General features: G+C 41.7%; 37 protein-coding genes (1 of these 37 running past the window's edge). 33 read left to right on the plus strand and 4 right to left on the minus strand.

Annotation, left to right across the window (positions count from 1 at the left end; translation table 11 throughout):
- The first annotated feature begins 326 nt into the window (after positions 1 to 326).
- The 6 genes from ssuD to ACM0OX_RS18325 all read left to right on the plus strand — a co-directional run bounded on the left by ssuD (position 327) and on the right by ACM0OX_RS18325 (position 6,287).
- Positions 327 to 1,475 (plus strand): FMNH2-dependent alkanesulfonate monooxygenase, encoded by a 1,149-nt coding sequence (gene ssuD / locus ACM0OX_RS18300; protein WP_414516491.1) that lies wholly within the window; start codon positions 327 to 329, stop codon positions 1,473 to 1,475.
- A 98-nt stretch (positions 1,476 to 1,573) separates the two neighbouring features.
- On the plus strand, positions 1,574 to 2,401 hold the full coding sequence (gene ssuC, locus ACM0OX_RS18305) for an aliphatic sulfonate ABC transporter permease SsuC (protein WP_414516492.1): 828 nt from the start codon (positions 1,574 to 1,576) through the stop codon (positions 2,399 to 2,401).
- 116 nt (positions 2,402 to 2,517) lie between these two features.
- Positions 2,518 to 3,288 (plus strand): ATP-binding cassette domain-containing protein, encoded by a 771-nt coding sequence (locus ACM0OX_RS18310; RefSeq protein ID WP_414516493.1) that lies wholly within the window; start codon positions 2,518 to 2,520, stop codon positions 3,286 to 3,288.
- Between the two features lie 255 nt (positions 3,289 to 3,543).
- Positions 3,544 to 4,047, plus strand: a complete 504-nt coding sequence (locus tag ACM0OX_RS18315) for an N-acetyltransferase family protein (RefSeq protein ID WP_414516494.1) — start codon at positions 3,544 to 3,546, stop codon at positions 4,045 to 4,047.
- Between the two features lie 123 nt (positions 4,048 to 4,170).
- On the plus strand, positions 4,171 to 5,118 hold the full coding sequence (locus tag ACM0OX_RS18320) for a D-2-hydroxyacid dehydrogenase (RefSeq protein ID WP_414516495.1): 948 nt from the start codon (positions 4,171 to 4,173) through the stop codon (positions 5,116 to 5,118).
- A gap of 218 nt (positions 5,119 to 5,336) precedes the next feature.
- Positions 5,337 to 6,287 carry a D-2-hydroxyacid dehydrogenase gene (locus ACM0OX_RS18325; protein ID WP_414516496.1) on the plus strand — a complete coding sequence of 317 codons (951 nt, stop codon included), beginning with the start codon at positions 5,337 to 5,339 and terminating at the stop codon, positions 6,285 to 6,287.
- 178 nt (positions 6,288 to 6,465) lie between these two features.
- On the opposite strand, the gene ACM0OX_RS18330 is transcribed toward ACM0OX_RS18325, so the two are convergent.
- Entirely contained in the window at positions 6,466 to 7,665 is a 1,200-nt protein-coding gene (locus ACM0OX_RS18330) for an acyl-CoA dehydrogenase family protein (protein ID WP_414516497.1), read from the minus strand.
- Between the two features lie 424 nt (positions 7,666 to 8,089).
- The gene (locus ACM0OX_RS18335; protein WP_414516498.1) at positions 8,090 to 8,254 is read right to left on the minus strand and encodes a hypothetical protein; all 165 of its coding nucleotides are present in this window, start codon (positions 8,252 to 8,254) and stop codon (positions 8,090 to 8,092) included.
- Positions 8,255 to 9,925: 1,671 nt separating this feature from the next.
- Here ACM0OX_RS18335 and ACM0OX_RS18340 point away from each other — a divergent pair.
- The 26 genes from ACM0OX_RS18340 to ACM0OX_RS18465 all read left to right on the plus strand — a co-directional run bounded on the left by ACM0OX_RS18340 (position 9,926) and on the right by ACM0OX_RS18465 (position 53,697).
- Complete coding sequence (locus ACM0OX_RS18340) at positions 9,926 to 13,009, plus strand: peptidase domain-containing ABC transporter (RefSeq protein WP_414516499.1); 3,084 nt, start codon at positions 9,926 to 9,928, stop codon at positions 13,007 to 13,009.
- Between the two features lie 130 nt (positions 13,010 to 13,139).
- Complete coding sequence (locus tag ACM0OX_RS18345; protein WP_414516500.1) at positions 13,140 to 14,684, plus strand: HlyD family efflux transporter periplasmic adaptor subunit; 1,545 nt, start codon at positions 13,140 to 13,142, stop codon at positions 14,682 to 14,684.
- A gap of 190 nt (positions 14,685 to 14,874) precedes the next feature.
- Positions 14,875 to 15,663 (plus strand): peptidylprolyl isomerase, encoded by a 789-nt coding sequence (locus ACM0OX_RS18350; RefSeq protein ID WP_414516501.1) that lies wholly within the window; start codon positions 14,875 to 14,877, stop codon positions 15,661 to 15,663.
- Between the two features lie 438 nt (positions 15,664 to 16,101).
- On the plus strand, positions 16,102 to 16,359 hold the full coding sequence (locus tag ACM0OX_RS18355; protein ID WP_414516502.1) for a hypothetical protein: 258 nt from the start codon (positions 16,102 to 16,104) through the stop codon (positions 16,357 to 16,359).
- Between the two features lie 542 nt (positions 16,360 to 16,901).
- Complete coding sequence (locus ACM0OX_RS18360) at positions 16,902 to 19,976, plus strand: tetratricopeptide repeat protein (RefSeq protein ID WP_414516503.1); 3,075 nt, start codon at positions 16,902 to 16,904, stop codon at positions 19,974 to 19,976.
- Between the two features lie 94 nt (positions 19,977 to 20,070).
- A complete protein-coding gene (locus ACM0OX_RS18365) occupies positions 20,071 to 20,535 on the plus strand; it encodes a Nif11-like leader peptide family RiPP precursor (RefSeq protein ID WP_414516504.1) in 465 nt (154 codons plus the stop codon).
- A 67-nt stretch (positions 20,536 to 20,602) separates the two neighbouring features.
- On the plus strand, positions 20,603 to 21,865 hold the full coding sequence (locus ACM0OX_RS18370; RefSeq protein WP_414516505.1) for a nif11-class peptide radical SAM maturase 3: 1,263 nt from the start codon (positions 20,603 to 20,605) through the stop codon (positions 21,863 to 21,865).
- A 6-nt stretch (positions 21,866 to 21,871) separates the two neighbouring features.
- Positions 21,872 to 22,042, plus strand: a complete 171-nt coding sequence (locus ACM0OX_RS18375; protein WP_414516506.1) for a hypothetical protein — start codon at positions 21,872 to 21,874, stop codon at positions 22,040 to 22,042.
- A 108-nt stretch (positions 22,043 to 22,150) separates the two neighbouring features.
- The gene (locus tag ACM0OX_RS18380; protein WP_414516507.1) at positions 22,151 to 23,467 is read left to right on the plus strand and encodes a calcium-binding protein; all 1,317 of its coding nucleotides are present in this window, start codon (positions 22,151 to 22,153) and stop codon (positions 23,465 to 23,467) included.
- A 384-nt stretch (positions 23,468 to 23,851) separates the two neighbouring features.
- Positions 23,852 to 25,864: a tetratricopeptide repeat protein gene (locus ACM0OX_RS18385; protein WP_414516508.1), complete on the plus strand. Its 2,013-nt coding sequence runs from the start codon at positions 23,852 to 23,854 to the stop codon at positions 25,862 to 25,864.
- A gap of 131 nt (positions 25,865 to 25,995) precedes the next feature.
- On the plus strand, positions 25,996 to 28,551 hold the full coding sequence (locus ACM0OX_RS18390) for a tetratricopeptide repeat protein (protein ID WP_414516509.1): 2,556 nt from the start codon (positions 25,996 to 25,998) through the stop codon (positions 28,549 to 28,551).
- A gap of 3 nt (positions 28,552 to 28,554) precedes the next feature.
- On the plus strand, positions 28,555 to 29,583 hold the full coding sequence (locus ACM0OX_RS18395) for an NAD-dependent epimerase/dehydratase family protein (protein WP_414516510.1): 1,029 nt from the start codon (positions 28,555 to 28,557) through the stop codon (positions 29,581 to 29,583).
- A 22-nt stretch (positions 29,584 to 29,605) separates the two neighbouring features.
- Positions 29,606 to 30,871, plus strand: coding sequence for a methyltransferase domain-containing protein (locus ACM0OX_RS18400; protein ID WP_414516511.1), 1,266 nt, complete (start codon positions 29,606 to 29,608; stop codon positions 30,869 to 30,871).
- Positions 30,872 to 30,921: 50 nt separating this feature from the next.
- Positions 30,922 to 31,719, plus strand: coding sequence for a sugar phosphate nucleotidyltransferase (locus ACM0OX_RS18405; protein ID WP_414516512.1), 798 nt, complete (start codon positions 30,922 to 30,924; stop codon positions 31,717 to 31,719).
- Positions 31,716 to 32,369 (plus strand): PIG-L deacetylase family protein, encoded by a 654-nt coding sequence (locus ACM0OX_RS18410; RefSeq protein WP_414516513.1) that lies wholly within the window; start codon positions 31,716 to 31,718, stop codon positions 32,367 to 32,369. The genes ACM0OX_RS18405 and ACM0OX_RS18410 overlap by 4 nt, the downstream gene beginning before the upstream one ends.
- Before the next feature lie 40 nt (positions 32,370 to 32,409).
- Positions 32,410 to 32,964, plus strand: coding sequence for a dTDP-4-dehydrorhamnose 3,5-epimerase (gene rfbC, locus ACM0OX_RS18415; RefSeq protein WP_414516514.1), 555 nt, complete (start codon positions 32,410 to 32,412; stop codon positions 32,962 to 32,964).
- A gap of 21 nt (positions 32,965 to 32,985) precedes the next feature.
- On the plus strand, positions 32,986 to 34,302 hold the full coding sequence (locus tag ACM0OX_RS18420; RefSeq protein ID WP_414516515.1) for a DUF4910 domain-containing protein: 1,317 nt from the start codon (positions 32,986 to 32,988) through the stop codon (positions 34,300 to 34,302).
- Positions 34,303 to 35,032: 730 nt separating this feature from the next.
- The gene (locus ACM0OX_RS18425) at positions 35,033 to 35,200 is read left to right on the plus strand and encodes a CopG family transcriptional regulator (RefSeq protein ID WP_094348841.1); all 168 of its coding nucleotides are present in this window, start codon (positions 35,033 to 35,035) and stop codon (positions 35,198 to 35,200) included.
- Positions 35,201 to 35,740: 540 nt separating this feature from the next.
- Complete coding sequence (locus tag ACM0OX_RS18430) at positions 35,741 to 37,522, plus strand: ShlB/FhaC/HecB family hemolysin secretion/activation protein (protein WP_414516516.1); 1,782 nt, start codon at positions 35,741 to 35,743, stop codon at positions 37,520 to 37,522.
- A 122-nt stretch (positions 37,523 to 37,644) separates the two neighbouring features.
- Complete coding sequence (locus tag ACM0OX_RS18435; protein WP_414516517.1) at positions 37,645 to 40,128, plus strand: filamentous hemagglutinin N-terminal domain-containing protein; 2,484 nt, start codon at positions 37,645 to 37,647, stop codon at positions 40,126 to 40,128.
- A gap of 141 nt (positions 40,129 to 40,269) precedes the next feature.
- Positions 40,270 to 42,828, plus strand: a complete 2,559-nt coding sequence (locus tag ACM0OX_RS18440) for a filamentous hemagglutinin N-terminal domain-containing protein (RefSeq protein WP_414516518.1) — start codon at positions 40,270 to 40,272, stop codon at positions 42,826 to 42,828.
- Between the two features lie 62 nt (positions 42,829 to 42,890).
- The gene (locus tag ACM0OX_RS18445) at positions 42,891 to 45,344 is read left to right on the plus strand and encodes a filamentous hemagglutinin N-terminal domain-containing protein (protein ID WP_414516519.1); all 2,454 of its coding nucleotides are present in this window, start codon (positions 42,891 to 42,893) and stop codon (positions 45,342 to 45,344) included.
- Between the two features lie 87 nt (positions 45,345 to 45,431).
- Entirely contained in the window at positions 45,432 to 47,990 is a 2,559-nt protein-coding gene (locus ACM0OX_RS18450; protein ID WP_414516520.1) for a CHAT domain-containing protein, read from the plus strand.
- A gap of 194 nt (positions 47,991 to 48,184) precedes the next feature.
- The gene (locus ACM0OX_RS18455; protein WP_414516521.1) at positions 48,185 to 49,171 is read left to right on the plus strand and encodes a DUF928 domain-containing protein; all 987 of its coding nucleotides are present in this window, start codon (positions 48,185 to 48,187) and stop codon (positions 49,169 to 49,171) included.
- A 372-nt stretch (positions 49,172 to 49,543) separates the two neighbouring features.
- Positions 49,544 to 52,399, plus strand: coding sequence for a CHASE2 domain-containing protein (locus ACM0OX_RS18460; RefSeq protein ID WP_414516522.1), 2,856 nt, complete (start codon positions 49,544 to 49,546; stop codon positions 52,397 to 52,399).
- Positions 52,396 to 53,697 carry a response regulator gene (locus tag ACM0OX_RS18465; protein WP_414516523.1) on the plus strand — a complete coding sequence of 434 codons (1,302 nt, stop codon included), beginning with the start codon at positions 52,396 to 52,398 and terminating at the stop codon, positions 53,695 to 53,697. Before ACM0OX_RS18460 ends, ACM0OX_RS18465 begins: the two co-directional genes overlap by 4 nt.
- Before the next feature lie 260 nt (positions 53,698 to 53,957).
- Here ACM0OX_RS18465 and ACM0OX_RS18470 read toward each other — a convergent pair whose 3' ends face one another.
- Positions 53,958 to 54,989, minus strand: coding sequence for an HNH endonuclease (locus ACM0OX_RS18470; protein WP_414516524.1), 1,032 nt, complete (start codon positions 54,987 to 54,989; stop codon positions 53,958 to 53,960).
- A gap of 651 nt (positions 54,990 to 55,640) precedes the next feature.
- On the minus strand, positions 55,641 to 57,317 hold the full coding sequence (locus tag ACM0OX_RS18475) for a mechanosensitive ion channel (protein ID WP_414516525.1): 1,677 nt from the start codon (positions 57,315 to 57,317) through the stop codon (positions 55,641 to 55,643).
- Positions 57,318 to 57,593: 276 nt separating this feature from the next.
- Here ACM0OX_RS18475 and ACM0OX_RS18480 point away from each other — a divergent pair, with 276 nt between their 5' ends.
- Positions 57,594 to 57,671, plus strand: partial view of an SRPBCC family protein gene (locus tag ACM0OX_RS18480; protein WP_414516526.1) — the 5' end (the start) only. It continues 372 nt past the right edge of the window; the window shows 78 of its 450 coding nt (coding positions 1-78); its start codon is at positions 57,594 to 57,596; its stop codon lies off the right edge, out of view.

The following is a 57,671-nucleotide window of genomic DNA, read 5'->3' on the forward strand; positions in this document are numbered from 1 at the left end:
TTGCGTGGCGGGGTGTAGCCCCGCCCGCTATTTGTGCCAGTTGCGTAAGTCCTGTCTCAATGAAACCAGAAGTAAACACTTACAAGGCGCAAAAATGTGGGTAATTGACACAAAACTTGTATTCTTCACGACAGCTATTGTTGCAAAAAAAGTGTAATGATTATCGGGATTGTGCGTGAGAACGTCAATCTTGTGGGCAGTTATTCTTTATGAATCGTTAATCTATCACTGGCGTTTTAAATAATTTCCTGTAAAATGCTGACTATAAATTACGGTAATTCGATCGATTTATCGTAGAAAACACCCTCGTACCCTGCCTGACACAAATGCAAATTCTTTGGTTTATCCCTACTGGATCTCATGACGGACGCTATTTAGGCACAGATATTGGTTCTCGTGTTGTCACACCTGATTATTTACAACAAATTGCCCAAGCTGTAGATAGTTTAGGCTACACGGGCGCATTGTTACCCACAGGGAGTTCTTGTGAAGATGCTTGGATAACTGCCGCTGCTTTCATCTCTGTCACCAAGCAGATGAAATTTCTGGTGGCAATTCGTCCAGGAATTACTTCCCCAAGTGTTGCTGCACGGATGGCAGCAACATTTGACCGAATTTCTAAAGGAAGATTGTTAATTAATGTAGTGACAGGTGGAGATCCGGTGCAGCTGGCTGGGGATGGCTTGCATCTTAGTCATGACGATCGCTATGATTTAACCGATGAATTTCTCAGAGTTTGGCGGGGTATCGTCAGTGGAGAAACAGTCGATTTTAAAGGAAACTACCTGGATATTAAAGGCGGTAAACTCTTATTCCCACCAGTTCAAAAACCCTATCCACCTTTGTGGTTTGGTGGCTCATCTGCTGCCGCCAAGCGGGTTGCTGCTAAACATATAGATGTTTACCTGACTTGGGGTGAACCTCCACAACAAGTGGCCCAAAAGATTGCCGAAGTTAGGAAATTGGCAGCTGAACAGGGCAGAACAGTCCGTTTTGGGATTCGCTTGCATGTAATTGTGCGAGAAACCGAGTCAGCTGCTTGGGATGCAGCCAATGAGCTAATTAAGTATGTGGATGAGGATGCGATCGCAAAAGCTCAGAAAGACTTAGCTCAATCTGATTCTGAAGGACAGCGGCGCATGAGTCAACTACATAGTGGTAGTCGAGAAGCCTTAGAGATTAGCCCCAACCTCTGGACAGGAATTGGATTGGTGCGGGGTGGTGCTGGTACGGCCTTAGTCGGAGATCCTGACACCGTTGCCGCTAGGATGCTGGAATATCGCAATTTGGGGATAGAAACATTCGTTTTCTCTGGATATCCCCATTTAGAAGAAGCGTATCGCACCGCTGAATTATTATTTCCCCGCCTACCTTTGCAAAGTGAACCTGCACCTTTAACACCACCAGTCTTGAGTTCTGTTGGCGAAATCGTCGCCAATGGAAAATTTGCGAAACAACTCACAAGTGCTTCATAACCTAATAATTAGTAATTTGTAATTAAAGAGTAAATTACTAGTTTTGTTGGTGATGCTTCTAGATTCATCCTTTGGAACAATCTAAAATCCCAAATTCCATGACTATTACCTTTAAAAGCACCAAAAGCAAAAACAAGATATCCCTGAGTGAGGTATTAGACAACCCGCAAATCGAGAAAATAGTTCCTTGGATTGTGCCTGTCACCATATTAATTCTTTGGGAACTTGCTTCTAGAACTGGCCTACTTTCAAGCAGGATTTTACCAGCACCTAGTGGTGTAATCGCTACAGCGATTAAACTTGGCTCAACTGGAGAACTGTTCCAACATATAGGAATTAGTGCTGGACGGGCGATATCTGGTTTTATAGTTGGTGGCAGTATTGGATTCGGCTTAGGATTGCTCAATGGCTTTTCCCGTATCGCAGAAAAGTTATTGGATAGTTCCTTACAAATGCTCCGTACCATCCCTAATTTGGCATTAATTCCGCTAGTGATTCTCTGGTTTGGTATTGGCGATCAAGCTAGATTATTTCTAGTATCTATGGGGGTATTCTTTCCGTTATATCTCAATACATTTCATGGTATCCGTAGTGTTGACCCTGGACTAATTGAAATGGGGAAAGTCTATGGATTAAAAACACCACAACTTCTGTGGCAAATTATTTTTCCAGGAGCTTTATCTTCTATTCTCGTTGGTGTCCGTTTTTCGTTGGGGATTATGTGGCTGACACTAATTGTGGCAGAAACGATCGCAGCAGATTCCGGTCTTGGTTACATGGCAATGAATGCTCGTGAGTTTATGCAAACCGATGTTGTGGTTTTGAGTATTGTAATCTATGCACTACTAGGTAAATTAGCAGATGCTGTCGCCAGAGGATTAGAAACAAAATTCTTGGCTTGGAATCCCAATTATCAAAAGTCATAAATGCTAAATTCACTAGAATCATAGATTGAAAAATCTTGATTTTAAATGTGGTTTCTTTTCTTCAATATCTCATCAAGTAATTAAATTCCAATTGTTCTCAAAAGGAGGTTTTGCAAGTGAGTTCAAATGTACAGGGTACACAACTAAGTATTTTGGATTTGACGAAATCTTTTGGCAATAAAACTGTTTTAAACTCGCTGAATTTAGAAGTTGAAGCAGGTGAGTTTGTTGCTATTGTCGGACGAAGTGGTTGTGGTAAGAGTACCTTATTGCGTCTTGTATCAGGATTAGATAGAGCAACTTCAGGTGGAATACTCCTGGATGGAGAACCACTACATAAACTCAGCCGCTCTGTAACAGTGATGTTTCAAGATCCCCGCTTGCTGCCGTGGAAGCGCGTTATTCAGAACGTGGGGTTGGGCTTAGAAGGTAATTGGCGTGAAAAAGCTTTGTGGGTACTCAATAAAGTCGGACTCAAAGACAGAGCTGATGAGTGGCCTTATGTTTTGTCTGGAGGACAACGGCAACGGGTATCATTGGCCAGAGCATTAGCCAGTCAGCCCCGTTTGTTGTTGCTAGATGAACCTTTGGGAGCATTGGATGCTCTAACTCGCCAAGAAATGCAGCATTTGATTGAAAACTTGTGGCAAGAGCGAAGGTTTACTGCGTTTTTGGTTACTCACGATGTGGAAGAGGCCGTGGCGTTGGCAGACCGAGTGATAGTGATTGATCAAGGAAAGATTTCTATGGATTTACCTGTGAGACTTTCACGCCCGCGAGATCGAAGTAGCGAAGTGTTTATTAATATTAGAGAAGCTGTTTTAGAACGAGTAATGAGTAATGATAATACTCAGATAAACAACCAGCTATTACAGCTGAGCAGTTGAAATTTAAGCTTTTTGTAGTTAATCAATATTAAACTTGAGGTAGCTGCGGTAAATAGGCTACTTCGAGATTAAAGCCTGCTTTTGAAAAACAGCTATCTATAGCAATAAAAAAATAATTAATGAACAATCAAAATACCTCCCAACTCTTCTCTATACTGGTTTGGGTGATTTTTCTATATTCACGTTCTAGATAAACTAAAATATAATAAATAATCTATATTGCTTTATTGAAGGTAAATAATACATAAATATCTAATGATTGTCAAAAAATTAACAAAATATGATGCAGAAAATTATAGACAAATCAGATTAGAAGCTTTAGATAAAAATCCAGATTCATTTGGCACAACATATCAAGAAGAAGTCATTAAAACAATAGAACAATTTCGGGATAAAATTCCAGTAGATAATAATAACTTTATTTTGGGATGTTTTGAGGATAAAAACTTAATTGCAATAGTCGCGTTTAACCAAGAATCAAGAATAAAGCTCTGGCATAAAGCATATATTAGTAGTATGTATGTTCAACAACAATATCGCGGAAAAGGTGTAGGTAAATTATTAATAAATGAATTAATTGAAAGAGCAAAAGCTATTAGCGAGGTAGAAATATTATTACTTGATATTGTTAAAAATAATGTTTTAGCAAAATCACTTTATTTATCATTGGGATTTCAAATATATGGAACAGAGAAAAGAGCGTATAAATATAAAAACCAATATTTTGATCTAGAGTTTATGTGTTTGCAGATTAAATAATCAGCGATGAAATCTTACTAAATATTATCATAATCTGTGCCAAGGAAAAATGGCACTTAATTTTTTGTCAAGCATAGGCAATTTCCAGACATAGCCTTGTAAGTAAACAAGAGGTAATCTACAATGAAGCTCATTTTGCCGCTCGATTTGGTTGCTGACATTGAGCCACATCTACCACCCAATACACAGATTGTACGAGTAGATGTTGAAGGAAACTTAGATGGGGATGCTAGCGATGCTGAAGTTTATTTCAGTTGGTTTTTATCGAGAAGTCCTATACTGCATAAAATACTAGAATCAGCACCAGCATTGCGTTGGCATCATGCACCAAATGCAGGGGTGAATCACATCCTGACACCAACTTATTTGCAAAGAGATATTATCCTCACAAATGGGGCTGGAGTGCATGGAATTCCGATCGCAGAATTTGTCATTACTTACATACTGGCTCATGCCAAACACCTGCCAGAATTATATGCTTTACAGGCTGAACGTCACTGGAAAAGAGGCTTCGCCATCCAAGAATTGACAGATGCAACCTTGCTAATTATTGGCGCTGGTGGTATTGGTCAAGAAATTGCCGCCCGTGCTAAACCCTTTGGCTTAAGAATTATTGGCAGTCGTCGCCATCCCCAAGAGCTACCAAACTTTGATAAAGTAGTGGGTGCTGATGAATGGCGATCGCTCCTACCAGAGGTAGATTATGTAGTTATTGCAACACCTCTAACTCCCGAAACCAAAGAATTTATTGATGAATCTGTATTGCATTCCCTGCCAAATCATGCCTACCTAATTAATATTGCTCGCGGCGGCGTAATCGATGAATCGGCATTAATAAAAGCGCTCAAAGAAGGTTGGATTGCAGGTGCAGCATTAGACACACTTAACTCCGAACCATTACCACCAGAAAGTCCTTTGTGGTCACTTCCTAATATTTTTATCACCCCTCATACTTCCGGTCATTCACCTAAGAGTAAACAGCGTTCAATAGCTCTATTTATCGACAATCTAAAGCGTTATCAAGCTGGTCAGCCGTTACGAAATGTAGTAGATAAAGAAGCAGGATACTAAACAATTAAAAATTAAAGCGTTGCTGAATCAAGGAATGACTCTTGTAGGGTGGGCATCTTGCCCGCCTCGAAATATAAGGGACGGGCAAGATGCCCATCCCACAAAACAAACAAAATCATCCCGCAAATATGCAACGCCAAAATTAAAAATAAAGAGGTGCTGCCGATTGGGTTGCACAATCTAAAATCCAAATCCAAAATGGAAATAGGGAGTAACTAATGGTGAAACTAATTTTACCCGATCATCTCATTGCAGATATAGAACCACACCTACCATCTAATATAGATGTCGTGGAGGTAGATAGTGAAGGTAATCTTGATGGTGATGCCAGTGATGCAGAGATTTATGTCAATGGATTTTACCTGAAAACCTCTACCCTTGATAAAGTACTGACAGCAGCACCCGCGCTACGTTGGCAACAGTCACCAAGTGCTGGCGTGAATCACATCCTCACGCCAACTTTTTTGCAAAAGGACATCATCCTCACCAATGGTGCAGGGGTTCATGCAATTCCAATTTCGGAATTTGTACTGGCATTTATGCTCCATCACGCCAAGAATCTGCGGAAATTACAAACTTTGCAGAATGAACACACTTGGGTAAGAGGAGTGTTTCTCGAAGAGTTGGCAGACGCGACTTTATTGATTCTCGGCACAGGAAATATCGGTCAAGCGATCGCATCTCGTGCTAAAGCCTTTGGAGTCACAGTTTGGGGTAGTCGCCGCCATCCCGATCCCCTACCGAATTTTGACAAAGTTGTGGGTGCTGATGAGTGGCGATCGCTCCTCCCAGCCGCAGACTATGTAGTTATTGCGACACCTTTAACTCCAGAAACTAAAGGCTCGATCGATGAAGCTGCGTTGCGCTCTATGCGTCAGTCTGCTTACCTAATTAACATTGCTCGTGGTGCGATCGTAGATGAAGCCGCATTACTTACCGCACTACGTGAGGGCTGGATTGCAGGTGCTGGATTAGACACTGTTGCAACCGAACCTCTGCCGCCAGAAAGTCCCTTATGGTCGCTACCGAATGCCTTTATCACACCCCATTGTTCAGCCCTTTCGCCACGCCTTAGAGAGCGCATAGCACAACTATTTATCGACAATCTCAAACGCTACCAAACTGGTCAGCCTTTACGGAATGTTGTAGATAAACAAGCTGGATACTAAATATTGGGAATTGGGCACAAGAGGCAAAGGAGTAGAGAGGATAAAACTTACTGCAACTTCTTCTCTGCTCCTCTTGCTCCCCTGCTCCTCTTGCTCCCCTGCTCCTCTGCTCCTCTGCTCCTCTGCTCCTCTGCTCCCCTGCTCCTCTGCTCCCTTACTCCCCTGCTCCACTCCCCAATCACTTAACTTTCAGCACCGACTTTCCTAAAGATTGGCAAATAACATCATTTTGCGGCGTATGTATACGGCTGCACAAAACGTCACGGTAGTGACGCTCTAAAGGATTTCTCTTTAATAAACCAGGATTACCAGTTAGTTCTAAGGCAATTTCTACAGCACGAATCGAGTTAGTTGTGGTGAGATATTTAACAGCCTGTGCCTGTAATCCTACGTTAGGCTCATATTCGCTCTTGTCAATATCTTGAGCCAAACTATAAATCAATCTATTATTAGCAAACAGCAGTGCTTCTATCTCACCCACGGCAGTTTGGAACCGTGGCAGAGTTGCCAGTGGCTCTTGGAGATTAGAAGGCGATCGCTCCCAAAGATATTTAACAAGCCAGTCTCGCGCACTACTAGCAACACCGAGATATAAAGCACTCACTGTCAAACTGCCCCAAGTGGAAATCAACGGATCAAAAGATGGCGCAGCAGATATGGGGTTGATATTGAGAGCATACTCTGAGGGAATTAATACATTCTCTAAAATGAGATCGTGGCTGCCTGTAGCTCTCATCCCTAAGTGATCCCAGGTTTCGACAATTCGCAAACCAGGCAGATCGCGCGGAACCAGAAAATTCCCAACTTGTGGTTCATCTTCAGTTGTCCGTGCCCAAACAACAAAATAGCTGAGGATAGGACTGCCTGTGGTGTATTGCTTATGTCCTGTTAAACACCAGCCCTCTGCTGTTCGTTCGGCAATTGTCGCAGGTAATCCGCCTCTCGCTGGCGTTCCTAACTCTGGTTCAACACGGGCAGCATTCAGCAGGGCAATACCTTCAATTGATTCACGACACAGCCGCTTATATACTTCTGGATGCCAGCGACGGCTACGGGCTGCATGAGCATGTTGAAGATAGTGCATTGTCAGTACTAATGCGGTCGAAGCATCGCCACGTGCTATCCCTTCAATCACCCGGCAGATAGTTGCCAAGCCCAAATCCTGGCCACCGAATTCACACGGAATGGTGAGGTTGAGCAATCCCGCCTCATGCAAAGCTGTAAAATTCTCGAAGGGAAAGGAAGCATCTCTATCGTGTGCCCCTGCACGGGTGGCAAAATCTTTGGCCAGAGCCTCAACTTGGTCGAAAATATTGGGGAGAGTTTCTAAGCCTTGGGCTACAAAGGTGTCTGGCACTGCTTGCTCCAACTGTGACATAAATACTCCTTCGTAATTCACTGTAATACTAAATCAGAGATGTTTTTCAATATGGAAGCATCTCAAGTTTGCAGGAACATCAAAATTTTTCGCATGACGGCAGTCCCCCCTCAATTTCCAATCTTCATTACCCAGACTGTATTACTTCTAGCGCTCGTGAAAATACTACTTAAAATCGAGCGAGATTTAGTAATTTAGTGGTTTTTGTAAGTATGACACAAACTCGTTTCATAGAGCAAGTCAAGTAGAAAATTCAGCGATCGCCCCACAGCTTAGGAACTGAATTCCCTACTGGTCTTTTAAGCTAATTATCATTTAAATTAAATCTTTGCGTTTGGAACCAAGCACGGAGAAACAAGCGTTTAAATATTCTCTGTTGAGAGTAATATAAAGATCCCTAGATAACACAGGGATAATTTTCTCATCAAGTAGATTTTCCAATAGATAAATATACACCAGCACCATTGGCGATCGCAACCAAGGTGATATTGCTTGTTTTTATAGCGGTTCCTCTGCTACTGAGGTATAACTGAACTTCATATATAAATTTTTTAACTTTGAGGATGTACCTAATCTGAGTGAGAACCACTATGGATGATTTCCTATATTTAACCAAATCTATGGTGTCACAATTTCGTCAGGGCACTGGCTCTATAACCACCATTCAATTTATCCATTTACTACTTGACTTAATCGCATCGCAATCTGAGGTTTTAAAAGACGAATTTGCGATTTATTGTCATTTTTTGAACTATAGGCTCATTTAAACATGATGCTTATTTCTCAAATTCTATCAAGCTGCAATGTGTATTGCTGCTATGCCCTTGATAGGAAAAATGCTAAGATTGCCGTAGTTAACTAGTGTGTGTGCCCGATCACAACATTAATGTGTTTTACCTCACAGCTAATTTTAACAACTTAAATATCACCTTTAAGCAAACAATAGTCGCCGTTATGGCTACCATCATGCTATGCAGCCTAGCTATTTAAAGATTTAATGTATAAATGGTTGTGAAATATATTTTTTTTGTTAAAAATCATCTATTAGGTGACTTGTCAGAAAATTTACATTAAGAAACTACTAAAATATCTAAATTTAAGTGCTAAGGAGTGTAAGCTAATTATGTAAATATCATGTTTGTATGTAAATATGATGATGTTCGCAAGTCGATTTTAGTCACTTGCATTTATTACACTATAGGAGGTATAATACAAACGTTAAATAACTTGCTAGATGCTCCATAAAAGATACTAAGCAGTGCTGGAAAAAGATCCATTCTGGAATCTCCAAGCAAACTTAAGCAATATTTGTTTAAGTGGAGTTTTGCTTAATTGGTAAAATACTACTTAAACAAAAATTACGATGTGCTTTTATAGCTTTATAGTTTTTATAGTCTTCTGTTTCCTGTAGCCTACTCAAAATTTTCTTTTGTTCCAGGTTGCACGATAAGGGTGAAGCTATCCCGGAGACTATTCCCTAGACTCGCAAAGCACTAGGGAATATGCCGGAATCCAATTGCACATTGTGTAAATTTCTGATTAACACTACAACGTTAGTCAGATTTGTAGTTGTGGTTTTTTTGCTGTCAGGCTTTGATCACACAACTGCAATGAATTACGTTTTCACATAATTTACGACTCAATGCAATTTCTAACTACAATTATGTCACACCATTTAAGTCAAGACAAGACTGTTAAAAAGTTAGGAATGTCTGAAAACATTCTTTTAAGAATTCTTCCAATTCAGGTCTTGTTCAAAAGGCTGAAAGTTAACTTTCAGCCATAAGATTGTCCCGAACTAGAAAAAACTTCGAGAGTTTGTGATTGAGTAATGAAATACTTTGCATAGCTATTGCTGCATATAGCAAATTATGCTCCGAAAAGAATTCCTCTTAATCATCACTTACAACCAATGCTGATTGCAAAAATGAGCAATCCTTATTTTTGTGAAGCCTGTCAATGCAGTTAGTTGCTCTTGAAGCTAAATGTCGGGAAACAAAGCTCTAGCTAGATATTCTGGCATTTCCACTAGTTATTGCCACATCCAGAACTGGCTGCAACAAGTAGATTGCCCACTCAATAAAAATACCTTAGATGTAAAAGAGAGATGCTTTGCTACCATACTATTTCTCTCTAAACTCTACTCTAGTAAAGCTGAGAGTTTCCTCGGTAAAAATACGGGATTAAATAATATTTTTAATAAAGTTTTGAATTGGATTCCGACTGATAACTAACTAAATTTTTTTGTGGAGATTAAAAAATGCCACCAGTGCTTTCTGAGCAACATGTGGGTGAAAGAATTTTGTACACTTTGGATACAAAACTTTCAGAAAAAGAATTAGAGAACTTCTTGGCAGAAATGGAGATTGTGGAGCCACCATCAGCAAAGCAATTCTGGGAATCTGCACAGGCGAATCCTGGTATATACATTATTCTTACAGGTAAAGTCCGACTATTAGATAGCTCTGAGAATTTAATTACTACCTTTGGTGCATGGTCTGTTTTTGGTGAATTGACCTTGTTTCCCGAAGCTAACTTTAGTCCTTATGTAGTGAGAGCTTCGACAAGCTTAAAACTTGGCTATTTCAGGCAAGAAGCATTGCAAAGGTTAATAGACAAGTATCCTAGCATTCGCGATCGCCTATTTGCCCGTGCAGAACTTTGGGATTTGTTGTTGTTATGTCGCCAAGTATCACAATTCCCACGCCATACATCACAAGTTTCAGGAATGCTCAAAGCCTTATCTTTGTTTGAGCGGCACCAGTTAGAAACTGGCTCTGTAAGTCCACAAATATCCCAAGATTCACAGTTGTGGCTATTGTACAAAGGTCAACTGCGGCATTCTGAAGGCGATTCTTTGACACCAGGTACAATCTTTGCTCAACCAAAACAAGGAGATTGGCAAACAACGCAACCAACCATTGCTTACATTCTGAAAAACGACCAGATGCAAACAGCACTAGAATACTTCCCGGAGTTGGGGGAGTGGGCTTTTGCCATGAGCGTCAGCGAAACGGGATTGGAGGCTGAGGACTGGGGACTGGGTGCTAGAGAAAAAATTCAATCTCCAAAATCTAAAATTATTCCTTTTCCCCAAAGAGAGAAGCAGTCACAACAACAGCCAACAAAAAAATCACGTTTTTACTTTCCCAGCCCAAAAGTACAAGTGGGGCATTGGTGGAAACGCATCACCAAGAGCTATCCCTTCTATGCCCAACAAAGTGCAGCTGATTGTGGCTCTGCTTGCTTGGTGATGATTGGTAACTATTGGGGCAAACATTTTAGTATCAATCGCCTACGGGATATGACCAATGTCACTCGCAACGGTGCATCCCTAAAGGCTATGGCAGCAACAGCAGAATACCTGGGTTTTGCCACCCGTCCAGTGAAAGCTACTCTTGATAAATTAGCAGAACAACCTTTACCTGCAATCGCTCACTGGGAAGGCAAACACTTTATTGTTGTTTATGAAATCACCAAAAAGCGGGTGATTGTATGCGACCCGGCTCTTGGTCAACGCAGTCTGACAAAAGCTGAATTTCAAGCAGGTTGGAGTGGTTACGCATTGTTACTGCAACCGACAGCTCTACTAAAAAGTGCTAAGGACGAAAGTAGAAGCTTCTGGAAATTTTTTGAGTTAGTCAAACCTCACTATCGAACACTAATAGAAATTTTCATCGCTTCGATAGTCATTCAATTATTTGGGTTAGTAACGCCAGTATTTACTCAATTGTTGCTCGATAGAGTACTTGTGCAACGCAGCGTTCCAACCTTAAACGCCATTGGTTTGGGAATGATTGTTTTTGGGTTGTTTGGTGTTGCTGTCAACGGTGTACGGCAATATCTCTTATTTCACACTGCTAACCGCATTAGTATCGCCTTACTCGTAGGCTTCATCAAACATACCTTCCGTTTACCCCTTGCTTATTTCGAGTCGCGTTTCGTTGGGGATATAATCTCGCGCATCCAAGAAAACCAGAAAATTCAGCACTTCCTGACTGGTCAGACACTCTCCATTGTGTTGGATATGCTGACATTAGTGGTTTATCTGGCTTTGATGTTTTCCTATAGCTGGCGAATGGCATTATTCGTGCTGTGTACTGTACCGCCATTTTTTATCTTGGCGCTGGCCAGCACAAGTATTTTGCGCCGCATTTCCAGAGATATTTTTAATGCAGCTACCAAAGAACAAAGCTATCTCATAGAATCCCTAAGCGGAATTCGTACCGTCCGTTCATTAGCAATTGAACAGACAGTGCGTTGGCGCTGGGAGGAACTGCTGAATGATTTAATTAAAAAAGATTTTAATGCTCAAATAATTGACAATCGCTTGCAAATTATCAGTGGCGTCATCCACACCTTTGTAAATACTTCATTGCTGTGGTATGGAGCGACCCAGGTAATTAATGGCGAACTAACTATTGGACAATTAGTTGCTTTCAATATGTTGGTGGGTAATGTCTTGAGTCCTTTCCAGAGACTGGCTTTGCTGTGGAATGAATTACAGGAAATCGTGATTTCTACTGAACGTATTAATGATGTGTTGGAGGCGGAACCAGAAGAAGACTTAGAAACTAAACCCCGCAAGTCATTGGGTAAACTTCGCGGTAACATTTGTTTTCAGAATGTTACCTTTCGTTATCACCCAGAAAGTGACACTAACGTATTAGAAAATCTCAACTTTGAAATTAAGCCAGAACAGATGGTTGCAGTCGTAGGACGCAGCGGTTCTGGAAAAACAACTCTCAGTAAATTGATTTTGGGTTTATACCCACCGACAGATGGCAAAATCCTCATTGATGGTAACGATATCACCAGTGTATCTATGCGATCGCTCCGTTCCCAAATCGGCGTTGTAGACCAAGATACTTTTCTGTTTGGTGGAACTGTTCGCGAAAACATTGCGATCGCTAATCCAAATGCTTCTTCAGAAGAAATTATCCAAGCAGCAAAATATGCTGGAGCCGATGAATTTATTCAAAAATTACCGATAGGTTACGAATCCGAAATTGGTGAAAGCGGCGGAATGCTTTCTGGTGGACAGCGCCAACGCCTAGCTATTGCTCGTGCTTTGCTCGGAAATCCTCGGTTATTACTGTTTGATGAAGCCACTAGTCACCTAGATTCAGAATCAGAACGGATTATTCAAAACAACCTCAAAACAATTCTTAAAGGACGTACAAGTGTAATTATTGCCCATCGCCTCTCTACAGTCCGCAACGCGGACTTAATCCTGGTTTTAGATCAAGGTATTTTGGTAGAAAGCGGTACCCACGACGAATTAATCGCTAAAAAAGGTCATTATTACTACCTGAATCAACAACAGATGTCTCAAGTTAGTTGATGGGGCATTGGGCAGTCTTTTTCTTCTTTACGTTCGCGCAGCGTGTCGCAGACAGACTCTACACAAACAATTTTGAATTTTGAATTGATTTCTCCCCTACTCCCCATCTACTGTTATCGGAAAAAAAACCATGCCACATCCCAATAGATCGTCCCCACTTCCCTCAGATGAGCAAGATAAATATCAAGGTTACAAACAGCAAGAGGAATCGGTATTTGACGAGCAGACAGAGGCAGACAATGAAAGTCAAGATTTGTACTACGGTACAGAAAAACTACTCAATGCCTTACCTCGAATTTGGACTCGTGGTTTGTTGTATTCGCTCATTGCCTTTGCTGGTCTATTCTTGCCTTGGGCAATTCTCTCGAAAGTAGATGAAACTGGTAGTGCCAGAGGGCGTATAGAACCTAAAGGCGCAACTCAAAAATTAGACGCTCAAGCTGCTGGAAGTGTCAAAGCAGTTACGGTCAAAGAAGGAGATACAGTTAGAGCCGGCCAGGTTTTACTGGAACTGGATTCTGAGTTGCAGCAAACCGACCTGCAACAAGTTCAGAGCAAATTGCAAGGGCTACAAAATCGGCAATCCCAACTGGAACTGCTGAAAAATCAACTCTTAATGTCAACGAGTCTTTTAGAACAACAAAATAAATCCCAAGAATTAGAAAAATTGGCTCAACTCAACCAGGTGCAGCAAAACCTGGATGCCAAACTGAGTAGCTATAACCTCCAAAAGTTAGAAAAACAATCATTAGTTAAGCAAGCAGAGGAGCAAATTACCACCAGTCGCGACGATCAAGAATCGGCTAAAAAACTTTTGAGTATAAATTCTAACCAAGTTGCTCGTTATAGCCAACTTGTTGACCAGAAGGCAGTTCCGACAATCCAATTAGAGGAAAGCAAAAAACAAGAGGAAGAAAGCAAACGACTTTATAAAAAGTCTCAATCAGATATCAAACAAGCCGAATTGCGTTTAGCCCAAGAGGTAAATAATTATCAAGTAACTATCAAAACGTTAGAGTCTGATATCAAACAAGCAAAACTCCGACTGCAAGAAGAACAAAGTAGTTATAAAAGTGCCACGCAAGCCGGACAACTAGCTGTAATGAAAAATCAGGAACAGCTAAAAGACATACAGTCACAAATAACAGCAACGCAATCAGAAATCGCTCAGACTAAAAGTCAGCTTACATCTATAAGAGTACAAATTCAGCAGCGTGTGGTGCGATCGCCGATTAATGGGGTGATTTTTGAATTACCCACCACTAAGGCAGGAGCGGTGGTACAAGTCGGTCAAAGGATTGCCCAAATTGCACCCACGAAAACAGACTTCGTACTCAGAGCAAATATGCCTAATCAGGATAGCGGTTTCTTGAAGGTAGGAATGCCAGTAAAAGTCAAGTTTGATGCCTATCCCTTCCAAGAGTATGGCATCGTGCCAGGGAAAGTTACTTGGATCTCGCCTGACTCGAAAGTTAGCCAAACACCCCAAGGCAATATCGAAACCTATGAGTTAGAAATCACCTTAGATCAGCAGTATGTCCAAAATGGCAACAAACGTATTCCATTAGGTGCGGGTCAGACAGCAAATGCTGAAGTCATCATTCGTCAACGGCGAGTAATTGATTTTGTTCTAGATCCGTTCAAAAAACTGAAAAAGGGCGGTTTGGAGATGTAGTTAAAGGTATCGGAATCAGGAAATAGGACAAGGGAGATTGGAGGAATAATCAATGCCCTATGCTCACTTACCCTGAGCGTACCCCTGCCGGGAAGCAAGCTACGCGTTGCGTCTGTCTTTGACACGCTGCACGAACGTAGAGAAGCCGAAGGGATGCCCAATCCCGCTTAATTATTGGAGATATAGTGTTATGCCCCACAATCTGACAATTTCCACCTCAGATATCATTCACAGTCTGAAACTCTCCTGTCAGATACCTGCTGTTGTGGAAGCGATCGCATCGCAAAGTATTATTACCGAAGCAGCTCAAGCGGCAGGAATTACAGTCACGCCAGAAGAATTACAGCAAGAAGGAGATAACTTAAGGTTCGCCAAGAAGCTTGTCAAAGCTAAAGACACCTGGTCATGGCTAGAAAAACACCACCTCTCTGTGGATCAGTTTGAAGAATTAGCCTACAACAACATCCTTTCGCGGAAGTTAGCGAATCATCTATTTTCCAATCAACTGGAAAAGCATTTTTACGAACATCAGCTAGATTATATCGCCGCCGTTACCTACGAAGTTGTCTTCGAGGATCGAGACTTGGCTTTAGAGCTTTTTTATGCCCTAGAAGAAGGCGAAATCAATTTTCCAGATATTGCTCGTCTATATATCTCAGAACCAGAAGCCCGTCGTGCTTATGGATACAAAGGACTCCGATACCGCAAAGATTTTCGTCCAGAGATTGCAGCCGCTGTCTTTGCTGCTACACCACCAGAAGCTCTCAAACCGATAACTACTCCCAAGGGAGTGTATTTAATTTGGGTGGAAGAAGTCATTCAACCCCAATTAGATGAACAGTTACGCCAAAAAATCATTACAGAATCCTTTTCTGATTGGTTAAAGCAACAAATCACCACGATGAAAATAGTTACTCAAATAGACTCAGACGGTTCACAAGAGGAATTAATAGATATGTTATACACCAAGACTAAATAATGTAGGAGTTTTCAAATGTTTTTGTCGCTAAGTATCTACCCTAACTTAGGATAGATTTCTCTAGTCTTCAAGAATGTTGCAGATACAGGTTTTATTTACTTTAAAACTTAATAGCTTTTGTTTTTTAGTGTTTTGTGAATATATCTACAAAGTGCTGCTTTTGCTTTATTTAAAAATTAAATTAAATCGCTACAACTCTTGCTGGGCAGCAATTACTTGTAATTTCTGCTTAAATTTATTATGCAGTTTTTTCTAACTTCAATTAGGACTACATGTAATGATTTTTAAACACAAATACATTAGTTTTTTTAATCATAAATTCCTCAAAAAAGCATTGACTTTTTTGAGGAATAAAGTATATTAGATGTATAGCCAAACGAAACAAGTTGGTTAGACTAAATATTCCCAACAACAGTTACAAATTTTAGGAGAACTCAAATGATCATTTCTGATCTGAACTACTTGGAAAATACCACTGAAGAAATTATTGGTGGTACCTATAAGAAGCCAATCATCATCATAGTTAAGCCCAAGCCCAAGCCCACTCCAAAATACACCAGCATTGCACAAGCAGATGCAGATGCTTCAGCAACCGGCGGCGTTAACAACATCGCTGTAACCTATACTAACGCTACCGTCACTCCTAACAGCGCTACTGCTTCGTCATCAAGCTATGCTTCTACTTCTTACAAGTAGTAACAAGTAGTAATAATTAAACTCTACTTACAAAAAGTATTAACTTCTGCAAGTAGAGTTAGGCTCGAAAGCTTAGTATATTGATAAATTGCCGGAGGCTCTTTGCTCATTTGAGCCTTCGGCTTTTACCCAAAATACATCTTTTGGTCTTAAATAACTGTTTCCGCAATAAAATTTTACAACTTACAACATTTAATCCTCAACCCAGTTTGCAGTTTGTGTTGTTTGCCCGCCCTGAATTAAAACTCTGGGCTAATAGTCATAAAGAGGAAAATTTTACCATAGCCTTAAGCTTCTCGTAGACCCCCGAAAGGTAGAGAAGAGTAAAATTTCTGTTAATCAAGTTTAGGAAGTAATCAAGCAGACATGATATCAATCGATATCAGTTATAAGTTTCAAAAGCTTGAGTTCCTTGCAGATATAGGAACAAAAGACATATTAAATAAATAAAGATTGTAGAAATTATAGCTCATAAATAAAAGGATACAAGCTCCTAAGTTTATTTATGGGGATTGTTAATTTTTAATTTGGAGCAAAGCGACGTGACCACAATTCCTGATGCTCTCCAACTCGCAAGTCAATATCACCAAACTAAGCGCTTCACCCAAGCCGAAGAGATTTATCGTCAAATTATAGACTTAGATCCCCAGCAGTCAGAGGCATTTTATGGATTAGGTCTGCTGGCGCAGCAACGGGAACAATATCAAAATGCAGAACAATTTTTTCAAGCAGCCTTGCGATTAGAGCCAGAAGTAGGGGCAATACATAACAGCTTAGGATTTACTCTGCAACAACAGGGTAAGCTACAAGAAGCGATCGCCTGTTATGAAAAAGCATTAGAAATTCTTCCTGAGAGCATAGAAGTACAAATTAATATCAGTAATATTCTTCACATTCAAGGCAAGCTGTCACCAGAAGAACAAATTCACTACGCCGAGTTGAATGAGCAGTTTGCTTTAGCTAGGCAACAGGCAGGCGATTTCAAGATCGCAGAATTATATTATCGCCAAGCTATTGCATTGCAGCCAGATTTGGTATCATCTCATACTAATTTAGGAGAAGTACTCCAAAAACAAGGGCGATTCAATGATGCCATCGAATCTTACCAACAAGCACTAAAAATTAAACCAGATTATCATTACGCCTATCACAACTTAGGGTATCTTTTCCAGGAAAAAGGAAAATTTGCAGAAGCAATAGAAGCTTATGAAAAAACTTTAAGCATTCAACCTGATTTTGCAATCACTTATAACAACTTGGGAAATATTCTCAGGGCGCAAAATAAATTTGATGCCGCCATAGAATCCTATCAAAAAGCGATTAAAATTCGACCTGATATTGATTACATATATTCCAACTTGGGAACAGCATTGAGAGATGATAACCAAATAGAAGCGGCAGTCCAGGCATTTGAGCAAGCCGTCAAACTAACACCAAACTATGATATGGCTAAATTTGGTGCTTGTATGAGCCAACTACCAGTTATCTATTCTAATATTGATGAAATTGCATTCAGACGAAATCAGTATCAACAGTATTTGCAAGATTTAGCTAAATATTATGAATTAACTAATCAGGAAGAACGGGCCAAAGCATCTGAGGCTGTGGGAGCATTTCAACCTTTTTATTTGACATATCAAGGTTTAAATGACCGAGATTTACAGCGAACTTATGGAGAAATGATTTTCCAGATTATGTCGAGTCGGTATCCCCAAGATTGCCAGCCGCTTGTTCTGCCAAATTTAGATAAAAATCAAAAGGTTCGTATTGGTATTGTTTCTGGGTTTTTATCTAGTCATTCTAATTGGAAAATCCCGATTAAAGGTTGGGTAGAAAATATCGATCGAAGCGAGTTTGAATTATTTGGTTATTACACCGGAGACAAAACAGATTACTCAACAATAAGTGCCACCAAGGCTTTTGATAAATTTGTCCAAGGTGTTCGCTCAACTGAACAATGGTGTGAGGCGATCGCAAAAGATAAATTACATATCCTGATTTTCCCAGAATTTGGGATGGATCCAATGACGCTCAAACTGGGTTGTCTGAGATTAGCACCAATTCAAATGACATCTTGGGGACACCCTGAGACTAGTGGACTCCCGACAATTGACTATTACTTGAGCAGTGACTTAATGGAACCAGAAAATGCTCAAGAACATTATACAGAAAAATTAGTTAGATTACCCAATCTATCTATTCATTACATACCTTTAGCAATTCCACCCGAAGAAATTAAGAAACCAGATATAGGTTTAAAAGACGATGATATTTTATTCTGGTGTTGTCAGTCATTATATAAATATTTACCCAATCATGATGATGTTTTCCCCTCTATTGCTAAAGAGTTAGGAAATTCTAAATTTGTGTTTATTAAAAGCAAAAGTGAAGAAATAACAGAAAAATTTCGCCAGCGCTTAAAACATGCTTTTGCAGCATTCGGGTTAGATTATCAAGATCGTTGTTTGTTTTTATCTTTCCTGAATGACAGGAAGTTTGCTGGAACTACAGCTTTAGCAGATGTCTTCTTAGATAGTATTGGTTGGTCTGGATGTAACTCCACGCTCGAATCTATTGCTCATAATATTCCGGTTGTCACTTTACCAGGAGAGCTGATGCGATCGCGCCATTCTCTAGCAATTTTGCAGATGATGGGTATCGAAGAGACGATCGCTTCCAATAAATCAGAATACGTCCAAATCGCCATCCGTCTGGGGAAAGATGCTCAATATCGGCAATATATTTCCCAGCAAGTTGCAGAAAATAAACATAAATTATATGGCGATTTAAAGCCAGTCAGAGCGCTGGAAGATTTTATTTTGCAGTTGGTTAATAAACCAAGACAATTTAACGCCGAAGAAGTTGCTGAACTCTTTCAACTTGCACTTCAAGATCATCGAGCTAATCGCCTAGACACAGCCGAACAGCTATATCGTCAGGTGATAGAAAAACAACCAGACTATTCAGAAGCATTATACGGTTTAGGGATACTGGCACAGCAGAAAGGTGAGTTGCAGGAAGCCGAGAAGCATTTGAGTGCAGCTTCGCAAGTTCAGCCTAACTCCGTGAAAATTTGGTTTAGTTTAGGCAATTTGCTGCAAGGCCAAGGACAGTTACCAGAAGCTGAAGCCGCTTACCGAAAAGCAATTGCGTTGCGACCAGATGCAGGGACAATATACAACAATTTGGGCTACACCTTGCAACAACAAGATAAGTGGGAGGATGCGATCGCATCTTATCAAAAAGCTCTGGAATTTCAGCCCAACTGCATAGAAGCAGAAATCAATTTAGCGAATGCGCTGTTTGCTCAAGGGAAGCTTTCACCAGAGAAACAAGCCTATTACGCAGAATTGAATTATCAGATGGGCATTGCTCACCAAGAAGGAGCTGATTGGCAAACTGCTATTGCTTACTATCGAACTGCGATCGCAATACAGCCTGACTTGGTAGAAGCCCATTATAACTTGGGGATGATACTGCAAGAACAAGGGGAGCTAGAAGAAGCGAGCGCTTGCTATCAAAAAGCTTTGGAGTTCAATCCCCAACACCAGGAAGCCAACATCAAATTAGGAGATATTTACCAAACCCAGCAAGCAACAAGAATTTACACAAGTTGACTCACTAAAAGTTTCTGGCTAAACGGATTATTTCACGCGATCGTCAATTTTCATCAATCTAAACTTAAACTTTCAAATTCAGGGGGTAAAATTTATGTCATTAACAATTTTTGAGAAAGTTAAAGACTTCCTAGTCAGACTAGTCAAAGACGAAGCTTTTTACACTCAATTGATGAGTGATAAGATTGAGGAAGTGATAAAAGTCATGGAAGAAGGTGGCTATAATTTTTCTAAAGAAGAATTTGAAACAGCCTCCATTAAAATCTTGGAATTAAAAGAACTAGGCCAGTTTGATGACCTCAGTGAAGAAGAATTAGTGGGAGCATTTGGCGGGTTTATAAGCATCAATCAACCAGTCATTAAGCCACCATTAATCACTCAGCCAAAATTACGTGATGTTGTAGTTTCACTTCCCGAAAACTTTGGAAAACCATCAATTAAACCAATTAAATGGATTCCTAGACTACTTCCAAAGCCATGGCCGCTTCCTTGTCAAGCAATAGATCCACCTGTACAAGCGTTATATGGAGTCGTTGTTAGTTCAACAGAAGTACAATAACCCGATAAAACGACGAAAAAATAGAATGCGTTAGTTTATTTTGAGGGTTGAGATTGAGAGTTAACCTATGACATATCACCGCAAAAGCTACGCAGTTTGGGAAATTACCTTAAAGTGCAATCTAGCTTGTAGTCACTGTGGTTCCCGTGCAGGACATGAACGCGCCAACGAACTTTCCCCAGAGGAAGCTTTGGATCTCGTCAAGCAGATGGCAGAAGTTGGAATTAAAGAAGTTACTCTCATTGGTGGTGAAGCATTTCTGCGTCCAGACTGGCTGGAAATTGCCAAAGCTATCAACGAGGCGGGAATGTTATGTGGTATGACTACGGGCGGCTATGGCATTTCGCTAGAAACCGCCCAAAAAATGAAGTCAGCGGGAATTCGTACCGTCTCTGTTTCTATTGATGGCTTGGAAGCGACTCATGACCGCCTGCGGGGAAAGAAAGGCTCTTGGAAATATGCATTTAAGACCATGAGTCATCTGCGAGAAGTGGGTATTTCTTTTGGTTGCAACACCCAAATTAACCGCCTATCAGCGCCAGAGTTTCCGTGCATCTATGAGTGCATTCGTGATGCTGGTGCTAGTGCTTGGCAAGTTCAGCTAACTGTACCAATGGGGAATGCAGCCGATAACGCAGATATCCTCCTTCAACCCCATGAACTGTTAGATATCTACCCCATGCTTGCCCGCGTGGCGCGTCGTGCTTACCAAGAAGGTGTGCAACTTCAGGCGGGAAATAACATTGGTTACTACGGCCCTTATGAACGACTGTTGCGGGGACGGGGAAAGGAGCATGAATTTTCATTTTGGCAAGGTTGCGGTGCAGGACTCTCAACCTTGGGAATTGAAGCTGACGGAGCGATTAAAGGTTGTCCCTCACTGCCGACTACTGCCTATACAGGTGGTAATATTCGAGAACAGACCTTGCATGATATTATCGAGGGTGCAGAAGAACTACGCTTCAATCTAGGAGCAGGAACACCTGAAGGCACAAAACACCTGTGGGGTTTCTGTAAAACCTGCGAATATGCTGAACTTTGTCGTGGGGGTTGCAGTTGGACTGCCCATGTTTTCTTTAATAAGAGAGGTAATAATCCTTACTGTCATCATCGCGCTCTTATTCATGCCAAACAAGGTATGAGAGAGCGTGTAGTTCCCAAAGTCAAGGCGCAAGGATTGCCATTTGATAATGGCGAATTTGAGCTAATTGTCGAGCCTACAGATACTTTATTGCCAGCAAACGACCGATTACACTTTACTGCTGACAGCATTCATTGGTCGGAAAGTTGGCAACAAGAACCCGAATTTTCTTACTCTATCGTGAGATAATAAATCATGGCAGAAAATTCAGAAATTAACACAATTTCAGGGAAAGAAACTGACCTTAAGTCATTACCATCTCAAGATTTAGAGAAAATCCCATTACTTCCACGTTCAGCTTGGAATAGTCAATTAGGCTATTTAAAAGCGCTGTTAAAAGCAAAGCAAGTCCTGGATAAAAACTGACAGTTTCATTAGGGATATCGAGAGATTTAGCTCGTAAATTAGGAGAGAATTACTCCCCGAATATTTACGCGCAAATTTGTTAACTAACAAAATCAATACAGGTTTTTTATGGCATCAAGAGTAAGTCTAACACTGACAGTTCCAAAGTTACTTTCTTTCAATGGTAGAACTAATCTCAATAATAGACCCGATCCCAAGCCCGATCCTAGCCCTAATTTTGCTACCGCTGAAGGGGATGCAACTTTTTCTAACTATAGTGAAGGTGCTGCAAGCATTTTAACTTCTACCGAGGCAGATACATTAGTTAAAGGTGGCGTAACTGCTGCAATTGCTGAGGCTAAAGCAAGTTTTGATCCAACTTTTTCATCACTTTTCACTCAATCTGCTGTTGTTGGATTAAGTGGTCAATTTGAAGGTACTTCCAACAGCGAAGCAAAGATACTTGCTAGTTTTGCGGTTGGTCGTAATGAAAGCTTCTCTTTTGATTTTTCAGCAGATTTAAAATTGGCAGCTAAAGAAATTGAAAATCCTGACGTTGAATATAACAAGGCTCAGTCTACAACCACTTTTTTGGTATTAGATACTACAAATCCTAACAGGGCCAGAGTTTTAGATTATTTTGGTATCCAGGGTAAATTAATCTCCTCCGATAAAATCGGGGATCTAACCTTTGGTCGTAGTGGCAATGTCACAATCGACGATCGCGATAAAAGCTCCGATATTAATGGCAACAATGGTAGTGACTTTCTCAATGGTAGTGCTGTTGGGACTTATGAGCGGAATTTTAATCGCAATACCAACCTAACTATAGTCAAAATTAATACTACTTCTGTTGAATTGGCAGGAGATACTTTAATCGGCAACCTGGGTAGAGATGTTATCTATGGCACGATTCGGAAGGATAATCTGACGGGAACCAACGGTGCGGACAAACTTTATGCCAGCTTGGGGGATGATAAGCTATCTGGAAAAAAAGGTAATGATGACCTCGACGCCGGTCAAGGTAATGATTCGCTAGATGGTGGCGATGGCAATGATACACTTTATGGCGGTAAAGGCAATGATACACTCTATGGTGGTAGTGGTAATGATGTCTTAGTTGGTGGCGAAGGTAATGACACATTTACTTTCAAACGTAGCGATACCTTCCTTAAAAAAGACTTTGATGTCATTCAAGATTTCCAGGTTGGTGTTGATAAGCTTGTATTAGATGGCTGGGGAAGTCAAGGGAAGGTAACAGATACCACCGGTGGCGCTCTTCTCACCTTCAATTCTTTGTCTTTCGGTAATTCTTTGTCTCTTGGTAATTCTTTGTCTCTCGGTAATTCTTTGTCTCTCGGTAATTCTTTGTCTCTCTTGAATAATTCTCCACAAAGCATACTATTTACAAACGTGAGTGCAAGTGATATCAGCTCGGTAATCTAATTTGCTTAAAGCTAATTGCTCGTTTCATTCACTAACAGACTCTGATTTACAAGCATCTCAGTCAAAACAATCGGACGAGTAAAAAATCTGATTGCACAATAAAATGTCGATACCTTTTCTGGGAGAAGTTTTGCCAACAGCAACCCCTATCGTGTACGCACTGAAATTACTTGAGTTAGTAATGTTTGATCGCTAGCTTCAAGCTTATTTCTCGCTCATACTGTTGACAAAATCTCTCCCTTATCTTAGTAAATAGACTTGCTTTATTAACAGGCAAAAATAGGTAAAATATTTTATTGATAGTTATCACTTATGGTCTGAATTTATAGTAATCTATAACAATATAATATCAAATTCAAATATAGTTATAGATACTACATAGTTATGAATAATACAACAATTTCAGAATCTAGAGTTAAATCTCTTATTCAAATTGCGGTGCAAACGCATCAGTCAGGTGACAAGGATGAAGCTGAATCGCTAGATCAAACAGAAGTAACTGAAATCCTCGAACTAGCAGTTCAACAGCAACAAGACAATAGTTTATTGGAGGCGGAACAGCTATATAGTCAAGTTCTGGAAAAACAACCTGATAACCCTGAAGCTTTATATGGTTTAGGAATGTTAGCGCAGCAGATGGGGCAACCTCAAATTGCTGAACAGTGGCTAAGTGCGGCTTCACAAGTTCAACCAGATTCTGTGAAAACTTGGTTCAGTTTAGGAAATTTGTATTTAGTTCAAGAACAGTTTTCCGAAGCAGAGAAAGCTTATCGGCAAGCTTTAGTTTTATTACCTAACTCACTACCAATTTACAACAACTTGGGCTATACTCTACAACAACAAGGATTATTTGAAGAAGCAATTCACTATTATCAAAAAGCTCTAGAGTTAAAGCCAGACTTTATAGAAGCAGAGGCTAATTTGGGCAATGCGTTACACGCTCAAGGTAAGCTCTCCAGCAATCAACAAATGTACTATGCACAATTAAATAATCAATTGGGTGTTGCCCGAAAAAAAGCAGGGGATTTGAAAAATGCTGTTACTTGTCACAAGCAAGCGATCGCACTACAATCAAATTTGTTAGAAGCCCATTATAACTTGGCTTTGGCGCTACAAGAACAAGGGGAATTAGAAGAGGCGATCGCATCCTACCAAAAACTCTTGGAACTTCATCCCAACGATGGAGAAATATACCTCAATTTAGGCAAAATTTACCAACAACTCAACCAATACCAGAAAGCAGTTTTTGCCTATCGACAAGGGTTAAAGCTAATTAATCCCCACTATGCCAAAGCATTAGCAGCTGGTGAGGATGCTGAAATTCCTCAACAAGTACCAGCCACACCCTCAATTCCCCAAGGGGAGGTAATTGTAGGAGAATACAGCTTTCCGACTATTCCGACAGTAGCAAATACAGGTAAGCGTCCTTTCTGGAGTGTGGTGATAACTGTATATAACCGCATAGATTATCTACTCGAATGCCTTGTCAGTGTATTGACTCAATGGCAAGGAGAAGAGCAGATGGAAATCATCGTCATGGACGATGCTAGTACAACGCCAGTATTTGAAGTGGTGAATAGTATTGGACAAGGAATAATCAACTACTATCGCAACCCGCAAAATCTCGGTCTGCCAGGAAATTGGAATGCCGGAGTTGCTCTCACTCGCGGTCATTGGATTCATTTACTGCACGACGATGATTATATTCTCCCAGGTTTTTATTCCCAGCTACAAGAAAGTCTAGAAGGGTGTTCAGATTCTGTAGGAGCCGCTTTTACAGGTTATGAAAATATTAACGAGAAAGGAGAAGTAATTTTCAGCCAACAAGTCTATGGAGAGCAGCGAGGAATTGCCCAAAATTGGCTGCAAATTATTGGAGTTTGTAACTCATTGAATATGCCTGCGGTAGTGATTCGTCGAGAAGCGCACGAACGATTGGGCGTATATCATCCTGAACTGACCTATACAAGCGATTGGGAAGTTTATAAACGCATTGCCTCTGTTTACGATTGGTGGTATGAACCAGAAATTTTAGCTCGTTACCGCCAACACGCTAACAATGTCACCAGCGAACTATTACTCTCTGGGAAACAGATGATATCTATCCGCCGTGCAATTGAAATTTCCAAGAGTTATTTTCCCACTGAATATTCAGCACAAATTACCGCCCAATCCCGGAGTCATTATTTTCTTTATTGTCTAGAATCGGCCATAATTCCCCTACAGGCTGGTAATCTAGCTGGAGTTTGGCAAGGGTTAGAAGAGGCTTTAAAAATAGATCGTAGCCCTGAAGCAGTGGCAAAGTTATTCCGGTGGTTAACACAAGAAGAAGCAGCTCCTCTACGTGATGAAATTGCCTCAAGATTGATCTCACTTCCTTTATATAGTGTTTCCTAAGCAACTGAGGTACACCCAAATCTTTGTGAGCAAGGTTAGTAGCTTTGAAAACGTACCTCACCAGATCGGGAACCGCTATCAAGACTTATTTCGGGAAAAGCAAAAATTTTTTAGTTTTGGACTAACAAACTATGTCAATTGGTCAGATTGAGCATCCTACTATAAATACTTCATCTTTTGAGCCACAAAATCGACAAGATGGTATTAGCGGTCTGATGCGAGTTCGTAATGAAGAGGAATTTTTAGCACCAACGATCGAATCTTGGATTGATTATGTAGATGAATTAGTAATTGTCTTTCATCAGTGTACGGATAAAACTCCCCAAATAATCAAGGCATTTGCACAAAAATATCCTCAAAAAATACGGGCTTTTCATTACTTACCCCACGTCGATTTATTTGGGACAAAAGAACAAGTTGAATTGGATGTAAATAACATTCATTCTTTGGTTTTTTATTCTAACTTTGCTCTCAGTCAGACGCGGTATAAAATTTGCGTTGATATTGACAGCCGTCACGTGGGTATTCCTGAACATTTACAAAATATTTATCATTATTTGAAGCAAAATCATCTGCAAAATACAGCCTTATTTTTTTCAGGAGTAAATTTATATCAACGTCCAGACGATCCAAACTACTACACAAATTTAAAATCTCCTGCTTCTGGCAATGGAGATTTAGCATATTGGACAGTTTCGCAGCAAAATATTTTCGATAAAAATGCAAAAATTCAATTCTGTGAAGCAATTCAATTTGAAGGACTAACATCTTATTATTTAGGTTTTATTTTCTGGCATACACGTTGGTTAAAGAAGAATGTATTTACGAAGAATGACGACGGAGAATTGGATGGTGAGATTTTAGAAAAACTGAACGATATTGAGATAATAAATAGAGAAAAACAATTAGTTTTGTTATCTCAAAAATTTAAGCAAGAAAATAAAAACTTTCAAAATATTCCTTGCCAAAAGTTTTTATTGTATTTTGATTTTGCTTCTCTACCTGATGTTATAGCTCTAGAATCAAAGCTAGTAGCAATACATAATAACTTGGGTTACACATTGGAACAACAAGGCAAGTTTGATGAAGCAGTTACTTGTTATCAAAAAGCCTTAGAATTTCAGCCCAATTGCACCGAAGCAGAAGTCAACTTAGGCAACGCCCTCAACGCACAAGGTAAACTATCAAAAGCTCAACAAGGGCACTACGCGAATTTGAATCACAAATTGGGACTTTCCTACACAGTCGCAGGGAATTTCAAGAAAGCAATTAATTACTATCGTCAAGCGATCGCTCTTGACCCAAACTTGCCAGAGACATATTATAACTTAGGCAACATTCTACAAGAAGAAGGTCAGTGGTCAGAAGCGATCGCCTCTTATGGTCAAGCCCTAAAACTCAATCCCTTAAACTGGGAAATCTACATCCGTTTGAGTCAGGTTTACCAAGCTCAAAACAAGAGAGCAGAGGCGATTTCTGTGTATCGTCAGGCATTAACTCTATTCAATCCTCACTATGCCAAAACGGTGTCTGCTTACCACAATGCTGCCATCACTCCAGAAATGCTCGTGACTCCCCTCATTCCTCAAGGTGAGGTTACTGTTGGCGACTATCAGTTTCCAGCGATTCCACCTGTAACAGACCCAGAGGAACCTCGACCATTTTGGACTGTGGTGATTCCGGTATATAACCGCACCGATTATCTGCTTGAATGTCTGGCTAGCGTCTTAGTGCAATGGACTGGGGCAGAGCAGATGGAAATTCTGGTAATGGATAATGCCAGTACAACACCGTTGTTCGATCTAGTAAACAGTATTGGGGGAGGAATAATCCGCTACTACCGCAATCAGCAAAATATTGGAGTATTGCCAAATCAAAATGCAGGCATTTCCCTCAGTCGCGGTCAGTGGATTCATATCCTGCATGATGATGATAGTGTGGTTCCAGGTTTTTATGACCGACTCCAGCAAAGTCTCCAAGGGTGTCCAGATTCCGTAGGAGCCGCTTTCGCAAATTTTGAATATTTCAATGAAAAAGGAACAGTAATTGAAAAAGGGGAAGTGATTTCCTGCTTTGGAAAGCATAAAGGTATAGCTCAGAATTTTTGGCAGCAGATTGGTGTAACATGCCCGTTACAGATGCCTGCGGTTGTCATTCGTCGCCTGACTCATGAAAAAATAGGAGGTTATTATCCGAAGTTAGTTTGCACTCCTGAATGGGAACTTTATAAACGCATTACTGCTTCTTCTGATTGGTGGTACGAACCGGAAAGTTTGGCTCGTTACCGTATACATTCTCACAGACAGACAGGTGATGACTTATCATCCGGTATTTTGGCGGCATCCATCCGCCAGTGTATAGAAATTTCAAAGAGTTATCTTCCTGCTGAATATTGCGCAGACATTACAACCCAAGCTCGTAGCTATAACTTCAATTATTGTTTGACACGGGCAGCGATTCCCTTGAACAGTGGTAATGTTATAGGAGCTTTGCGTATGCTCCAAGAAATTCTCAAACTTGACAGCTCCCCGCAAGCAGTAGCAAAGTTATTCGTTTGGTTGACTCAAGATGAAGCCGCTCCCCTACGAGAAGAAATCATTGCTAAGTTCCTACCACTACCTGTAGATAATACCCAAGACAATATTCCTACCGAATTAAAATCCTCACAATTTGCGATCGCACTATAGGATATGAAAATACTTGTAACTGGAACTGAAGGTTATATCGGCTCATTATTAGCTCCTCTGTTGATTCAAGAAGGTCATGAAGTTATTGGTTTAGATACTGGCTTTTATAAAGTAGGTTGGCTATATAACGCCACCAAAGTAACTGCCAAAACCCTCAACAAAGACATCCGCCACATTACAACAGAAGACCTACAAGGTGTGGAAGCAGTAGTTCACATGGCAGAACTCTCTAACGACCCTTTAGGTCAGTTAGCCCCTGATATCACCTACGATATCAACCACAAAGGCTCAGTACATTTAGCGAAACTGGCGAAAGCAGCTGGAATCCAACGCTTTATCTACACTTCATCATGCAGTGTCTATGGTTTTGCCACTGAAGACTACGTTAGCGAAGAGTCTATCATCAATCCCCAAACAGCTTATGCCAAATGCAAAGCACTTGTCGAACAGGATGTAAAACTCCTTGCTGATGATAGCTTTTCTCCCACCTTTCTCCGAAATGCTACAGCCTATGGCGCTTCTGGGAGAATGCGCTTTGATATTGTCTTAAACAATCTAGCCGGTTGGGCATGGACAATTAAAGAAATCAAGATGAACAGCGACGGTACACCTTGGCGTCCTCTAGTGCATCTATTGGATATCTGCAAAGCAATTATCTGTACCTTAGAAGCTCCGCGTGATGTAATTCACAACCAAATTTTCAATGTCGGTGATACAAATAGCAACTATCAAGTCAAACAAATTGCTCAAATAGTTGCAAATGTTTTTACAGATTGTCAATTGAGCTTTGGTAAACACGATCCTGATAACCGCAGCTATCGGGTTTTATTTCATAAAATTAACCAAAATTTACCAGGATTCAAATGTGAATGGGATGCCCAGCGAGGTGCCCAACAACTATATAATGTTTTTCAGCAAATTGATATGGATAGAGTAACATTTGAGTCTAGAGGCTTTACTCGCCTGAAACAACTGGAATATCTCATTCGCACTCAGCAAATCGATCGAGATTTCTTCTGGCAGACTGTTTAAAAATTTCATATTATAATAAGTTATGAATTTACTAAAGCCAACAAATAATCAACTAATAACTGGTAATTGTCTATTCTGTGGAACAGGCTTACACCATACCTTTGTAGATTTAGGTATGTCTCCTCCCTGCGAAAGTTATCGCAGTCTCAAACAACTCAATGAAGTAGAGCCATTTTATCCTCTGCATGTCTATGTTTGTGAGGAGTGCTTGTTAGTTCAACTTCAAGAATACATTAGTCCAGAAAATATTTTTAGCGACTACGCTTATTTTTCTTCCTACTCTGATAGCTGGTTACAACACGCCAAAAAATACGTTAATTTGGTAGTAGAACGTTTCCAATTAAACCAGGAAAGTCAGGTCATAGAAATTGCTAGTAATGATGGCTACTTACTGCAATACTTCGTTGCTAAAAGCATCCCGGCGCTGGGAATAGAGCCAGCAGCAAATGTTGCTGAGGTAGCAATTAAAAAAGGTATTCCTACAATTGTCAAATTTTTTGGACAGGAGACAGCAAAAGAACAGGTTGCTAAGGGCAAACAGGCAGATTTATTACTAGGAAATAATGTTCTTGCTCACACGCCATATCTGAATGATTTTGTCAAAGGAATGAAAATTATCCTCAAACCACATGGTGTAATTACTATGGAATTTCCCCATTTGATGCGGTTAATTGAGGAAAATCAGTTTGATACTATTTACCACGAGCATTTCTCTTATTTTTCCTTTCTTACCGTAGACAAGATTTTTGCTGCTCACGGTTTGACAATTTTTGATGTAGAAGAATTAACTACTCATGGTGGTTCTTTGAGAATTTATGCCCGCCACAGTGAAGACTCTTCTAAACCAGTTACTCAGCAAGTATCAGAACTGAAAAATAGAGAAGAAGCGGCTGGTTTTACGCAATTAGAATACTATTTTTCTTTTGGAGAACAAGTTAAAGAAACTAAACGCAACTTATTAGATTTTTTGATAAAAGTTAAGCGCGAGGGAAAATCGATTGTTGGTTACGGTGCTCCAGGTAAGGGAAATACTCTCTTAAACTATTGCGGTATCCGCACAGATTTTCTTGACTATACAGTAGACCGTAACCCTTATAAACAGGGTCAATTTTTACCAGGAACTCATATTCCGATTTTTCATCCAGACAAAATTGCCGAAACAAAACCTGACTATATACTAATATTACCCTGGAATCTGAAAAATGAAATTATGATACAAATGGCTTACATTCGGGATTGGGGAGGCCAATTTGTTGTACCAATTCCTGAAGTTAATGTCTACTCTTAAGTATTTAGTATTTTCGATCGTCAAAAAATCGTCAAAAAGGGGTAATTGACATGAAAGTAGTTTTATTTTGTGGTGGTTTAGGAGCCAGAATGAGAGAATACTCAGAAAGTATTCCTAAGCCAATGGTGAATATTGGTTATAGACCAATATTATGGCATGTAATGAAATACTATGCTCACTATGGGCACAAAGATTTTATCTTATGTCTTGGTTACAAGTCTGACCTAATTAAAAGCTATTTTTTGAATTACAATGAATGGCTTTCTAATAACTTTACACTTTCTAACGGTAGCCAAATTCAGTTGTTTAATCGAGATATTCAAGATTGGAATATTACATTTGTAGATACAGGGTTAACTGCCAACATTGGTCAAAGATTCAAAGCAGTAGAAAAGTATCTAGAAGGAGAAGAAGTATTTTTAGCTAATTATAGTGATGGTTTGACAGATTTACATTTACCAACGTATATCAATAATTTTTATCAGCGTGACAAAATCGGTAGTTTTTTATGTGTCAGACCAAGCCAAACTTTTCACTTAGTTGACATGCAAGAGGATGGTTTGGTAAAAAATATCCAAGATGTAAAACAATGTGATATTTGGATTAACGGAGGATATTTTATATTTAAAAAAGAGATTTTTAACTATATAAATTATGGTGAAGAACTGGTCATGGAGCCTTTTCAAAGATTGATCGCCAAAGAAGAACTTTTTGCATATAAATATACTGGGTTTTTCGGAGTAATGGATACATTTAAAGAGAAACAACAGTTGGATGATATGTATGCTCAAGGCAAAAGACCTTGGGAAGTTTGGGGAGATGAACAAGTACAAGTCGACCATTTATGATCCAACTTAGTTTGAATAAAACAGAAGAATCTGAGTACAAAATTCTTTGTCTGGGTTCTCATTGCGATGATATCGAGATTGGTTGTGGAGGTACAATCTTAAAGCTGATAGAGACTTACCAAGATGTTGTTATCTATTGGGTTGTCTTTAGTTCCAATGAGCAAAGAGCAGAGGAAGCAACTACAAGTGCTAATCTCTTCCTAAAAGAAATCCCAGTCAAGAAAATTATCATTAAAAATTTTCGAGATGGCTTTCTACCTTTTCAAGGGATAGAGGTGAAGGAATGTTTTGAACAATTGAAGCAAGAATTTTCACCAGATATAATCTTTACTCATCACCGAGACGATCGCCACCAAGATCACCGCTTAATTTCTGAGTTGACTTGGAATACCTTTAGAAACCATTTAATTTTGGAATATGAAATACCCAAATATGATGGTGATTTGGGTATTCCTAATTTCTTTGTCCATTTAAATGAAACACTCTGCCGCCGAAAAATTCAATATATTTTGGATGCGTTTCCTACCCAGAATAACAAGCAGTGGTTTACAGAAGAGACTTTTCGTTCCATTCTCAGAATTCGCGGGATTGAATCAAACTCACCGGGGAAATATGCTGAAGCCTTTTACTGTCGAAAAATATTTTTCTAAAAAATTAGAATTTTAATTTTTTATCAAGTTTGTAACATTTATGATCTTCACTGAAACGAAAATAAAAGAAGCATTTATTGTTGATTTAGAGTTGCATCAAGATATTCGAGGCTTTTTTGCTCGGACTTTTTGTGTTCAAGAATTTCAAAATCGTGGTTTAAAACCTACTATTGCCCAATGCAATTTATCTTTTAACTATAAAAAAGGAACATTGCGGGGTATGCATTATCAAATGCCTCCTTCTCAGGAAACAAAATTAGTGCGTTGTATCAGGGGAGCAATTTATGATGTAATTATCGATTTGCGTCCAGATTCTCCTAGCTATTTATCTCATATTGGTATAGAGTTGACTGCTGAAAATCGCCTTGCTCTTTATATCCCAGATAGGTGCGCTCATGGGTTCCAAACGCTCACTGACGAAACCGAAGTGGCTTATCAAATGGGTGACTTATATGCACCAGAATATGCTACAGGGTATCGCTACGACGATCCAGCCTTTGGTATTGAATGGCCTCTACCTGTGACTGAAATTTCAGAAAAAGATCGGGCTTGGAGTTTATTTGAATCGACAAAAATTGTAACGCCTATGACTTAGGCTTTTAAAAGGATTCTACTTATGGTTGCAGTTGATATCAAAAATTCTTTTAACCTCAAGGATATCAGTCTAGAACTTTACCAACTAATTTCTGATTTATATCCCATTTGCCGTAGTATTACAGGTGATGGTTTTAGAGAAACTTTAAAAATTATTCAGCAGCATATTCCTTTGTCAGTTCATGAAGTGCCAACAGGAACAGAGGTATTTGATTGGACAGTTCCTAATGAGTGGAATATTAAAGATGCCTATATTAAAAACTCTCAAGGTGAAAAGATTGTAGATTTTACTAATTCAAATTTGCACGTTGTTAACTATAGTATTCCCATACATCAAAAAATATCTCTTCAAGAACTTAAATCACATCTATTTACACTTGTTGATTATCCGAATTGGATTCCTTACCGAACTTCATATTACAAGGAAAGTTGGGGTTTTTGCCTGACTCACAATCAGTATTTGCAACTAAATGATGAAGAATATGAAGTATGTATTGATTCTTCTCTACAACCAGGCTATTTGACTTATGGCGAGTATTATATTCCCGGAAACAGTACTGATGAAGTCTTGATTTCTTGCCATGCCTGTCATCCTTCACTGTGTAATGATAATCTTTCGGGAATTGCGATCGCTACTTTTATCGCTAAATATTTAAGTCAAACTACACCAAGATATTCCTATAGATTTCTCTGGATTCCCGGAACCATTGGCTCAATTACATGGTTGGCTCTCAATGATGCTAAAGTCAATAACATTAAACACGGCTTGGTATTAACTTGTTTAGGAGATGCAGGCAACTTTACCTACAAAAAAAGCCGTAGAGGTGACACTGAAATCGATAAAGTTGCTGTTTATGTACTGAAAAACTCAAAACAAGATCACAAAATTATAGATTTTTTCCCCTATGGCTATGATGAGCGACAATATTGCTCGCCAGGATTTAATTTAGCTGTAGGTTGCTTCATGCGATCGCCTCATGGTACTTTTCCTGAATACCATACCTCAGCAGATGATTTAAATTTCGTTCAACCCCAATATCTAGCCGAGTCATTCTTTCAATGTCATTCGATGTTGTATATCCTCAACAATAACGAAATCTACTACAACAAAAATCCCAAATGTGAGCCACAGTTAGGTAAAAGAGGAATATATCGGGCAGTTGGTGGTAACAAAGATAGCGGGCTAAATGAAATGGCAATCCTCTGGGTTTTAAATTTATCCGACGGTCAGCATACTCTATTAGATATTGCAGAAAAGTCGGGAATGTCATTTGATGTGATTAAATCTGCTGCCGATACATTATCAACACATGACTTATTAACAATAAAAACCAACTAAGGAAGTTGCAGTAAGTTTTTCCCCTCTGCCCGTCCACCTCTCGGCATATCATGTCCGCTTGATTGCTTATTAAACCGGAAGAACCCCACCCCCGCAAGCGGCTACGGTGTACACACATCTTTGTATAAAACCAAAATCGTTGAAGATCCCCCTAAATCCCCCTTAAAAAGGGGGACTTTGACTCTAGTTCCCCCTTTTTTAAGGGGGGTTAGGGGGGATCTAAACGGAGAAATATGGGTACTGGGCTTGCAATAAAGGTAGATTCAAACCCTTTCTCTTTCCCCTTTCCCCTTTCCCCTTTCCCCAAAAACCCGAAAAGTATTGGGAGGTGGGTTTAATATGTGTCGCCGCGAATTCTATATTACAGCACTTCCGGCAGCTATGAGGTACATCATCCTCAAAGCTGAAAACTATGCTAGGAGAGGGGCAAGAAGAAAAACTGTATTGCATAATAGCGGTAAGCGCTGTATTATCTTCAACTGTTCTGTGAGAATACTTATTTTGTATTGATATATTTAATATTGGTTTTACATTCTATTTATAATTACTGCCCGGAAAGTAGCTTAACTTTATAATCTATAATATACTTCATATTTTCGCTATTGCTGGTAAAAATATCCTATTTAACTTTATGATTACTTGAACTAAATGTCATTACTTATACCATTGTAAGAGCAGTTTAGATGATTGATATTAGAGAAGTAGTTTAAAAACATACCTTGTCTAGTACATGAATAAAAAATGGGCTGTTAAACGACTTACAATCAATCTCACATCAGGCGAGGCACAGAAGCTTGAACAATACTGCTCAACGACTGGCAGACCAGCAACTGATGTAATTCGGGAGTTAATTCGTTCTCTTTATCCTAAAGATGAAAAAGCCTCTGAAACCTCGTGAATCAGACTGCAAAAAATCAAACAGGATAAGTACATCTTAATTTGTCAGTGAAATATGCTGCTTAACAGTTATCAGCTAACAGTGAATCCCTATAAATAAAGTTAGGGAATTTCAATAAGAATACTCTATTACAAAGTTCAGAGCCGAGGAAATCTTCGCTCTGACTTTTGCTTTGGATATGGTGCAATCATCTTGATACACTTGCATAATTAAAAATATCAAATTAATTGAATAAAAGGTAGAATTCAGCTTCAAGATGTTCTTACTAGCTTGCTTACCCGTAGCGATAGTAAGTCTGCAAGTGTTTTGTAAACTACCAAATTTCAAGTTTTGTGGCTGTCTTTAAGCAGTAATTTATCCATTTTTTCGCGCAGAATACCCTTCTTGTATTTGGCTTTGCTCCTGAACTATTTTGTGACAATTAGTAATATTACTGATCTTTTCGGTAAAAATTTAAGTTAGATATGGTACTTACCACTTATTTACTTATACTTTACAAAGTATTAAGAATTTAATCTCTAATTTATTTGATTACAAATAATGGTTAGAAAAACCTTGGTTATAAATCAGCCAAAGGTAAGCAAGTCCGTGGGCGAACTGAGGATTTTTGCTGGATTTATAACACTCAGCTTTGCGATCGCCACAATATTGTGTAACTATCAGGATGCAATCGCCCAAACTCCCGAACCTCAGACATTACCCCCAGGTCGGTTAGATGATATTCCTGACACTCCGTTACCTTCGGATGTGCTACCCAAGCCACCAGACGAGAATCAATTGCTTCCATCCCTAAAACTACCGAATCAGCCGATTTGGGAGCAGAATGACCCTAATACCAAATTTCGGGTCGATCGCATTGAAGTTGTTGGTAGTACAGTTTTCAAAGCAGAACAATTTGCCGCTGTCACAAATCCCTTTGTGGGACGAGAACTGACATTTGCAGAGTTGTTGCAAGTTAAAGATGCCATCACCAAACTCTACACTGATAACGGCTATGTCACCACAGGCGCATTGATTACACCGCAGACAATAGAAGCTGGGACAATCAAAATTCAGGTGATTGAGGGTAGTTTGGAAGAAATTAAGATTGTCGGTAATAGACGATTACACACTCAATACATTCGCGATCGCATCAAACTTGGTGCAGGTAAACCCCTAAATATACCACGTTTAATAGAAAAGCTGCAACTACTCCGCCTCAATCCGCGGATTCAAAACCTGTCAGCCGAGTTGCAGACAGGCGTGCAACCGGGAACCAATGTATTGCAAGTGGAGGTTAAAGAAGCAGAAACTTTTAAACTGACAGCAAGCCTGGATAATGGGCGATCGCCCAGTGTGGGTAGTTTCCGCCGGGGAGTGGATCTGCAAGAAGCTAATTTATTGGGTTTTGGCGACACCCTCAGCGTCGGATACGCCAATACTGATGGCAGTAATACCATCAATGTCAATTACACGCTGCCGATTAATGCCCGCAATGGCACTGTATCCTTCGGTTTTAGCCAAGGATGGAACCACGTGATTGAGGAACCATTCAGTGTCCTTGATATCCAGTCAAATACCCGCTCTTACGAATTGAGCTATCGGCAACCACTGGTGCAAAAACCAACCCAAGAGTTGGCAGTGGGGCTATCGTTCTCCCGCCAGTCAAGCCAAACTGAGTTAGGTCTTGATAACATTGGGCCGTTTCGGCTCTCCCCAGGTGCAGATGCGAACGGAAAAACCAATATTTCTGCCCTGCGCTTTTTTCAAGAATATACCCAGCGAAGCAACCAGTATGTATTTGCGGCGCGATCGCAATTGAGTTTTGGTGTAGATTGGTTCGATGCTAATGTCAGTGAGAATGAACCAGATAGCCGCTTTTTCGCGTGGCGGGGACAGGCACAGTGGGTGCGACAATTAGCACCGGATACTCTATTTTTAGCTAGGGGCGATTTCCAATTGGCAGCAGATTCCTTAGTACCTTTAGAGCAATTTGGTCTTGGTGGACAGCTAAGTGTACGGGGCTATCGCCAAGATGCATTACTCACAGATAATGGTATGTTATTTTCGGCGGAATTTCGAGTCCCAATTGTCCGCGCTGCCAAAATTGGCGGAGTGTTGCAACTGACACCCTTTATTGATGTAGGTAAAGGCTGGAATACCAAAGGCGAAAATCCATCACCGAGTACGCTTGTTAGTAGTGGGTTGGGGCTGTTATGGAAACAGGGTGATGACTTCTTGGCCCGCCTAGATTGGGGCATTCCCCTAATCTCGGTGGACGGTGAAAAGCGATCGCTCCAGGAAAATGGACTCTACTTCTCAGTGAGTTATTCAGCGTTTTGAGGCAATCAATAATCCCTATGACTATGAATATAGAAATACGGATCGCTCAGGAGTTTTATTCAAAAAGCTCTTAGAGTTTTGCTAGTCATGGTTTTAGGCAATTTGAAATGTTGGCAAACTAAATGAAAACAACCTTTATTTGGCTGGGTTTGGTGAATAGTATATTGAGAAGTGGGATGTTTATGCCTCTGGCTGCTATGCTCCTCTGGAGCAATTCAACCAACGCACAGGTGACACCTGATAGCACCCTCAACACCACAGTCTCCCAAAGTGGTAATAACTTCAACATCATCAATGGCAATCAGATTGGGAAAAACCTGTTCCATAGCTTCAGCCAGTTCTCTTTGCCTACAAATGGTTCTGCCTTCTTCGATAATGCCACCGATATCCAAAACATCTTTGCCCGTGTTACAGGTGGTAGTGCGTCTAATATCGATGGGTTAATTCGTGCCAACGGTAGCGCCAATTTATTCCTGCTCAATCCTGCGGGTATTTTGTTTGGGCCCAATGCTCAACTGAATATTGGTGGATCGTTTGTTGGTACGACTGCAACCAGCATTAAGTTCTCTGACGGGGTGGAGTTTAATGCTACCAACACGACACCAGCCCCTTTGTTAACGATCAATGTACCAGTTGGCTTGCAATTTGGTAGTAATCCAGGAGCCATTACCGTCCAAGGGTCAGGACACAATGCCCAATTAGGCGACTCACTTCAGGTTTCTGGATTAAACCTCGGTACGAGAGGATTACAGTTGCAACCTGGAAAGATGCTGGCATTGCTGGGTGGGAATATTGCCTTAGATGGAGGATTGCTCTCCGCACCAGGAGGACAAATAGAACTGGGTAGCATCACTAACGGAAGCGTCACCCTCAATTCCATCCCTGAAGGATTTGCGTTCAGTTATCCTAATACTTCGAGTTTTGGCGATATTCAGATCACCCAACGAGCTTTAGCATCTACACGCGACCTCAGTGGGCAAAGGGGAGGAGCCATCCAAATTCAGGGTAAACAGGTCAGCATCCGAGATGGTTCACTGATGGTAGTGCAAAATCGCAGCAATCAAACTGCTGGTGATATTGCAATCAATGCCACAGAGTCCCTCCAGATTATCGGCAAGTCTCCTGATTTTCAAAGTTCCAGCAGTTTAATTAATGAAACTATATCCCTAGGTGCGGCAGGGAATATTATCGTTACCACCCCACAGTTAAATATTGACAGGGGTGGGTATATCTTAAACCGTACCTTTAGCACAGCACCGGGTGGCAATATTGCAATAAATACTGATGAAATGCGGGTGAATGGTTTTGCATTTGGCGATCCTTCTCCTTTTCGAGCAGTCAGCCAGATATTAGCTGCTTCCTATGGGGCTGGAAAAGGTGGAAATGTTAACATCTCTACTCAAAACCTGTCTATTTTAGCTGGCGGCAATATAGCAGCAAGACCCTACGCTTCAGGCAATGGCGGCGATCTCATCGTCAAGGCAGATACAATTCAAGTGACAAATGAGGGAGCGCCAAAGGGTTTGTATTTTAGTCTGTTGTCTACTGCCACATTTGGGTTTGGTAATGCAGGAGATTTGAAAATCGATACCCGCAAGCTGTCGGTTCAAGCTGGCGGCAGAGTGTCAGCTTCTAGCATAGTTTTAGGAAATGCGGGTTCACTGACTATCAATGCCTCTGAATCGATTGATGTGAATGGTGTCAAAGATGCAGCAAATCCCAGCTATATTGGTACAGCTGTTCGTCCTGTTTTTAGATTTTCCAGCGCTACTTCAGGTAACACCACGATTAACACCCCACTTCTTAACATCAGTAATGGTGCAACAGTTTTTGTCCAAAACCTTGGCTCCGGTAAAGCTGGTACTTTAAACATTCAGGCGAATACCCTACGACTCAACAATGGGGCCAGCATTTCAGCATCCACAAAAGCAGGCGGTGGCGGTAACACTAATTTACAACTGCGGGATTTACTACTGATGCGTCATGGCAGCTTTATCAGTGCAGAAGCAGGTAGCAGTGGTAATGGTGGCAATATCACCCTTAATGCTCCGAACATCGTGGGTTTAGAAAACAGTGACATTATTGCTAATGCAGTCCAAGGAAAAGGTGGCAATATTCAAATCACTACCCAGGGAATTATTGGGCTGAAATATCGTCCTCAACTGACTCCAGAAAATGACATCACTGCTAGTTCACAGTTTGGGGTTAGCGGTACTGTTCAAGTTAATACTATCGGAGTAGATCCCAATTCTGGGTTAGTTGAACTACCAACAAATGTCACCGATTCATCTCAGCAAATAGCCAGTGGTTGTTCTGCAAACCAAGGCAGTCGATTTGTGGCAACCGGACGAGGTGGTGTGCCGCAAAATCCCAATCAAGATGTGACGAGCGATGTCTACGACGGGCTACACCTAAGCACTTGGTCTGATGTCCGCGATATCTCTGAATACCGCAAAACTGGAGAAGTCACAGCACAAATGCCTGAATCTTCAGAAGTTCTTGTCCAAGCTACTTCCTGGCATCGCAACACCCAAGGCAAAATTGAGTTAATTGCGGCTCAACCAACCCATTTACAACCATATTTAACCTGTGGTGCAACGAACTGAAGTTCCAGCAATTGCAATGCCTGCGGCAAGTTTCGTTTTCAAAAAGCTACACCAAGATGACAACTAAAACCGTTGATGCTGTTCAAACACAATACCGTTTAGGGAACCCTATATATATTAAGTATTGATGGAAAGTGAGCGATGAAAGCACCTTCTGTTTGCTGGGGTTTGATCGATATAATGCTGACAGGTGGGATGCTCCTTTGGTGTGCCTCTGTGAGTGCCCAGCTAACTCCTGATGGCACCCTCAATACTACTGTCTCCCAAAGCGGTAATAACTTCACCATTACTAATGGTAGTGCCGCCAACAGTAACTTATTTCACAGTTTCCAGCAGTTTTCGGTTCCCACTGGCGGTTCGGCTACTTTTGATTTAACGAACACGCCTAACATTTCTACCATCTTCAGCCGTGTTACTGGCGGTAATATTTCTAACATTGATGGCTTGATTCAGACGATTAAGGGCAACAACCCCGTTAGTCTCTTCTTGATCAACCCTAGTGGGATCATCTTTGGAGCTAATGCCCAACTAAACATTGGGGGTTCGTTTATTGGTACCACTGCCAACAGTATTAAATTTGCCGATGGCGCTGAGTTTAGTGTAATTAATTCTGAATCTGCACCGTTGTTGAGTATCAATGTTCCCATTGGGTTGCAACTGGGTAACAATCCCGCACCCATCAACATTCAAGGTACAGGACATACTTTGAGGAATGTCAGTGGACTGGCTCTGGTTCCCCCGATTCAGATTCCCAGTTCTACAAAACTGCGGGTACAGCCGGGAAACACCCTAGCTTTAGTGGGTGGCGACATACATCTAAATGGGGCAAACCTGATCGCTGAAAGAGGGCGAGTTGAATTGGGTAGTGTAAGCGGTACAGCATTGGTAAATCTGATACCAACCGCACAGGGCTATACACTGGGATATGGTAATGTACAAAGCTTTGGCGATATTCAATTGGCACAGCGATCGCTATTAGATATCAGCGGCGTGAATGCAGGTTCCGTTCAAATTCAGGGTAGACAAATTCAATTCACCGATGGCTCTCTGGTACTGGCGCAAAATTTTGGCAATCTCCCCGGTGGTGACATTCGCCTTCAGGCTACAGAGTCCATTAATCTGATTGCCAAAACAGCTGATGGCACAATTCGGAGCGGAGTGCGTAGTGATGCTTTGGGTATGGGAGCTAGTGGGAATATCAGCGTTATTACTCCCAACCTCACTATCAAGTCGGGAGCGGGGTTGAATAGCACAACTCTTGGAACAGCTCCCAGTGGCAATATTTACATTGATGCAACCGCCATTGAACTGTCTGGCTTTTCACCCAATAATCCTGCTGATGTCACCACAGTCAACACTACTACACTAGGCACTGGGAATGCTGGTGATGTTTTCGTCAATAGTAATAGTCTACTAGTATCAAGCGGTGCCTCACTATCTTCGGCTACCTTTGGCAGTGGTTCTAGCGGTAAAGTGACGATTCGCAACACCAATACCACAGTGATGGGAGAAAGTCCCTCTGGACTTTACAGCAACATTAGCTCAACTACATTTGCAACTGGAAGTGCCAAAACCTTGACCCTCGATACTGCGAAATTGCAAATTTTGGATGGGGGAGCAGTTGCCACTACCTCGTTTTTTGCAGGTAATGGGGGAGATTTGAACATCAATGCTACTGAAGCGATCGTCATCAGTGGTCAAGGTCGGGCAACTAATAGTAGCATTAACGCCTCCACCATCCGACCCAATCCTTTATTGCGGAAACGATTTGGTTTGCCAGATATATTAACAGCAAATGCCGGCACTGTGAGCATTACCACACCGAACTTAACGCTGACGAATGGCGGGACAGTCAGTGTTACCAGTCAAGGTAGTGGAAATGGTGGCAATATTAATATCAGTGCAGATGCCATCCAATTAAAGAATCAAGGCTTTATTCAAGCACAAACAGAATCCGGTAATGGTGGCAATATTAAATTGTCCGCCACAAACCTGTTGCTTCTGCAAGACAATAGCCAGATAACCTCAACAGCTGGCGGTTCAGGGAATGGAGGTAATATAAACATCAACGCACCCATCATCGTCGGCTTAAAAAACAGCGACATTATTGCCAATGCAGTGCGAGGCAGAGGTGGTAATATCCAAATCACCACTCAAGGCATCTTTGGGCTGAAATTCCGCAACCAACTCACTTCTGATAGTGACATCACCGCCAGTTCCCAATTTGGGGTAAGTGGCACGGTTCAAGTTAATACTATCGGTATCGATCCAAATTCTGGTTTAGTCGAACTGCCTGCAAATGTCACCGATCCATCCCAGCAAATTGCTACAGGCTGCGCAAGCAGTGAAGGCAGCCGCTTTGTGGCAACGGGACGAGGTGGTGTGCCGCAAAATCCTAATCAGCTGACGAGTGATGTCTACGATGGGCTACGCCTACGCACCTGGGATGATGTCCGCGATCTCTCCGCATACCGGAAAAATAGCTCCGTCACGGCACAAATCCCAACATCACCACAAACTCTCTCTGCATACCGCAAAACACAAGCTTTACAGTTACAAATTGCCCCATCTCCAGAGGTTCTTGTCCAAGCTACTTCCTGGCATCGCAATGCTCAAGGCAAAATTGAGTTAATTGCCGATCAATCTTCTTCTGGTGTGCAACCATCACTAACCTGTGCTGCGGTTTCTCCAAATTCATGATGTTATTAATCATACAATTTCGGGAATACTAACTTGAAATCAACCATAGGAAATCTTTGGGTATGAGAGTTTTACCCTTTTTATTAATATTAACAAGTGGGTTATTAACTCCAGGAATATTATTACCGACAATAGCTCAGGTGACATCAGATGGCACTACAAACACAATTGTCAACCAAAGTGGAAATAATTTTAATATTCTTAACGGGACTGAAAAAGGTAATAATTTATTTCATAGTTTCAGTAATTTCTCAGTACCTACTGGTGGTTCAGCGACTTTCGATCTAACTAACACACCAAATATTACTACCATATTTAGTCGGGTTACAGGTGGAAATGTTTCCAATATTGATGGGTTAATTAGCACGCTTAATAGTAATAACGCGGTAAGTTTGTTTTTAATGAATCCTGCGGGGATTATTTTCGGCGCAAATGCTCAATTGAATATTGGCGGATCGTTTATTGGTACAACTGCCAACAGTATTAAATTTGCCGATGGTATTGAGTTTAGTGCGATTAATTCTCAATCTGCCCCGTTGTTGAGTATCAATGTTCCCCTTGGATTGCAAATGGGTAGCAATCCCGCACCGATCAACGTTCAAGGCACAGGACATGCCTTAACCTTAGGCTTGACCAATAATCTAGCTTCCATCACTCGCACTCCTAGTCCGACAGAACTGCGGGTACAGCCTGGAAAAACTCTGGCGTTGGTCGGTGGTAATCTAAATCTGAATGGGGCAACCCTGACTGCCGAACAAGGGCAAATTGAATTGGGCAGTGTGAGTGGCATCGGGCTAGTTAACTTGATACCAGATGCTCAGGGTTATACGCTTGGGTATGCTAATGGGCAAAGCTTTAGTGACGTTCAACTCACTGGGCGATCGCTGCTGGATGTGAGTGGGATGAATGCAGGTTCGGTTGAAATTCAGGGTAAAGAGATCCAATTTACCGATAGTTCGCTGGCGCTAGCACAAAATCTCGGTAATCTACCTGGTGGCAACCTGCATCTTCAGGCATCGGCAGGAATCGATCTGACTGGTACAACCAGCGGAGTTCGGAGTGAAACCTTGGGGATTGGAACTGGTGGTAACATCAGCGTCATTACTCCCCGATTCAGCCTCCAGCAGGGAGCGGCATTAAGTAGCATAACCTATGGAGTATCTGCCAGTGGCAATATTCAGATCGAAGCCTCAGCGCTAGAGATATCTGGCTTCTCGCCGACCAATTCAAATGCCAGCGTTATTAACACTGGTACATTCGGTTCCGGGAGCGCAGGTAATATCTTCGTCAATGGCGATAGTTTACTAATATCTGATGGTGGAGCATTGTTTTCAGCGTCGCTGGGTGTTGGTGACAGTGGTGAAGTTATCATTCACAACATTGATACCATCATCAGGGGAAGTAGCTCCCGACCTAGCCCCACTGCAATTAGCTCAAATGCCTTCAGTAGAGGAAATGCCAAAACCATAACACTAGATACTGCCAGGTTACAACTGCTAAATGGGGGAACAATTACCACAGCCTCGTTTTTTGCCGGTCAGGGAGGAGATATTAGCGTAAATGCTACAGAATCCATCCAAATTATTGGTGGCACTAAGTTCAGAAATAGCGCCATCGACTCGTCTACCATGCAGATAAACCCAACATTCCAGAAGCTACTTCGTTTGCCTAATATACTGACAGCCGATGCCGGTACGATCAGCATCACAACGCCGAACCTAACGCTCAAAGATGGCGGGACAGTCAGTGTCACCAGTCAAGGTAGCGGCAATGGTGGCAGTCTCAAGATCGCAGCCAATACCATCCGATTAGAACGTCAAGGAAGCATCCAGGCAAAAACAGAATCAGGTAATGGAGGTAATATCGCCTTACAAGTTGGGAAGTTGTTGGTGCTGCGTGACAATAGCGCGATCGCAGCAACAGCAGGCGGTAATGGTAATGGAGGTAATATAAACATTAATGCACCCATCATTGTTGGATTAGAAAATAGTGACATTATTGCTAATGCTTTTAATGGTAATGGCGGTAACATCAAAATTACCACTCAAGGCATTTTTGGGCTGAAGTACCGCGATCGCCTCACTCCAGAAAGTGACATCACCGCCAGTTCCCAATTTGGGGTGAGTGGCACTGTTCAAGTTAATACTATCGGTATCGATCCAAATTCGGGTTTAGTCGAACTACCAGTAAATGTCACCGATGCATCCCAGCAAATTGCTACAGGCTGTGCGGGCAGTGAAGGCAGTCACTTTGTGGCAATAGGACGGGGTGGTGTACCGCAAAATCCAACTCAGCAAGTAGCTAGCCTACGCACTTGGGACGATTTGCGAGATTTGTCTGCTTACCGAAGAACAGATAAGGTAACTACGCAGATACCTATACCTATATCCCCAAAATTCCTCGTTGAAGCCACTTCTTGGCAGCGCAATGCTAACGGCAAAGTCGAATTAATTGCGACCCAATCTACCGCAAATATACAGCCCCAGTTAACTTGTGATGCAGTTCCCAAGAGTTAATTTGCTCAGGAATCTTATAACCAAGTTGATTAAATTTTAAAGTGATATAGTATACAAGCTGCTAAAATACTATAGTGATAATTACTTATGGGTTTCCAAATTAAACAACTTCGTTGGCTATATATCAGTCTGAGTATTTTGAGCTTATGTTTGGCAATAACCATTACACCTACTAGAGCGTCTTTGCCAGTACCAACAACTTCTACCCTGAATGTGTCAGCATCGACTTCTCAACCGACCAATTGGCTAGAACAGGGACGAAACCTCTACCATTCAGGACGCTTTGCAGAAGCAGTGACGATTTGGCAAACGGCAGCACAACAGTATCATCTTCAAGGCGATCGCCAGGGCGAAGCTCTAAGTTTAAGTTACCTGTCACTGACACAACAGGAGCTTAATCAATGGCAAGCAGCCCAACAGTCTATTGAGCAAAGTCTGAAACTGTTACAAACCTCTATTCCCTCTGCTGATGCAATTCTCTGGGCACAAGCACTCAATACCCAAGCAAATTTGCAATTGCATACTGGCAAAGCCGAAACCGCTCTGGAAAGTTGGCAACAAGCTCAAAAATTTTATGAGCAAGCAGGCGACACAATGGGAAGCCTGGGTAGTCAAATCAACCAGGCACAAGCTTTACAAAGTTTAGGATTTTATCGTCGTTCAAAACAGCAGTTAGAGGTGCTGACTCAAAAACTGGGAGCAATGCCAGATTCGGAAGTCAAAGTCAGTGGACTGCGATCGCTTGGTTTAGCCTTGCAAATAATTGGCGACTCTGGTAAAAGTCAACAGATTTTAGAACAAGGTTTAGCGATCGCACAGAAAATTGCAGCGAAACCCCATTTGAGTTCTATCCTGATAAGCCTCGGTCAAACTGCCGTTGACTTGGAAGATCCAGAATCAGCATTAAATTACTTTGAACAGGCTCAACTCTTAACAACTAACCCAAGCGATCAGTTGCAAGCGCGTTTAGCTCAGTTCAAACTTTTCCTCAATTACGACAAACTAGAGTTTGTTAACCCACTCGCACCTCAACTACTCCAACAACTCCGAGAACTGCCCCCCAGTCACACCTCACTCTACGCAGCGATCAATTTTGTTGCCACTCTCAACCACCAGTCAAATTCTGAGCAAATTCTACCGCTGAAAGATTTGGCGCAACTGATGGCAGTCACAGTCAAATCTGCACAGCAAATTCAGGATACTCAAGCCGAAGCTCATGCACTAAATCAGTGGGGACAACTCTATCAACGTACACAGCAGTTATCTGAAGCACAGGAGTTAACTCAGAAATCCCTCAACATTGCCCGCCAACTCCAAGCTAACGATATCATTGCTCAATCTGCTTGGCAGGTGGGACAGTTGTATAAACAACAAGGCGATCGCTCAAAAGCGATTACCGCTTATACAGAAGCAGTCAACGCTTTAAAGGCACTGCGGGGAGATTTGGTGGCTATCAACCCTGATGTCCAGTTCTCTTTTCGCACTAGTGTGGAGCCTGTCTACCGAGAACTGGTTGATTTACTTCTAGAGAATCAACCTAGTCAAGCAGAACTAATCCAAGCTCGTGAATTGATTGAGTCCCTCCAAATTGCGGAACTCGATAACTTTTTTCGGGAAGCCTGTTTAGATAAAACTCAACAGATCGATCGGGTCGATCCCACTGCAACCGTCATTTATCCGATTATCTTGCCAGATCGTTTAACAGTAATTCTCTCCAAAGCAGGGCAACCACTCCGTTCCTATGTCACTCATAAATCGCAAGCTGAAATTGAGCAGACTCTAGACAATTTTTTGGTTGCTCTTAACCCTGTCTCAGATTCTAAAAACCGAGATCGATTATCTCAACAAATTTATGGTTGGTTGATTCGTCCAGAGGAAGCAGAGCAAGCATTTATTGATACTAAGACATTGGTGTTTGTTTTAGATGGTCGATTGCGGAACATTCCCATAGCAGCTCTTTTTGACGGTAAGCAATATCTGATCGAGAAGTATGCTGTAGCGCTCTCACCAGGATTGCAACTAATGGCGACGCGATCGCAAAACCACATAAGTGCAGTTGTCGGTGGCATTAGCGAATCTCGCGCTGGCTTTAGTGCTTTGCCTGCTGTGGAATCAGAAGTGAAACAAATCTCCAAGGCGGTATCTTCTAGGGTGTTACTGAATCAGGAATTCACCAGTCAAGCCCTTGCTGAACGTGTGAAATCTAGTAGTGCAGGTATTGTCCACCTAGCAACTCACGGACAGTTTAGTTCCCGCCTCGAAGACACCTTCTTGCTCACTTGGGATGGACAAGTCAATGTTAAAGAATTATCTGAACTCCTGAAAAATCGGGGTAGCGATCCATCAAAAGCCATCGAGTTGCTGGTACTAAGTGCCTGCGATACTGCCGCAGGCGACGATCGCGCCGTTTTGGGACTGGCGGGCTTGGCTGTCAAATCTGGCGCACGCTCAACTATCGCCACCCTATGGCCCGTCAAAGATCGGGCAGCCGCGATGCTCATGACTCGCTTCTATGACCAACTCCGACAACCCAAAATCACTAAAGCCGAAGCACTAAGACAAGCACAAATTAGCCTAATTCGCCAAACTGATTTCCACGAACCGTTCTTTTGGTCTGGCTTTGTTTTGATCGGCAACTGGATTTAGCTAAGTAACAAAACGGACTTTATCGCAAAGAATTTAGGCTATTTTTTACAGCGTTTGATATCGAGTTCGCCTATACTGCTAGTAGAAGTTCCCTGATTTTACTGTTACTTAGACTTATTCTCTGAGCTTCTGACCATAGTCAAAAGAAACGTATTTTGTTTGTATCACATTGCAATGACATAAGGAAAAACATCATGAAACGTCGATATTTAGCTAGTACATTGAGCGTCATCGCTCTGATCGCTAGCAGTACATGGACTATTGCCCATGCTGTTACATTTACCCCACCCCCCAACAGTAGCTCTCCTAGACAATCAACTGGAGGAGCTTCTCGCGGTAGTATATTTACCCCTGCTGTCGGCAAAGGTGCACCCAGACAAGCAACTGGAGGAGCTTCTCGCGGTATTATGTTTGCCCCTGCTGTCGGCAAAGGTGCGCCCAGACAGGCAACTGGAGGAGCTTCTCGTGGCAACCTCTTTACACCTGCCCCTGGCAAGGGTACGCCCAGACAGGCAACTGGAGGAGCTTCTCGCGGCAAGCTCTTTACACCTGCCCCTGGCAAAGGCGCTCCCCAACAAGCAAGTGCGGGTGCTTCTCGCGTTGGTACTTACTACTTGAATCCATCGACTACAAGTACAACGCAACCAGCAGCGCTAATCGCCCTCTTGCCCCAAAATTTCTATGGCACAACAGTATCTGAACGTCCCACAATCTTGGTGTATCTCCCAGCTTCCAATGCCGAAGAAGCAGTGTTCAGCCTCAAAGATGAAGCTGGCAATATGCAACATCAGATGAACATTTCAGTTGCAGGAAAAACTGGGGTAATCGCGATCGAATTACCAGCCAATGCACCCGCTTTAGCCGTTGGTAAAAACTATCAATGGTTCCTAGCACTAAAAGTAGATGGTCAACTTAGTCCGAGTACGCCCTATGTCGATGGTTGGATTCAGCGTATCCAGCCCAGCGCGGAGTTGGCAACAGCAATCCAAGAGCAAGATGCTTTGAAGCGGGCTACTATTTTGGGTAAAAACGGTGTTTGGTATGACTGTGTGGCAACACTTGCATCGGTATACACCGCTCAACCTAACAATGCAACTCTCCGCAAACAATGGGAAGAACTTCTATCCTCAGTGAGTTTAAAGGAGATTGTAACAGCGAACTTATTAGCATCTACTAACTAATCCCAATTTGGGCATTGGGTATGGGAAGGGAAGAGACAAGGTAGACAAAGAAGAAACTTGTTGAATAATTCCTCCTTGTCCCCTTTGTTTCCCTCTTCTTACTTCCACACAGTCCCTATTACCTCTTATCCGAATGGCACTAAGAAAAGATACAGCCCTTGCTCTGACTAGTTCCCAGCCTCTAGGCTGGGAACCCATTCTGGGAGGCTCCGCCTCCAGGAGCTTGACAAGAGGCAGAGCCTCTTTTAAATACATTCCCAGCCTCCAGGCTGGGAACAAGACGACACAAGCCTTTGGGCTTTTCTTAGTGCCATTACCTCTTATCCCCAGAGGGAACCCCACCTTCCCCAATCCCCATTGCATGACACATATATGTGGCGCAGATTCCAGGCTTTTATCCAACGTACTCGCAGCGTTTTGATTATTACTCCCAGCGTTGCCTTGACGGTTATAGTTGGGCAATCGTTGGGACTTTTCAATTTACCGGAATGGAAAATTCGCGACGAATGGGTTCGTCAGCGATCTTCACAGGTGATGCCTATGGCGGGCTACGCCTACGCAGATGAGATTGTGATTGTTACAATTGATGAGCGCGATATCCAATCGGTGCGTAAATGGCCAGTTCCAGACTGGGCGCTGGCACGATTACTAGAAAAAATCCGGGCGCAGCAGCCGAGAGCCATTGGCTTGGATCTCTATCGAGATTTACCGGAAGGAAACGGACACGAGCAACTTGTTCAAGTCTTTCGCAACACTCCCAATTTAATCGGAGTTGAGAAAATTACTGGCGAACGCGTCAATCCCCCACCGGAATTGAAAAAACAGGATCGGGTAGGATTAGCAGATTTAGTGTTAGATGGCGATCGCTTTGTACGTCGTGCCCTCCTGACAGCTGAAGATGCCAAAGAGAAAAACACGATTAAAGCCGGACTGGCAACCCTTGTAGCCTTAAAGTACCTCGAAGCTGAAAAAATTAGCTTAGAAAGCATTGACCCCCAACAGCAAAAGTTTCAGTTGGGTAAGGAAATTTACTTACCACTGCAAAATCAAGAAGCAGGTTATACCGATGCCGATTTAGGAGGCTATCAAATTCTGCTCAATTGGCATGGTTCAGAAGCCGCATTTCGGACAGTTGCGATGCGCGATGTGTTAGCAGGGAAAATTCCGGCAGATTTGATGCGCGATCGCATGGTATTTATTGGGTCAATTGCCTCCAGTACCAATGATTTCTTCAGTACACCCTTTTCTTCTTGGATCTCTGCTCAAAAACCGACTCCAGGTGTGGTTGTTCATGCCAATATTGCTCATCAACTAGTACGAGGAGCAAAAACAGGAAAAGCCAGTCTGCACGGTGTTTCTGGCATTTATTTATCAGTTTGGATTGTTTTGTCGTCTGTCATTGGTTCTACAGGCAGTTGGTTGTTATCTAGTTGCAAGCTGCGGATTCCCGGCGGCAAAATTCTTTGGGCAACTGTAGGCATCAGTGGAGCCTGTATATGGGGTGGCTATGGGATGTTTTTGTCTGGTGTTTTAATTCCGGTAACACCCACTTTAGCCGCGTTCATCGGTAGTGTGATTGCAACAACTAATGCCTATAAACAACGGAAATTAGAAGAAACAAATCGCCAACTAGAAATTGCCAACAGTCAACTATTGGATTATTCCAAAACCCTAGAGACAAAAGTCGAAGAACGCACTCATGAATTAGTGGAGGCAAAGCAAGCTGCCGATGCTGCCAATCAGGCCAAGAGTGAGTTTCTCGCCAACATGAGCCACGAACTACGTACACCTCTCAATGGCATCCTTGGTTTTGCCCAAGTACTAGAAGGATCGCCAAACATGACAGCTAAAAACCTAGAAGGAGTCAGCATTATTTACCAATGCGGCTCGCATCTTTTGATGCTGATCAATGACATTCTCGATCTCTCGAAGATAGAAGCAAGGAAATTGGATTTGGTTGTCACTAGCGTGCATTTGCCCAGTTTCTTACATGGTGTGACTGAGATTTGTGGTATCCGGGCTGAACAGAAAGGGATTAAATTTAATATCTTAATTAGCGATCGCCTACCACTGGCCATTGAAGTCGATGAAAAACGGCTGCGGCAAGTGTTAATTAACTTGCTAGGCAACGCGATCAAATTTACAGATAGCGGTAGCGTAACCTTCAAAGTGGAAGTCATTAGTCAAGAGTCTAAACAAATGACGCCACTTGCTACAAGCCGGGAAACCCGTCCAACCCAGGGCTGCACAAATGACAATGGACAAATGACACATCAAAAGATTCGTTTTCAAATTGAAGATACGGGTATTGGGATGTCACCAGACCAACTGGAGAAAATCTTTTTGCCCTTTGAGCAAGTGGGTGAAGCAGGGCAGCGATCTGAAGGTACTGGTTTGGGATTGGCCATTAGCCAAAGAATTGCAGGATTGATGGATAGCCAAATTCAGGTGCAGAGTCACCTGGGTGAAGGAAGTCTATTTTGGCTGGATTTGACAGTATCAGTGCCACTCGATCATGACTGGCTTGGAGGAGCGATGTCTGTGGCGGATTACATCCCAACTCCCCAAAAAATTACCGGAATTCAGGGTAGTGCGCCTAAAATTCTGATTGTTGATGACGATCGCAACCACTGTTCTATGTTAACCAGTCTGCTGCAAGAAATTGGCTGTCAAACCTTAGAAGCGACCGATGGCAAACATGGGTTACAGTTGGCAATTGAACACAATCCAGACGTGATTCTGCTCGATTTAGCCATGCCGAATATGGATGGTTTTGAGCTAATGGTTCACCTGCAAGCGAATCCCCAAACCTGTTCTATTCCGATTATCGTCTCTAGTGCCAGCGTTTTTGAGTCAAATCGCCAGCGGAGTTTAGAGGCAGGGGCAGCAGCATTTCTACCCAAACCTCTCCAGATTGAGGAACTACTCAATAGATTGCGATCGCTCTTAGGAGTGGAATGGATGTATGCCGAATCTTCGCCTCCCAAAGGTGAGCAGATAACTAGTAGTGAATGGGTTCTACCATCCCAAGATGTTTTGCAACAACTCTATCATTTGGCAATGATGGGAGATATCTCGGCGATTGAGGGAATGTTAAGAGAACTAATTGAGGAAAATAGTCAACTAGCTCCCTTCGCAGCAGAGTTAAGCAAACTCACTGCCAATTTCCAAACCGGAAAAATCCGTAAGTTACTCAAATCATTTGTCACAACGGAGTTACATCCATGATCGCTGTTCCTATCTCGAAACCCATACATATTCTATTAGTGGATGACAATCCAAATAATCTCAAGGTGCTATCGGAAGCGATTCACAGGTGTGGCTGGAAAGCCCTCATGGCAACAGATGGAGAGTCAGCGATCGAACAAACAGAATATGCTCATCCCGATCTGATTCTTTTGGATGTAATGATGGCAGGTATTGATGGATTTGAAACTTGTCGCAGACTGAAAACCAATCCGATCACTCACAATATTCCAGTAATTTTCATGACTGCCCTTTCCGATTCTACAGACAAGGTGGCGGGATTGGAAATAGGTGCAGTTGACTACATAACCAAACCCTTCCAACACGAAGAAGTCATTGCCCGTTTAAAGTTACACCTCAAAATTTCCCATCTCACCCGCACATTAGAAGAACGCGTGCAAGAACGCACCGCGGAATTAACTCAATCTCTACAACAGTTACAGCAAACCCAACTACAAATGATCCAGAGTGAGAAAATGTCCACATTAGGGCAGATGGTTGCAGGTATTGGTCATGAGATTAATAATCCGGTTGGTTTTGTTGGCGGAAATTTATCTTATATTGAGGAACATGTAAATAATCTGCTTCGCCTGGTGAGCCTGCAACAACAGAAGCTACCGCAGTCAGACTCGGAAATTCAAGAGCTTGTTGAAGAAATTGACTTGGAGTATCTGACGGAGGATTTGCCAAAACTAATGGCATCAATGCACCAAGGAATTACCCGTCTCAAAGATATCAGTCTCTCTTTGAGAACTTTTACTCGCGCAGATATTTCATCTCAGGTGGAGTTTCAGATTCATGAAGGAATTGATAGCACCTTAATGCTGTTGAAACATCGACTCAAAGGTAATGGCGATCGCACTAAAATCCAGGTTGTCACACAATACGGTGAGTTACCCCCAATCAGTTGCTATCCCGGACAACTGAACCAAGTGTTCATGAATATCATCGCTAATGCCATTGATGCATTTGATGAACTCCATCAAAACAATTGCGATCGAGATATTGCTGCTTGCCCAAGCATAATCACCATTACCACATCGCTTGATCCTCAACAACAAACTGTCACAATTTGTATCCAAGATAATGGCCCCGGTATGCTTACTGAGGTACAATCTCGAATTTTTGAGCAATCTTTCACAACCAAGGCTGTGGGCAAGGGAACCGGGCTGGGATTAGCGATTAGCTACCAAATTATTGTTGACAAACACAACGGACAAGTCAAATGCTTGTCAATACCTGGTGAGGGGACAAAATTTATTATTACTCTGCCAATGTAACAGAATATACATGATTTTTCCCATGAATTCCGCAACTCAACATAACCAATACAGTCCATATAGGCCCAAAACACTTGTAGAGACGGCGATTTATCGCGTCTAAAAAAACCAAAATTTTTGCCAGTAGCTTAACCCAAGCGTATTGGATTATTTGGAAGTTTACAACAATAAATTATCCAATCTTGTCAGATGGACTGAAAAACCCGCATTTGGCTACGGGCGGGTGAGATACCCACCCTAATTATGTGGAATACCTTATTTCAGAGCGCAGAACCATCAAACGCAGTTTTGTAAGCATCAGCAGTTTCTATGCCAAAACCTCCAGCTTCGATATGACGAACTAGCGATTGAATGATGGGTGTAGCAATACTAATACCAAATAAAGCATTGAAGCCTGCAACAACGACTGGTGCTGACAAAATAACTGTAAATTCTGGGAATAAAGCTAACACAGCCACCAAGATCAAAAAAACAATTGGTGTGGCAATACCTGCTGCCTTTGCTGCTTCAAAAATTAGATTTTTATACTCTTCAACAGTAATGTCGCCCCGATAAAGATCCAAAGAGTAAGAAATCGCCGTGACTACAACCTGAGTGAGAATAGCTGTTCCCGTTGCAGTAATCCCAAGTTTCGCGATCGTCCCAGAATTGCTGACAATAGAATCTACCGCATTATAAACCCGAATATAAAACTGTTCGCCAACAGTCATTACTTTGGCTCCTCGGCGGAGATTGTCAACACCTACTTCCCAAAGAATATTATCAGCTGCATTTGAGCCACCTTGGGAACGTGGATTGATGTGGCTACCATGCTTATCTCTAAGAAATTGACGAATTGTATATTCTTTACCTCCAAGCTTTGATGTGCCAGGAATTTTCTCAAAAAGCTTCATGACATCTGCATCAGAGCGAGGTAAGTCTCCCACCCGAACGCCAGCACGATATCTCAGCCTATTTGCAATCTTGGGCATCTCTTGGGCTAATTCGGCAGCTGTCTTTGGTAAATTTTGCAAAGCATCAGCCATAACCATGCTAGATGCGGCAACTCCAACAGCAGTTTGTTGAAATGTTTGACTAACATTTTGAACAGTTTGAAAACCTGATTGTGTTGCGATGGTTGACAAACTTTGTAAATCATTAACTGCATGGACACTTGAAGTAGTCATCTCGCTAGTAGCGTTCTTTATTCCATCAACTACCTCATTCATCCCGTTTACTACATTGTTGGCTGCTTCTTGAGCTTTATCTCTAACCGTATCTGCCAACTTTTGTGCTTCGTTGATAAAATCCATTTTTTATGCCGTGGAGTGTTTGCTCCAGTTTCTCTTTCTAAAACTAAGAAGCACCTCAGCATTCATAACGAATTTACTTCCAAAATTTTTAAAGAGATAGTAATTACTTTATATTGTTTGTGTATGTTACTTTTAAAAATTTAGCTATCTTAGCAGTTTGACTCCTTCAGTCCGATCGCTCTCTGCTTTCCATTATTTTTGTAGCTTACCAATTTGAAATCTGCTATGTCTCTTGTTTTTGAAAGCGATCACTGATTATTATTATTGAGCTTCAAAACTCGGAACTTGAGCTTCAGAACTTGAGATTACGAGTTCTCTACTCAAACTCCGAGTTTCTAAGCTCTAATACCAATTCAATTAATGATTGCAACACATCCTTGGGTAAAGACGCGATTCATCGCGTCTCTACAAATGGTCTATTTGTCGCATCCTTTTTTCAAATTGGTATAACTTTCAACCTCTTAAGCAAAATTGCCGATAGATTTTCTGCACTATTGATGCTTACGGCTGCACTTTTCCAGATTTACACAGGACTTACGCAAAATACCTCTCAAACTCTTATTCCTCCGTGTACTCTGTGTCTCTGTGGTTCGATTTTCCGTTACCTCTGCGTAAATCCTATTACAGATAAAATTGCGCCTTCATCAATTTTTAGTTTCTACCTTTGAAAGAGTTTAGCCATTCTTGAACTTGCTCTCGTGCAATATCGCGCCCTCCAAGACCAAAGGCTAGGGCAATAGCAACTGCGATCGCACCTAGTAAAAGTCCAAAGGCTAAATTCACAATATCACTGGCAACTCCAATCTGTTGCAGTGCCATTGCAGAGACTAAGGCAATAATTGCAATCCGCGCCACTTGTCCCAAAATCTGGGCTTGACGTTCGCCGGAACTGGTAATGATGTTAAAAGCCAGATTTGCCAGGAATAAGCCAACGGCAAAGATTACCAATCCCGCCAAAATCCGCCCGAATATAATCACAATTCCAGACACTAATGCTGTCAGGGCTGGAATATTCAAGATATTCACCGCTGCCACCGTGGCAAACAGCATGATGCCCACTAAGGCAACAATGCCTACAATTTCCGATGGAGTGCGGGTTGGAATCGGTGGGGTTGCTGATTCTGTGGAAATGACGATTCGTCTGCTGGGTGTTGTCAGACCCAAAATAGTGAAAATGTTATTAAACCCTAAATTGGTGAGGATACTTGTAACCAAGTCCCCGATAAACCGCCCGACGAAATAGGCAACAATCAAAATTGCTGCGGCTGTAAAGATGGCAGGTAGGGCGTTGAGAACCTGTTGCAGCATAGCGATCGCAGGTATTGAGATCGCATCAATTCGCAAGGCATTGAGCGCTGCGATCGCTACAGGAATCAAAATCAAAACATAGACAATTGTCCCGATAATACTCGATAGAGGTTGCACCCCCGCAGCTGAAGATAATCCCAAGCGACTACCTAAATGGTCAAGACCAGTTGTCGCCAGCAAGTTCGTCACAATCCGCCGTACTACATTAGCGATGAACCAGCCAACTACAGCAATCAAGATCGCCGCTAAAATGTTCGGCAGAATTAGCAGAACTTCTGTAATTAGAGCTTGTACTGGTTGTAAAGCCTGCCTGAGTCCGAGAGTATCTAAAACTGGGGCGAGAAACAGTAAAAATATAAACCAATACAGAGCATTGCCAATCGTCTCACTCAGAGACATCTGATTGAGGCTGGGTGCGCTGTTTTCTGGTTCTGGATTCAAACGCTCATCCAGGTTAAATGCCTGTAATGAGCGCACAGTGATAATCTTCACAATTGTCGCCAAAAACCAGGCGGCTGCCAAAAGGATTCCCGCGCCAACTAACTTTGGCAAAAAGCCAATCAGTTGATCGAGAAAACTATTGAGGGGTCGAGAGGCTATTTCCAGATCCAATGTCTGTAAAACAGCTACCGCAGTCAACAGGAGAATGCTCCAAAAGACCAAGCTGGAGATGAATTTCTCGACTTGGGGAACATCTTGACGACCCGTTATCCCTGCGGCAATGCGGTTATCTATGTTCGTGCGCTTGAGGATTCCTTGCGTCAGTGCCGCTGCGATCGCTGCAATCAGCCAACCTACTAGTAAAATTGCTACCGCCCCTAAAAGACGAGGCGTAAACAGAATCAACTGTTGTACAATACCTTGCACATCAGCGATTCCTTGATTCACTGCTGGTTGTATTGGTTGCAGGCTGGGCGATGATTGTGCCAAAAATTGCTGCACCCTCGTGGATAAACCAACTCCGTAGGCGTAGCCCGTCGTAGACATCACCTGGGTTATTTCTTGCCAAGTTGTGTTCATGGTTTTCGGGAATTATGCTTAAGTATTCGCCCCAAACACTGAGTCAGTGTTTTGCCTATCAATTTACCAGTAAAAACATACATATTTACTCATATTTGATTTAATATACGGGGATTGGGCATAAGGGGCAGCACTTCGGCTACGCTCAGTGACCGAGAGGCAGAAGGGAAAAAGACTTACCGCTCTCCCCTGCTCCCCTGCTCCCCTGCTCCCTCATCTTCCATTCCCCAAAATTTTGCGTTACTCTAATTGCAGCAACAGCACCAAAGATGTGGAATGTCCCAAGTTTTGGAACAATCGATTCAAATTAATGCTACAGCTACGGTGGTGGAGCGCTGTATTAGCGATTTAGCT

This window comes from Nostoc sp. PCC 9305, from assembly GCF_963920915.1.
Classification (GTDB): Bacteria; Cyanobacteriota; Cyanobacteriia; order Cyanobacteriales; family Nostocaceae; genus Nostoc.

What these genes read in the sequence shown, in the direction of transcription:
- ACM0OX_RS18345 (WP_414516500.1), top strand. Translation starts at nt 13,140, where the DNA reads ATGCCACATCCCAATAGATCGTCCCCACTTCCCTCAGATGAGCAAGAT.
- ACM0OX_RS18385 (WP_414516508.1), top strand. Translation starts at nt 23,852, where the DNA reads ATGAATAATACAACAATTTCAGAATCTAGAGTTAAATCTCTTATTCAA.
- ACM0OX_RS18405 (WP_414516512.1), top strand. Translation starts at nt 30,922, where the DNA reads ATGAAAGTAGTTTTATTTTGTGGTGGTTTAGGAGCCAGAATGAGAGAA.
- ACM0OX_RS18430 (WP_414516516.1), top strand. Translation starts at nt 35,741, where the DNA reads ATGGTTAGAAAAACCTTGGTTATAAATCAGCCAAAGGTAAGCAAGTCC.
- ACM0OX_RS18340 (WP_414516499.1), top strand. Translation starts at nt 9,926, where the DNA reads ATGCCACCAGTGCTTTCTGAGCAACATGTGGGTGAAAGAATTTTGTAC.
- ACM0OX_RS18315 (WP_414516494.1), top strand. Translation starts at nt 3,544, where the DNA reads ATGATTGTCAAAAAATTAACAAAATATGATGCAGAAAATTATAGACAA.
- ACM0OX_RS18470 (WP_414516524.1), bottom strand. Translation starts at nt 54,989, where the DNA reads ATGGATTTTATCAACGAAGCACAAAAGTTGGCAGATACGGTTAGAGAT.
- ACM0OX_RS18460 (WP_414516522.1), top strand. Translation starts at nt 49,544, where the DNA reads ATGTGGCGCAGATTCCAGGCTTTTATCCAACGTACTCGCAGCGTTTTG.
- ACM0OX_RS18390 (WP_414516509.1), top strand. Translation starts at nt 25,996, where the DNA reads ATGTCAATTGGTCAGATTGAGCATCCTACTATAAATACTTCATCTTTT.
- ACM0OX_RS18465 (WP_414516523.1), top strand. Translation starts at nt 52,396, where the DNA reads ATGATCGCTGTTCCTATCTCGAAACCCATACATATTCTATTAGTGGAT.
- ACM0OX_RS18475 (WP_414516525.1), bottom strand. Translation starts at nt 57,317, where the DNA reads ATGAACACAACTTGGCAAGAAATAACCCAGGTGATGTCTACGACGGGC.
- ACM0OX_RS18435 (WP_414516517.1), top strand. Translation starts at nt 37,645, where the DNA reads ATGAAAACAACCTTTATTTGGCTGGGTTTGGTGAATAGTATATTGAGA.
- ssuD (WP_414516491.1), top strand. Translation starts at nt 327, where the DNA reads ATGCAAATTCTTTGGTTTATCCCTACTGGATCTCATGACGGACGCTAT.
- ACM0OX_RS18410 (WP_414516513.1), top strand. Translation starts at nt 31,716, where the DNA reads ATGATCCAACTTAGTTTGAATAAAACAGAAGAATCTGAGTACAAAATT.
- ACM0OX_RS18330 (WP_414516497.1), bottom strand. Translation starts at nt 7,665, where the DNA reads ATGTCACAGTTGGAGCAAGCAGTGCCAGACACCTTTGTAGCCCAAGGC.
- ACM0OX_RS18445 (WP_414516519.1), top strand. Translation starts at nt 42,891, where the DNA reads ATGAGAGTTTTACCCTTTTTATTAATATTAACAAGTGGGTTATTAACT.
- ACM0OX_RS18395 (WP_414516510.1), top strand. Translation starts at nt 28,555, where the DNA reads ATGAAAATACTTGTAACTGGAACTGAAGGTTATATCGGCTCATTATTA.
- ssuC (WP_414516492.1), top strand. Translation starts at nt 1,574, where the DNA reads ATGACTATTACCTTTAAAAGCACCAAAAGCAAAAACAAGATATCCCTG.
- ACM0OX_RS18425 (WP_094348841.1), top strand. Translation starts at nt 35,033, where the DNA reads ATGAATAAAAAATGGGCTGTTAAACGACTTACAATCAATCTCACATCA.
- ACM0OX_RS18375 (WP_414516506.1), top strand. Translation starts at nt 21,872, where the DNA reads ATGGCAGAAAATTCAGAAATTAACACAATTTCAGGGAAAGAAACTGAC.
- ACM0OX_RS18440 (WP_414516518.1), top strand. Translation starts at nt 40,270, where the DNA reads ATGAAAGCACCTTCTGTTTGCTGGGGTTTGATCGATATAATGCTGACA.
- ACM0OX_RS18355 (WP_414516502.1), top strand. Translation starts at nt 16,102, where the DNA reads ATGATCATTTCTGATCTGAACTACTTGGAAAATACCACTGAAGAAATT.
- ACM0OX_RS18420 (WP_414516515.1), top strand. Translation starts at nt 32,986, where the DNA reads ATGGTTGCAGTTGATATCAAAAATTCTTTTAACCTCAAGGATATCAGT.
- ACM0OX_RS18350 (WP_414516501.1), top strand. Translation starts at nt 14,875, where the DNA reads ATGCCCCACAATCTGACAATTTCCACCTCAGATATCATTCACAGTCTG.
- ACM0OX_RS18380 (WP_414516507.1), top strand. Translation starts at nt 22,151, where the DNA reads ATGGCATCAAGAGTAAGTCTAACACTGACAGTTCCAAAGTTACTTTCT.
- rfbC (WP_414516514.1), top strand. Translation starts at nt 32,410, where the DNA reads ATGATCTTCACTGAAACGAAAATAAAAGAAGCATTTATTGTTGATTTA.
- ACM0OX_RS18325 (WP_414516496.1), top strand. Translation starts at nt 5,337, where the DNA reads ATGGTGAAACTAATTTTACCCGATCATCTCATTGCAGATATAGAACCA.
- ACM0OX_RS18400 (WP_414516511.1), top strand. Translation starts at nt 29,606, where the DNA reads ATGAATTTACTAAAGCCAACAAATAATCAACTAATAACTGGTAATTGT.
- ACM0OX_RS18370 (WP_414516505.1), top strand. Translation starts at nt 20,603, where the DNA reads ATGACATATCACCGCAAAAGCTACGCAGTTTGGGAAATTACCTTAAAG.
- ACM0OX_RS18365 (WP_414516504.1), top strand. Translation starts at nt 20,071, where the DNA reads ATGTCATTAACAATTTTTGAGAAAGTTAAAGACTTCCTAGTCAGACTA.
- ACM0OX_RS18455 (WP_414516521.1), top strand. Translation starts at nt 48,185, where the DNA reads ATGAAACGTCGATATTTAGCTAGTACATTGAGCGTCATCGCTCTGATC.
- ACM0OX_RS18450 (WP_414516520.1), top strand. Translation starts at nt 45,432, where the DNA reads ATGGGTTTCCAAATTAAACAACTTCGTTGGCTATATATCAGTCTGAGT.
- ACM0OX_RS18320 (WP_414516495.1), top strand. Translation starts at nt 4,171, where the DNA reads ATGAAGCTCATTTTGCCGCTCGATTTGGTTGCTGACATTGAGCCACAT.